This window comes from Micromonospora sp. WMMC241, assembly GCF_027460165.1.
Lineage (GTDB): Bacteria > Actinomycetota > Actinomycetes > Mycobacteriales > Micromonosporaceae > Micromonospora > Micromonospora humi.
Genome location: NZ_JAPZBF010000001.1, coordinates 6148524 through 6205537, shown reverse-complemented (window position 1 = coordinate 6205537; position 57014 = coordinate 6148524). Strand labels below are relative to the sequence as shown.

At 72.0% G+C, this 57014-nt stretch carries 54 protein-coding genes, 1 pseudogene and 1 riboswitch (2 of these 56 cut by a window edge); of the genes and pseudogenes, 41 read left to right on the top strand and 14 right to left on the bottom strand.

Annotation, left to right across the window (positions count from 1 at the left end):
• The 3 genes from O7598_RS28150 to O7598_RS28140 form a co-directional block, all read right to left on the bottom strand.
• Positions 1–412, bottom strand: the beginning of a protein-coding gene (locus O7598_RS28150; protein ID WP_269694228.1) for a DEAD/DEAH box helicase. It extends 1694 nt beyond the left edge of the window; only the first 412 of its 2106 coding nucleotides appear in the window; the start codon lies at positions 410–412; its stop codon lies beyond the left edge, outside the window.
• A 178-nt stretch (positions 413–590) separates the two neighbouring features.
• Positions 591–2450 (bottom strand): hypothetical protein, encoded by a 1860-nt coding sequence (locus tag O7598_RS28145; RefSeq protein ID WP_269694227.1) that lies wholly within the window; start codon positions 2448–2450, stop codon positions 591–593.
• Between the two features lie 109 nt (positions 2451–2559).
• Complete coding sequence (locus tag O7598_RS28140; protein ID WP_269694226.1) at positions 2560–4188, bottom strand: C40 family peptidase; 1629 nt, start codon at positions 4186–4188, stop codon at positions 2560–2562.
• 230 nt (positions 4189–4418) lie between these two features.
• On the opposite strand from O7598_RS28140, the gene mqnE reads away from it, so the two are divergent.
• The 4 genes from mqnE to O7598_RS28120 are packed head-to-tail and all read left to right on the top strand — an operon-like array spanning position 4419 to position 6860.
• On the top strand, positions 4419–5588 hold the full coding sequence (gene mqnE / locus O7598_RS28135) for an aminofutalosine synthase MqnE (RefSeq protein ID WP_269694225.1): 1170 nt from the start codon (positions 4419–4421) through the stop codon (positions 5586–5588).
• An 8-nt stretch (positions 5589–5596) separates the two neighbouring features.
• A complete protein-coding gene (locus tag O7598_RS28130) occupies positions 5597–6025 on the top strand; it encodes a hypothetical protein (protein WP_269694224.1) in 429 nt (142 codons plus the stop codon).
• A gap of 26 nt (positions 6026–6051) precedes the next feature.
• Positions 6052–6330, top strand: a complete 279-nt coding sequence (locus O7598_RS28125) for a DUF4229 domain-containing protein (RefSeq protein ID WP_269694223.1) — start codon at positions 6052–6054, stop codon at positions 6328–6330.
• Positions 6331–6380: 50 nt separating this feature from the next.
• The gene (locus O7598_RS28120) at positions 6381–6860 is read left to right on the top strand and encodes a hypothetical protein (RefSeq protein ID WP_269694222.1); all 480 of its coding nucleotides are present in this window, start codon (positions 6381–6383) and stop codon (positions 6858–6860) included.
• Between the two features lie 47 nt (positions 6861–6907).
• Here O7598_RS28120 and O7598_RS28115 read toward each other — a convergent pair whose 3' ends face one another.
• On the bottom strand, positions 6908–8248 hold the full coding sequence (locus O7598_RS28115; RefSeq protein WP_269694221.1) for a C39 family peptidase: 1341 nt from the start codon (positions 8246–8248) through the stop codon (positions 6908–6910).
• Positions 8249–8453: 205 nt separating this feature from the next.
• Between O7598_RS28115 and O7598_RS28110 the strand changes: the two are divergent.
• From O7598_RS28110 to O7598_RS28095, 4 genes and pseudogenes are all read left to right on the top strand, one after another.
• Positions 8454–9764: pseudogene (locus O7598_RS28110) on the top strand (M14 family metallopeptidase); the annotation flags it as partial.
• Between the two features lie 120 nt (positions 9765–9884).
• A riboswitch (cobalamin riboswitch) is annotated at positions 9885–9978 on the top strand.
• A gap of 106 nt (positions 9979–10084) precedes the next feature.
• On the top strand, positions 10085–11017 hold the full coding sequence (locus O7598_RS28105; protein ID WP_269694220.1) for an ABC transporter substrate-binding protein: 933 nt from the start codon (positions 10085–10087) through the stop codon (positions 11015–11017).
• A 68-nt stretch (positions 11018–11085) separates the two neighbouring features.
• Positions 11086–12174 carry a FecCD family ABC transporter permease gene (locus O7598_RS28100; protein WP_269695007.1) on the top strand — a complete coding sequence of 363 codons (1089 nt, stop codon included), beginning with the start codon at positions 11086–11088 and terminating at the stop codon, positions 12172–12174.
• A gap of 173 nt (positions 12175–12347) precedes the next feature.
• Positions 12348–13124: an ABC transporter ATP-binding protein gene (locus tag O7598_RS28095; protein ID WP_269694219.1), complete on the top strand. Its 777-nt coding sequence runs from the start codon at positions 12348–12350 to the stop codon at positions 13122–13124.
• Positions 13125–13208: 84 nt separating this feature from the next.
• Here the strand turns inward: O7598_RS28095 and O7598_RS28090 are convergent, their stop codons facing one another.
• The 3 genes from O7598_RS28090 to O7598_RS28080 all read right to left on the bottom strand — a co-directional run bounded on the left by O7598_RS28090 (position 13209) and on the right by O7598_RS28080 (position 15696).
• Complete coding sequence (locus tag O7598_RS28090) at positions 13209–13967, bottom strand: VOC family protein (protein WP_269694218.1); 759 nt, start codon at positions 13965–13967, stop codon at positions 13209–13211.
• Positions 13968–14061: 94 nt separating this feature from the next.
• Entirely contained in the window at positions 14062–14799 is a 738-nt protein-coding gene (locus O7598_RS28085; RefSeq protein ID WP_269694217.1) for an ABC transporter permease, read from the bottom strand.
• Positions 14800–14808: 9 nt separating this feature from the next.
• Positions 14809–15696 carry an ABC transporter ATP-binding protein gene (locus tag O7598_RS28080; RefSeq protein WP_269694216.1) on the bottom strand — a complete coding sequence of 296 codons (888 nt, stop codon included), beginning with the start codon at positions 15694–15696 and terminating at the stop codon, positions 14809–14811.
• 146 nt (positions 15697–15842) lie between these two features.
• Here O7598_RS28080 and O7598_RS28075 point away from each other — a divergent pair, with 146 nt between their 5' ends.
• From O7598_RS28075 to O7598_RS28060, 4 genes are read left to right on the top strand one after another with little or no spacing between them, the layout of a single operon-like run.
• Complete coding sequence (locus O7598_RS28075) at positions 15843–16163, top strand: type VII secretion target (protein ID WP_091062889.1); 321 nt, start codon at positions 15843–15845, stop codon at positions 16161–16163.
• Positions 16164–16173: 10 nt separating this feature from the next.
• Positions 16174–17100 (top strand): WXG100 family type VII secretion target, encoded by a 927-nt coding sequence (locus O7598_RS28070; protein ID WP_269694215.1) that lies wholly within the window; start codon positions 16174–16176, stop codon positions 17098–17100.
• Positions 17101–17109: 9 nt separating this feature from the next.
• Positions 17110–17463 (top strand): YbaB/EbfC family nucleoid-associated protein, encoded by a 354-nt coding sequence (locus O7598_RS28065; RefSeq protein ID WP_269694214.1) that lies wholly within the window; start codon positions 17110–17112, stop codon positions 17461–17463.
• Between the two features lie 4 nt (positions 17464–17467).
• Complete coding sequence (locus tag O7598_RS28060; RefSeq protein WP_269694213.1) at positions 17468–18067, top strand: hypothetical protein; 600 nt, start codon at positions 17468–17470, stop codon at positions 18065–18067.
• Between the two features lie 137 nt (positions 18068–18204).
• On the opposite strand, the gene O7598_RS28055 is transcribed toward O7598_RS28060, so the two are convergent.
• Both O7598_RS28055 and O7598_RS28050 read right to left on the bottom strand, forming a co-directional pair.
• Positions 18205–20211: a HelD family protein gene (locus O7598_RS28055; protein WP_269695005.1), complete on the bottom strand. Its 2007-nt coding sequence runs from the start codon at positions 20209–20211 to the stop codon at positions 18205–18207.
• 205 nt (positions 20212–20416) lie between these two features.
• Positions 20417–21706 carry a hypothetical protein gene (locus O7598_RS28050; RefSeq protein ID WP_269694212.1) on the bottom strand — a complete coding sequence of 430 codons (1290 nt, stop codon included), beginning with the start codon at positions 21704–21706 and terminating at the stop codon, positions 20417–20419.
• Between the two features lie 245 nt (positions 21707–21951).
• Between O7598_RS28050 and O7598_RS28045 the strand changes: the two genes are divergently transcribed.
• The 3 genes from O7598_RS28045 (at position 21952) to O7598_RS28035 (ending at position 24807) form a co-directional block, all read left to right on the top strand.
• On the top strand, positions 21952–22533 hold the full coding sequence (locus O7598_RS28045; RefSeq protein ID WP_269694211.1) for an ArsR/SmtB family transcription factor: 582 nt from the start codon (positions 21952–21954) through the stop codon (positions 22531–22533).
• Positions 22534–22575: 42 nt separating this feature from the next.
• Positions 22576–23832: an MFS transporter gene (locus O7598_RS28040; RefSeq protein WP_269694210.1), complete on the top strand. Its 1257-nt coding sequence runs from the start codon at positions 22576–22578 to the stop codon at positions 23830–23832.
• Positions 23833–23955: 123 nt separating this feature from the next.
• Positions 23956–24807 (top strand): menaquinone biosynthetic enzyme MqnA/MqnD family protein, encoded by an 852-nt coding sequence (locus O7598_RS28035; protein ID WP_332367394.1) that lies wholly within the window; start codon positions 23956–23958, stop codon positions 24805–24807.
• 17 nt (positions 24808–24824) lie between these two features.
• On the opposite strand, the gene O7598_RS28030 is transcribed toward O7598_RS28035, so the two are convergent.
• Together O7598_RS28030 and O7598_RS28025 are read right to left on the bottom strand one after the other, a co-directional pair.
• Positions 24825–25760: a hypothetical protein gene (locus tag O7598_RS28030; protein ID WP_269694208.1), complete on the bottom strand. Its 936-nt coding sequence runs from the start codon at positions 25758–25760 to the stop codon at positions 24825–24827.
• Positions 25760–26749, bottom strand: coding sequence for a hypothetical protein (locus O7598_RS28025; RefSeq protein ID WP_269694207.1), 990 nt, complete (start codon positions 26747–26749; stop codon positions 25760–25762). The genes O7598_RS28030 and O7598_RS28025 overlap by 1 nt, the downstream gene beginning before the upstream one ends.
• A 372-nt stretch (positions 26750–27121) precedes the next feature.
• On the opposite strand from O7598_RS28025, the gene paaA reads away from it, so the two are divergent.
• The 5 genes from paaA to paaE are packed head-to-tail and all read left to right on the top strand — an operon-like array spanning position 27122 to position 30915.
• Complete coding sequence (paaA, locus tag O7598_RS28020; protein ID WP_269694206.1) at positions 27122–28189, top strand: 1,2-phenylacetyl-CoA epoxidase subunit PaaA; 1068 nt, start codon at positions 27122–27124, stop codon at positions 28187–28189.
• 53 nt (positions 28190–28242) lie between these two features.
• A complete protein-coding gene (gene paaB, locus O7598_RS28015) occupies positions 28243–28587 on the top strand; it encodes a 1,2-phenylacetyl-CoA epoxidase subunit PaaB (protein WP_442929940.1) in 345 nt (114 codons plus the stop codon).
• The gene (paaC, locus tag O7598_RS28010) at positions 28584–29309 is read left to right on the top strand and encodes a 1,2-phenylacetyl-CoA epoxidase subunit PaaC (protein ID WP_269694205.1); all 726 of its coding nucleotides are present in this window, start codon (positions 28584–28586) and stop codon (positions 29307–29309) included. The genes paaB and paaC overlap by 4 nt, the downstream gene beginning before the upstream one ends.
• Positions 29310–29314: 5 nt before the next feature.
• Positions 29315–29791, top strand: a complete 477-nt coding sequence (gene paaD / locus O7598_RS28005) for a 1,2-phenylacetyl-CoA epoxidase subunit PaaD (RefSeq protein WP_269694204.1) — start codon at positions 29315–29317, stop codon at positions 29789–29791.
• Positions 29788–30915: a 1,2-phenylacetyl-CoA epoxidase subunit PaaE gene (gene paaE / locus O7598_RS28000; protein WP_269694203.1), complete on the top strand. Its 1128-nt coding sequence runs from the start codon at positions 29788–29790 to the stop codon at positions 30913–30915. The genes paaD and paaE overlap by 4 nt, the downstream gene beginning before the upstream one ends.
• Positions 30916–31103: 188 nt before the next feature.
• Here paaE and O7598_RS27995 read toward each other — a convergent pair whose 3' ends face one another.
• A complete protein-coding gene (locus tag O7598_RS27995) occupies positions 31104–31631 on the bottom strand; it encodes a hypothetical protein (RefSeq protein ID WP_269694202.1) in 528 nt (175 codons plus the stop codon).
• 38 nt (positions 31632–31669) lie between these two features.
• The gene (locus tag O7598_RS27990; RefSeq protein ID WP_269694201.1) at positions 31670–32065 is read right to left on the bottom strand and encodes a hypothetical protein; all 396 of its coding nucleotides are present in this window, start codon (positions 32063–32065) and stop codon (positions 31670–31672) included.
• A 180-nt stretch (positions 32066–32245) separates the two neighbouring features.
• Between O7598_RS27990 and mqnC the strand changes: the two genes are divergently transcribed.
• The 21 genes from mqnC (at position 32246) to O7598_RS27885 (ending at position 56273) form a co-directional block, all read left to right on the top strand.
• Positions 32246–33436, top strand: coding sequence for a cyclic dehypoxanthinyl futalosine synthase (gene mqnC, locus O7598_RS27985; RefSeq protein ID WP_091062863.1), 1191 nt, complete (start codon positions 32246–32248; stop codon positions 33434–33436).
• 271 nt (positions 33437–33707) lie between these two features.
• Positions 33708–34880, top strand: coding sequence for a hypothetical protein (locus tag O7598_RS27980; protein WP_269694200.1), 1173 nt, complete (start codon positions 33708–33710; stop codon positions 34878–34880).
• A 198-nt stretch (positions 34881–35078) separates the two neighbouring features.
• A complete protein-coding gene (locus O7598_RS27975; protein ID WP_269694199.1) occupies positions 35079–36350 on the top strand; it encodes a cell wall anchor protein in 1272 nt (423 codons plus the stop codon).
• Between the two features lie 89 nt (positions 36351–36439).
• Positions 36440–37153: a demethylmenaquinone methyltransferase gene (locus O7598_RS27970; protein WP_269694198.1), complete on the top strand. Its 714-nt coding sequence runs from the start codon at positions 36440–36442 to the stop codon at positions 37151–37153.
• A 73-nt stretch (positions 37154–37226) separates the two neighbouring features.
• A complete protein-coding gene (locus tag O7598_RS27965; RefSeq protein ID WP_091062857.1) occupies positions 37227–37445 on the top strand; it encodes a hypothetical protein in 219 nt (72 codons plus the stop codon).
• Between the two features lie 134 nt (positions 37446–37579).
• Entirely contained in the window at positions 37580–38854 is a 1275-nt protein-coding gene (locus O7598_RS27960) for a geranylgeranyl reductase family protein (RefSeq protein ID WP_269694197.1), read from the top strand.
• Positions 38855–38986: 132 nt separating this feature from the next.
• The gene (locus O7598_RS27955) at positions 38987–39352 is read left to right on the top strand and encodes an NADH-quinone oxidoreductase subunit A (protein ID WP_089154551.1); all 366 of its coding nucleotides are present in this window, start codon (positions 38987–38989) and stop codon (positions 39350–39352) included.
• 11 nt (positions 39353–39363) lie between these two features.
• Positions 39364–40041, top strand: a complete 678-nt coding sequence (locus O7598_RS27950; RefSeq protein WP_091062855.1) for a NuoB/complex I 20 kDa subunit family protein — start codon at positions 39364–39366, stop codon at positions 40039–40041.
• Positions 40038–40775 carry an NADH-quinone oxidoreductase subunit C gene (locus O7598_RS27945; RefSeq protein ID WP_269694196.1) on the top strand — a complete coding sequence of 246 codons (738 nt, stop codon included), beginning with the start codon at positions 40038–40040 and terminating at the stop codon, positions 40773–40775. The genes O7598_RS27950 and O7598_RS27945 overlap by 4 nt, the downstream gene beginning before the upstream one ends.
• Positions 40772–42097 (top strand): NADH-quinone oxidoreductase subunit D, encoded by a 1326-nt coding sequence (locus tag O7598_RS27940; protein WP_269694195.1) that lies wholly within the window; start codon positions 40772–40774, stop codon positions 42095–42097. Before O7598_RS27945 ends, O7598_RS27940 begins: the two co-directional genes overlap by 4 nt.
• The gene (gene nuoE, locus O7598_RS27935) at positions 42094–43191 is read left to right on the top strand and encodes an NADH-quinone oxidoreductase subunit NuoE (RefSeq protein WP_269694194.1); all 1098 of its coding nucleotides are present in this window, start codon (positions 42094–42096) and stop codon (positions 43189–43191) included. Before O7598_RS27940 ends, nuoE begins: the two co-directional genes overlap by 4 nt.
• Entirely contained in the window at positions 43188–44519 is a 1332-nt protein-coding gene (gene nuoF / locus O7598_RS27930; RefSeq protein WP_269694193.1) for an NADH-quinone oxidoreductase subunit NuoF, read from the top strand. The genes nuoE and nuoF overlap by 4 nt, the downstream gene beginning before the upstream one ends.
• Positions 44519–47002 (top strand): NADH-quinone oxidoreductase subunit G, encoded by a 2484-nt coding sequence (locus tag O7598_RS27925; RefSeq protein WP_269694192.1) that lies wholly within the window; start codon positions 44519–44521, stop codon positions 47000–47002. Before nuoF ends, O7598_RS27925 begins: the two co-directional genes overlap by 1 nt.
• Positions 46999–48354 carry an NADH-quinone oxidoreductase subunit NuoH gene (nuoH, locus tag O7598_RS27920; RefSeq protein WP_269694191.1) on the top strand — a complete coding sequence of 452 codons (1356 nt, stop codon included), beginning with the start codon at positions 46999–47001 and terminating at the stop codon, positions 48352–48354. Before O7598_RS27925 ends, nuoH begins: the two co-directional genes overlap by 4 nt.
• Position 48355: 1 nt before the next feature.
• The gene (gene nuoI / locus O7598_RS27915; protein ID WP_269694190.1) at positions 48356–48994 is read left to right on the top strand and encodes an NADH-quinone oxidoreductase subunit NuoI; all 639 of its coding nucleotides are present in this window, start codon (positions 48356–48358) and stop codon (positions 48992–48994) included.
• Entirely contained in the window at positions 48991–49761 is a 771-nt protein-coding gene (locus O7598_RS27910) for an NADH-quinone oxidoreductase subunit J (RefSeq protein WP_269694189.1), read from the top strand. The genes nuoI and O7598_RS27910 overlap by 4 nt, the downstream gene beginning before the upstream one ends.
• Positions 49758–50057 (top strand): NADH-quinone oxidoreductase subunit NuoK, encoded by a 300-nt coding sequence (gene nuoK, locus O7598_RS27905; RefSeq protein ID WP_089154544.1) that lies wholly within the window; start codon positions 49758–49760, stop codon positions 50055–50057. The genes O7598_RS27910 and nuoK overlap by 4 nt, the downstream gene beginning before the upstream one ends.
• A gap of 10 nt (positions 50058–50067) precedes the next feature.
• Entirely contained in the window at positions 50068–51996 is a 1929-nt protein-coding gene (nuoL, locus tag O7598_RS27900; protein ID WP_269694188.1) for an NADH-quinone oxidoreductase subunit L, read from the top strand.
• Positions 51997–52060: 64 nt separating this feature from the next.
• Positions 52061–53593, top strand: coding sequence for an NADH-quinone oxidoreductase subunit M (locus tag O7598_RS27895; protein WP_269694187.1), 1533 nt, complete (start codon positions 52061–52063; stop codon positions 53591–53593).
• Positions 53590–55143: an NADH-quinone oxidoreductase subunit NuoN gene (gene nuoN, locus O7598_RS27890; RefSeq protein ID WP_269694186.1), complete on the top strand. Its 1554-nt coding sequence runs from the start codon at positions 53590–53592 to the stop codon at positions 55141–55143. The genes O7598_RS27895 and nuoN overlap by 4 nt, the downstream gene beginning before the upstream one ends.
• A gap of 89 nt (positions 55144–55232) precedes the next feature.
• A complete protein-coding gene (locus tag O7598_RS27885) occupies positions 55233–56273 on the top strand; it encodes a polyprenyl synthetase family protein (protein WP_269694185.1) in 1041 nt (346 codons plus the stop codon).
• Between the two features lie 381 nt (positions 56274–56654).
• Here O7598_RS27885 and O7598_RS27880 read toward each other — a convergent pair whose 3' ends face one another.
• Positions 56655–57014, bottom strand: the 3' end of a protein-coding gene (locus O7598_RS27880) for an MFS transporter (RefSeq protein WP_269694184.1). Its footprint extends 822 nt past the window's final position; only the last 360 of its 1182 coding nucleotides appear in the window; its start codon lies beyond the right edge, outside the window; its stop codon occupies positions 56655–56657.

Sequence of the window (57014 nt, the reverse complement as noted above, 5' to 3'; positions counted from 1 at the left end):
GCACACCGCCGACCGCGGTCTTCAGGAAGATGCCGACCGACTTGCCGAGCGGCACCAGCGCGTCGTTGACCTGCATGGCCAGCTCGCGGGTGGGAACCAGGATCAGGGCGCGGGGGTGCAGCGGCCGGGCCCGGTTGCGGTCGGCCAGCCGGCCGATCACCGGGAGGCCGAAGGCGAGCGTCTTGCCCGAGCCGGTCTGGCCCCGGCCGAGCACGTCACGGCCGGCGAGCGCGTCCGGCACGGTGGCCCGCTGGATCTCGAACGGAGTGGTGATGCCCTGCCGGGTGAGCGCCTCGACCAGCGGCCGGGGCAGGCCGAGCGAGGCGAAGTCGGTGGTGTCGGTGGTCGGGTCGACGGTGTCGGTGGTCGGGTCGACGGACGGGGACGTGCCGGAGGCAGCGAAGGTGGTCAAGAAATGCCTTTCGAGCGGGGCGCATCTTCGCGATGGCCCGCCGCGGCACCGTTACGCCGTCGAATCGCCCGCAAGATCGCCCAAGGGCGCGCAGTCGGCGCGCCGGGTCAGTGATCCCGACAAGTGTACGGCGATCCGCCGACACGGCCACCGCACCGCGCGGCCGTAGTGGGCGGGCTCACCCCGTCAGCCCACTCAACGCGTCGTTGGCCAGGAAGACCACGAGCAGACTGATGGCGATCAACACCGTCAGCGCGACACCCAGCACGATGATGACCTTGGTGTTGCTGGCCCGGGCGGTCGGGGCGTCCTCGGACCAGCCCTGGGCCAGGATGTGACCGGTCAGCGAACCGGAGTTCTCCGTCGGGCTGCCCTGCGGGAACGACACGGTGGCGAAGCCGGGGCCCTCGGTGCCGCCGTACGCGGTTCCGGCCAGGTCCTGACCACCGTGCTGCGGGCGTACCGGACGGGTGGCCTCGGCGCCCCGGGGCGGAGTGGCCGGCGGCGGCCAGGTCGGCAGCGCCGGCGCCGGCACCACCGCCGGCGCGGGCGCGGCCGGCGCCGGCGGAGCGTACGTGCCGGCCCAGGCCGGCGGCGTCCCGGCGGCGCCGGTCATCGCGGGCGGCGGCGGGAACGGCGGCGCGGGCATCGGACCCGGCGGCGCCGGCGGCGGGGGCACCAGCGGTCCCGGTGGCGGCGCGGGCGGCCCGGGCACCGGCGGGATCGGCCCGGGCGGGTTCGGCCCGGGTGCCGGGGACGGCGTGGGCAGCGGCGGGCTGGGCACCGGTGGGGTCGGGCGGAGCGGCGGCTCCGGCTCGGGAACGGGCGGGGCGGGCGACGGGGGCGTCGGACCGGGGACCGGGGTCGGTGCCGGCTCGGGCTCGGGACCGTGCGGGGTCGGCGGCTGGGCCGGCTCCGGTGGCTGGGCGGGCTCCGGCGGCTCCGGGTTGACCGGGCCGGCCCGGTAGACCTTCGCGGCGGCGGGAGCGGCTGCCACCGAGACCGCGACCTCGTCGGCGGACACCCGGCTCAGGCCCGGCACCGACGCGCTGGCCCGGGCCGCCGGTGGATCGGTGCGCAGCGCGGGCGTGGGCCGCACGGCGAACCGGTCGTCCGGCCCGGCACCGCCTCCCGACGGATCGTCCGGCAGCCGCTGCGCGGGCACCTGGGCGGACCCGGAGACCCGGGGCGTCGGCGCGACCACGGCCGAGCCGTCGCCGGTCGCGGCCTCCCGGGCGTCGCCGGGGGCGGCGGCCGGCGGGTCGGAGGCGTCGCCGGTGGTCGCGGACGCCGGGGCCGGCATCGGCGGGGCCGTGGCTGACGCCGCCGGGCTCGGGTCGGCCGGGCTCGGGTCGGCCGGGCTCGGGTCGGCCGGGCTCGGGTCGGCCGGGCTCGGGTCGGCCGGGACCGGCACGGCCGCGACCGGGGTGGCCGCGCTCGGGACGGCCGCGCCTGGGGCGGTCGGAATCGAGAGGGCCGGGACCGGCACTTCTGCGGCCGGGAGAGCCGGGACCGGTGCTGCCGCCGGGGGGTCGACGGGTCCGGGGCGTGCCGCCGCGAGGTCGCCGGCCGGCGCGGATGCGTGCGTCGGGAGGGCGGCGTCCACGGCGGGACGAGTCACCGGGTGGTCGGCGCCCCGGGCAGGGTGGGACGTCGCGAGGGCGGCGGGCGGCGCGAGGCCGGGCGTCTCGGCGGCCGGCGTGGCGCTGCGCGTCGCGCGGTGCGCGTCGTCGTCGGCCGGGGCCGGGCGCTCGGCGGCCGCGAAGGCGGACCAGCTGGACGGCGGAACGGTCGCTCCGGGACGGCGTCGGTCGAGCGGTGGCGCGGCCTCCGCCGGAGCGCCCGCCCGGTAGGTGGTGGCGGTGGCCGGCGGCCCGGGGCGTTCCCCGCCCACCGGCGGCGGCACGGCCGAGCCGGCCACGCTGACCCGGGCCCGTGCCACGGCCACCGGCACCGCCGGGCGCTCGTCGGCGTCACCGACGGCGTCGGGCGTGGATCCCGGGTGGACCGTCTCCGCCGGAACCTCGTGCTCGCCCATCTCGCCCTCCGCACCCACGCTCGCCCCCGACCGTGGCGCCGGCCGGAACTGCCTGGATCTCACCGTGCCACATTCCGGCCCGGGAACACAGTCGGAGCGGACGGTTGGGTCAGCCGGCGCTGGTCGGGCTCGCGGAGTTGCTGTCGGTCGGCTTCGCCGCGCTCTCGGTCGGCTTCGCCGCGCTGCTCGACGGCGCGGCGGCGCTCTCGGTCGGCTTCGCCGAGGTCGTGCTCGGCTCGGCGGTGGCGGTGGCGGTGGCGGTGCGGCTCGGCGACGGGCTCGGCGACTCGGACGGGCTCGGCGTCGTCGGCGGCGTGGTGCTCGTCGACGGCGTGGGCGTCGGGCTGGACCCGGTCGGCGTCGGCTTCGGGGTGCCCGTCGGCTTCGGCGTGCCGGTCTTCGTCGGCTTCGGTGTCGGTTTCGGCGTCGGCTTCGACGTGGGCGGGTTGGCCGGCACGGTCGGGGCCGGCACGGGCGTGGCCGGGGCCGGCACGGCGCCGACCACCCGGGTCGCGGCGTAGAGCCGGGACCAGCGGACCACGGAGATCTTCACCACGTCGCCGGTGCGGGGCGCCTCGACCATCTTGCCGTTGCCGATGTACATGGCTACGTGGTGGATGCTGGTCCAGCTGCTGCTCGAGGCGAAGAAGAGCAGGTCACCCGGGAGCAGTGCGTTCGGGCTGACGGTGCGGGACCGGGTCGCGAAGTATTGATCCCGGGAGACCCGCGGCAGGCCCCGGTAGCCGGCGGCCTGGTACGAGGCGAGCATCAGGCCAGAGCAGTCGAACCGGTCCGGTCCCTCCGCCGCCCAGAGGTAGGGGTCGCCCAGCTGGGCCAGGGCGTAGCGCACGGCGTCGAGCGCGCGGGGGTCGGCGACCAGGCCGTTGATGCTCTGGTTGACGACGTACGGGTTGCCGCGCTGCTGCTCGGCGGCGTCCTCCCGGCGCTCGATGACGAGCAACCTGGCGGCGTTGTCCCGGCGCAGCTTGAGCAGCGCCGCCTCCTGCTTGTGCAGGTCCGTCTCGACGCGGGTGAACTCCGCGGTCTTCTCGGTGACCCGCCGCTGGACCGAGGCGTGCGCCTCGCGGGCGACCCGCTCGTCGTCGGTGGCGCGGAGCAGCTCGCCGGTCACCGACGTGCGGGCGCCCTCGGCCTTGTCGCCCCGGGTGATCCGTTGGAGGTCGCTGAACTGGCGCAGGCTGGTGCCGAACTCGCCGGGCGGCAGCGCGGCGTCGGCCTTGACCGCGTCGGCGGCGGCGCTCTTGGCGTTCTCCCGCGCCCGGACGAGGGCGGCCTGCGCCTCGGTGAGGCGGGCGGTGGCCGTGGTCAGCTCGGCCTGGGCCGCGTCCCGCTCGCCCTTGATCCGCAGCAGCTCGTCGCCGAGCTGGGCGACCCGGGCGTCGACCTGGTTGATCTGCGCGATCAGCGGGCCGTCGGCCGGGTTGGCGACGCCTGTCGTCGCGCCCGGCACGCCCGCCGTGCGGCCCGGGCCGGTGGCCCCGGGGATCGTGGCGCCGGGGACGGCGCCCGCCCCGGTGGGGAGCTGGAGAGGACCGGTGACCTGTGGGCGGGAGCCGGCGTCGGGGATGGTGTCGGGCAGCGGATCGGCCCAGGCCGGGGTGGCGAGCGCCGCGGCCGCGACCGCCCCGAGCAGGGCGGACCAGAGCGCGGGGCGCAGCACCGGTGAGATCACCGGTGACCGGCCTCGTCGCCGTCGGGCCTTGGTGCTGTCGACCATTCCGCTCCCCGTCCGGTCTGGTGCGCGCCACGCGTCGTGGGCGTGATGAGACAGGACGGCCCTGGTGTGTGTTCCGCCCCACTCTTGTCTTACCTCACCGGCGCAGCGATGTCGATGTGCGGAGGGTGACGGGCGGTGAACTGGGTCGCTGCGGTCGACCGCAGCGACGGTCCGTCCGACCCGCGACGTACGCTCGATCGGGACCCCAGGTGGAAGGACGTGGCTTTCGGATGGACGCCGGACTCAAGCGCGAGCTCGAAGCGAAGGTCTACGCGGGGGAGCGGCTGACCCGCGAGGACGGGGTCGCGCTCTATGCCAGCGACGACCTGACCTGGCTGGGCCGGCTGGCTCACCACAAGCGCACCGAGCTCAACGGCGACCGGGTGATGTTCAACGTCAACCGGCACCTCAACCTGACCAACGTCTGTTCCGCCTCGTGCGCGTACTGCTCGTTCCAGCGCAAGCCGGGCGAGAAGGACGCCTACACGATGCGGATCGACGAGGCGGTCCGCAAGGCGAAGGAGATGGAGGACGAGCAGCTCACCGAGCTGCACATCGTCAACGGCCTGCACCCGACGCTGCCCTGGCGCTACTACCCCAAGGTGCTGCGCGAGCTGAAGGCCGCGCTGCCGAAGGTCAACCTCAAGGCGTTCACGGCGACCGAGGTGCAGTGGTTCGAGAAGATCAGCGGGCTCTCCGCCGACGCGATCCTCGACGAGCTGATGGACGCCGGGCTGGAGTCGCTGACCGGCGGCGGCGCGGAGATCTTCGACTGGGAGGTCCGGCAGCACATCGTCGACCACGCCTGCCACTGGGAGGACTGGTCGCGGATCCACGCGCTGGCCCACTCGAAGGGCATGAAGACGCCGGCGACCATGCTCTACGGCCACATCGAGGAGCCCCGGCACCGGGTCGACCACGTGCTGCGGCTGCGCGAGCTGCAGGACGAGACCGGTGGCTTCCAGGTCTTCATCCCGCTGCGCTACCAGCACGACTTCGTCGACTCGGCGGACGGCAAGGTCCGTAACCGGATCCAGGCCCGCACCACGATGGCCTCGCCGGCCGAGTCGCTCAAGACGTTCGCGGTGTCCCGACTGCTGTTCGACAACGTGCCGCACGTGAAGTGCTTCTGGGTCATGCACGGGCTCTCGGTGGCCCAGCTGTCGCTCAACTTCGGCGTGGACGACCTGGACGGCTCGGTCGTGGAATACAAGATCACTCACGACGCCGACTCGTACGGCACGCCGAACACCATGCACCGCGATGACCTGCTCCACCTGATCTGGGACGCGGGCTTCCGCCCGGTGGAGCGGAACACCCGCTACGAGACCGTCCGGGAATACGACGCCGCGCCGTCGATGGCCGAGCGCCGCTCCGAGCCGCAGCAGGTCTGGGCCTGAGCACGGCGATGGGCACGGAGGAGCAGCCGCGCGCCTTCCCCCGGCGGGACGCCGAGGGACGCATCCTCACCCTCGGTGACCTGCTCGGCGTGACGCTCGCCGGCCTGGTGATCGGGGTGCTGGCGCTGCTGCTCTTCGAGTGGGCGTTCGCCGCGGTGGGCGCCGGCGGGTTCGGGCGGACCAACGGCTGGCTGGCGGTGATCCTGCCGCTCTGGCTGTTCTGGGACGACTTCCGGGCCTGGGAGTTCGGCGCCGCCCGGGTGCTGGCCGCGCTGGTCGGCATCGGGGTCGGCGTCCTGGCCGGGCTGCTGACCGCCGGCCTGGCCGCGGGGCTGCCGCCGCTGTTCACCGGCGCGCTGGCCGCGGCGGTGTTCACCGTGGTCTACGCGGTCATCTGGTTTCATGGCGTGCACTGGCTGGCCCGGCGTACGGGCTGAGGCGCGGAGAGAGTGGGAATTCGGGCATGAGCGCGGCGGTCAAGTACACGCTGGGCCGGGTGGGGCTGTTCGTCGGCGTGCTGGCGGCCCTCTGGTTCGTCGAGATGAACATGTTCCTCCGGCTGATGCTGGCGCTGGTCGCCTCCGCCGCGCTGTCGTTCTTCCTGCTCAAGGGCTGGCGGGACGAGATGGCCGGGGAGATGGCCGAGGCGGCCGAGCGGCGTCGCGCGGAGAAGGACCGGCTGCGTTCCGCGCTGGCCGGTGACGACCAGGGCGGGCCGGAGGGCGAGCGCCGGGAGGGCTGAGCCCGAAACGGGGCAGCGGGTGGTCGTCCCGGCCGCTAGGGTCACCCGCCGTGAGTTTCCTGAACAAGATCGACGGATGGCGGACCAAGGTGTTCGTCTGGTTCGGCCTGCCGGTCATCGCGGCCATCGGGCTGATGATGGGTGCCACCGACCTCGTCCCCACCTGGCAGGCGAAGAACGGCGGCGGCACGGCGGGCACGTTCACCGCGGTGCACGAGGACTGCGGCCGGCGCAACTGCGAGTGGCGCGGCACCTTCGCCGCCGACCAGGGCGGCGGCCGGCGCGCCGACGTCATCCTCTACGACGCGCCGGACGGTCTCGCCGTGGGCGGCACCGCACCGGCCCGGGACACCGGGGCGCGGGCCGGCGTCTTCTCCACCACCGGCGGGTCCACCTGGCTGCTGGTGACCGGGCTGACCCTGGCCGGCGTGGCGGCGCTGGTGGCCTGGGTGGTGATCATCGTCCGGAAGGTCCGCGGTCGCCGGTCGAAGCCCGTGGCCCCGCCCGTCTCGTTCGCCCCGTCCCGGTAGTCCGGAGGTCCGGGCCCGGCGCGGACTCCGCGCCGGGCCCGGGCCGGTCACCAGTTGGTCGAGCCCGGGACCACCGGCCACCGCCGGTCCGTCGGCTTGATGAGGTACGCGATGCCGCCGGAGCCGGAGGCGACCGTGCCGTTGGCCCGGTACCGCTTGGTCCGCAGCCAGATCTGCTCGAACTGCTCGCGCTCGTAGACGTTGCGGACCGCGTCGTTCGACGACGACGCGGGGTCGTTGACGATCACGTCACCGTCGGCGGTGAAGCCGACGATCACGAACAGGTGCCCGGAGGTGCCGTAGTTGGCCCCGTCCAGTTCCTCGGCCAGGAACGACTGCGACGTGACCACCGGGATGCCGGCCTTGATGAACCGCTCCGCCTCGTCCAGCGAGTGCAGTCGGGTGACGCGCGCCTCCAGGCCCGGGAAGCCGGCCGCGTACGCGGTGTTGAACGGCCAGTTGCCGGCGCCGTCGTACTCGTGGTCGTAGGTCATCCGGGCGGCGTGGTCGACGGTCGGGTCGGCGTAGGACGGGTCGACCCAGGCGGTGTCCTCGGCCGAGGGCTTGCGGCCCCAGTACTCGACCACCATCTCGGTGGAGGTGGGGGAGCACCAGGCCTCGCCGCCGCCGTCGTACTCGGGGTACTCGCCGATGTGGACGTTCTGGGAGTAGCGGGGCACGGCCAGCTCGGTGCCCCAGGCGATGTGGCCCCGGCTCGGCGTGACGGTGAACCGGTCCGGCACGTTCGAGGCCATCGCGCCGAGCATCCGCACCTGCGGCGCGGCGGCCTGGCCGGGTGCGCGGTAGAGCGTCAGCCGGAGCTGGTACGAGCGCAGCAGCACCCCGGCCGCCGCGTCGTCGATGGAGAACGTGTCGGTCCAGATGCTGGAGAACGGGTCGCCCTGGCCGTCCAGGGTGGACCGTTTGATGTCCTGGTCGCCGGAGGCCCAGCGGCCCATCACGTACCACGGGGTGTGCTCCCCGGTGGTGTAGGTGCCGTTCAGCTCGATCTGGATCCAGGTGCCGGCGGGGGTGCTGGCGTTCCAGGACGCGACCAGTTCGGTGGCGTCGAACCCGATCCGCCGCTCGGGCGAGGTCCAGGTCGCGTACTCCCAGGTGCGGGTGGTGCCGGTGTGCTCGTCGGTGAACTCGGTGGTGCCGGCCGGCCGGCCGATGGTCAGCGCGGGGTGCCGGCCGGGTACGGCGCGGGTGCCCTGGTGCGAGCCGCCGCGCCAGTCGGGGTAGCGGGAGAACTCCTGGAAGGTGATCTGTTCGTCGTGCGTGACGCCCGGCCGGGGGCCGTGCGCCTGGGCGGGTGCGGTGGTGCCGAGGAGGGTGAGCGCGGTCAGACCGGCGAGGGCGACCGTACGCAGGGGTCTTCCGAACATGGCAGCTCCACGGGGAAACGGCATCGTTGCCGTTCACTGTCGCGCTTGGCGGGAAGTTTCGCCAGAGGTTCAGGCATGGAAAATGATTGCCGACATGAGGATCCGGTCGGGATGGATCCCGAGAAAGATGAATGTTGATATGACCATGTGACTCCTGGTGAAGTGTGCGGACAACGGGATCTCCCGTACCCCGAGGAGGTTGTCCATGGCCCTCCGCACGCTCCCGACCCGCCGGCGGCTGGCGCTCGTCGCCGCCGTCGGCCTGACCCTCGTCGTCGGCGCCGCCGGCCCGGCCGGCGCCCGCCCCACCCCGGACCGGGCCGGTGAGCCGGCCGCCGTCGCCTACCGGGTGCTCGGCCCACGGACCGTCGCCGACCGCACCGCGGTCGCCCGCACCGGCGCCGCGATCGACTACTCCGAACACGGTGTGTTGCACGTCACGGCGACCACCGCCGAGGCCGCCGCCATCAACCGGCTCGGCTTCCGGCTGGAGAAGGACGTCGCCCCGGCGCCCGCCGGCGGCGCGACCGCCTACGCCTTCCCACCTGCCGACTCGAACTACCACGACTACGCCGAGCTGACCACGGTGGTGAACAAGGTGGTCGCCGACCACCCGACGATCGCCCGCAAGCTCAGCATCGGCACGTCCTACCAGGGCCGGGACCTGATGGCCGTGAAGATCTCCGACAACGTCGGCACGGACGAGAACGAGCCGGAGATCCTGTTCAACGCGCAGCAGCACGCCCGCGAGCACCTGACCGTCGAGATGGCGATCTACCTGCTCAACCTCTTCACCGACAACTACGGCAGCGACTCCCGGATCACCAACATCGTCAACTCCCGGGAGATCTGGATCGTGCCGACGGTCAACCCCGACGGCAGCGAGTACGACATCGCCACCGGCTCCTACCGCTCCTGGCGGAAGAACCGGCAACCCAACAGCGGCTCGTCGTACGTCGGCACCGACCTGAACCGCAACTGGAGCTACCAGTGGGGCTGCTGCGGCGGCTCGTCCGGCACCAAGTCGTCGGAGACCTACCGCGGCCCGTCCGCCTTCTCCGCCCCGGAGACCACCGCGCTGCGCAACTTCGTCAACAGCCGGGTCGTCGGCGGGGTGCAGCAGATCAAGGCGAACATCGACTTCCACACCTATTCCCAGCTGGTGCTCTGGCCGTACGGCTACACGTACAGCAACACCGCGACCGGGATGACCGCCGACCAGTACAACACCTTCGCCACCATCGGCCAGCAGATGGCGGCGACCAACGGCTACACACCCGAACAGTCCAGCGACCTCTACATCGCCGACGGCACCAGCATCGACTGGATGTGGGGCGCCCACAAGATCTGGGCGTACACCTTCGAGATGTACCCCGGCTCGGCCTCCGGCGGCGGCTTCTACCCGCCCGACGAGGTGATCCCGGCGCAGACCTCGCGCAACCGGGACGCCGTGCTCATGCTGTCCGAGTACGCCGACTGCCCGTACCGGGCGATCGGCAAGCAGAGCCAGTACTGCTGACCTCACCACCGGGGTGGGGACCCCGGTTCCACCCCCACCGGGGTCCCCACCCACCCTCCCGTCCGGACGATCTCCGCTGGTCGTGCGCTACCGTGGCACCGACCGTGCCACAGCGAAGCCGGTGCGAAACCGGCGCTGTCCCGCAACTGTGATGCCCCGTACGCGCGGCGTCGGCCTCCCGCCGACGCCGACGGACGTGGGACGAGCCAGGTCGCCTGCGGCCGGTCGCGACACGCGCTCTCGAGGAAGGGCGCCTCGCGGACGGGCCTTTCCACCTGTCGGCGAAGCACCACGCTCCTCGACCGACAGGAGGATCGATGACCCCACGTACCCCTCGGCTCTTCGCCGCCGCGCTCGCGGCCGGCGTGCTGCTTCTCGGCGGCTGCGCCGAGAAGACCTCGCCCGACACCCCCGCCGCCGGCGCGTCCGGAGGCTCGTTTCCCGCCAGCGTGGGCAACCTGACGCTGGAGAAGCGCCCCGAGAAGATCGTCTCGCTGTCGCCGACCTCGACCGAGATGCTCTTCGCCATCGGCGCCGGCAAGCAGGTCGCCGCCGTCGACGACCAGTCGAACTACCCCGCGGACGCCCCCAAGAGCGACCTCTCCGGCTACCAGCCGAACGCCGAGGCCATCGCCGCGAAGAGCCCCGACCTGGTGGTGATCGCCAACGACACCAACAAGATCGCCAGCCAGCTCGTCGCGCTGAAGATCCCGGTCCTGCTCGCCCCGGCCGCGGCCACGCTCGACGACACCTACCGGCAGCTCACCGACCTGGGCAAGCTCACCGGCCACCCGGCCGAGGCGGACGCCGTGGTGGGCAAGATGAAGGACGACATCACGGCGCTCACCAAGGACCTGCCCAAGCGCGCCGAGAAGCTCACCTACTACCACGAGCTGGGCCCGGAGCTGTACAGCGTGACCAGCAAGACCTTCGTCGGCACCGTCTACTCGCTCGCCGGGCTGGAGAACATCGCCGACCCGGCCGACGCCGGCGGCAAGAGCGGCGGCTACCCGCAGCTCTCCCAGGAGGTCATCGTCAAGGCCAACCCCGACTTCGTCTTCCTGGCCGACACCAAGTGCTGCCAGCAGAGCGCGGACACGGTCAAGGCGCGCAGCGGCTGGGCCGGCGTCACCGCCGTCAAGAACAACCAGGTCGTGGCGCTGGACGACGACATCGCCTCGCGCTGGGGTCCCCGCGTGGTCGACCTGCTCCGGACGATCGTCGACGCCACCGCCAAGGTCCCGGCCTGACCGTGGCCGTACGACCGGTGGACTCCGTGCCGGCCGGGACGCCCGACGCGTCCCGGCCGGCCGGCCGGCTGCCCCGCCCCCGCCGCGGCCCGGCCGGAGCCGACGCCCCGGCCCGCCCCGCCGGGCTGCGCACCCGCTGGCTGCTCGCCGGCCTGGCGGCGGTGCTGGTCGCGCTGGTGGCCGGCGTCTCGTTCGGGCCGGTCAGCCTGCCGCCCGGCAGCGTCGCGGCCGAACTGCTCAACCTGCTGCCCGGGGTGCACCTGGACAGCGGGCTCACCGAGCGGGAGATCGCCATCGTCACCGAGCTGCGGCTGCCCCGGGTGGTGCTCGGCCTGCTCGTCGGCGCGCTGCTCGCCCTGGCCGGCGGCTGCTACCAGGGCGTCTTCCGCAACCCGCTGGCCGACCCGTACCTGCTCGGCGTCGCCGCCGGGGCGGGGCTCGCGGTCACCGCCGCGATCGTGCTGGGCGCCGGGGCCGGCGGGGCGCTCACCGGGCTGCCCGTGACCATCCCGCTCGCCGCGTTCGTCGGCTCGCTCGGCGCGGTCGCGATGACGTACCTGCTCGGCGCCGCCGGCGGCCGGGACCGGTCACCGGCCACGCTGATCCTGGCCGGGGTGGCGGTGTCGGCGTTCCTGGCCGCCGGCCAGACCTACCTGTTGCAGACGCACTCCGACAGCCTCCAGCAGGTCTACTCCTGGCTCCTCGGCCGGCTCTCCACCGCCGGCTGGCACGACGTGCTGCTGGTTCTGCCCTACTTCCTGCTCACCGCCGTGGTGGTGCTGGCACACCGGCGTGAGCTGGACGTGCTCGCCCTCGGCGACGACGAGGCCACCAGCCTCGGGCTGCACCCGCAGCGCTCCCGCTACCTGCTGATCGCCGCCGCCTCGCTGGGCACCGCCGCCGCGGTCTCCGCCTCCGGCCTGATCGGCTTCGTCGGCATCATCGTGCCGCACACCGTCCGGCTGCTCGCCGGCTCCAGCCACCGGGTGATCCTGCCGCTGTCGATGCTCTTCGGCGGCGCGTTCCTGGCGCTGACCGACGTGGTCGCCCGGACCGCCGCGGCCCCCGCCGAGATCCCCATCGGGGTGGTCACCGCGCTGCTCGGCGGCCCGTTCTTCGTGCTGATCCTGCGTACCGCCCGCGGGGTGCGCGCGTGAGCGCGAGGAGTGAGCCGGGGTTGCGAGCCCCGCAGTCGCGAGCCGGGAGGATCGCGTGAGCGCGAGGAGTGAGCCGGGGTTGCGAGCCCCGCAGTCGCGAGCCGGGAGGATCGCGTGAGCGCGAGGAGTGAGCCGGGGTTGCGAGCCCCGCAGTCGCGAGCCGGGAGGATCGCGTGAGCGCCGCCGTCGACGTCCGGGACCTGCGGGTCGAGTTGGGTGGCAACCCGGTCCTGGCCGGCGTCGACCTGACCGTCGCGGTCGGCGAGTGGGTCACCGTCATCGGCCCCAACGGCGCCGGCAAGTCCACCCTGCTGCGCGCCGTCGGCGGCCTGCTGCCCGCGCCGGACGCCGTCGCCCTCTTCGGTACGCCGATCCGCGCGCTGCGCCGCCGTGACCGGGCCCGGGTGGTCGCCACCGTGGCGCAGTCGCCGGTGGTGCCGGCCGGCATGGCGGTCTTCGACTACGTCCTGCTGGGACGCACCCCCTACATGCCGCCGCTGGGCCGGGAGTCCGCCGCCGACGTGACCGCCGTGCACGAGGTGCTGGACCGGCTCGACCTGGGCGGGTTCGGCCGCCGCGAGCTGGCCACCCTCTCCGGCGGGGAGCGGCAGCGGGTGTTCCTGGCCCGGGCGCTGGCCCAGGGCGCCACCCTGCTGCTGCTCGACGAGCCGACCAGCGCGCTGGACATCGGGCACCAGCAGGAGGTGTTGGAGCTGGTCGACCAGCTCCGCCGCGAGCACGAGCTGACGGTGCTCGCCACCATGCACGACCTCTCCATCGCCGGCGAGTACGCGGACCGCCTGGTGCTGCTCGCCGACGGCCGGGTGGCCGCCGCCGGCCCGCCCGCCGAGGTGCTCACCGAGGAGTTGCTGGCCCGCCACTACCGGGCCCACGTCCGGGTGATCCCCGGCCCGCACGGCCCGCACGTGGTCCCCCTCCGTCGCGGGTAAGGAGGGGCCCCCTGTTAACAGGTGGTGTTAAGAGGGGCCCCCGCCTCTACCGAATGCGTTAAGAGGGGGCCCTTCCTTACACCCTCAGCGGAGGGTGGAGACGGAGAAGAGGGCGCCCTGGGGGTCGCGGAGGGCCGCCGAGCGCCCGGCCGGATTGTCCCGGGGCGGCACGAGGATGGTCCCGCCCAGCTCGGCGGCCCGCGCCGCGGTGGCGTCGGCGTCCTCCACCGCGAAGTAGACCGTCCAGTACGCCGGCAGGTCCGCCGGCAGCGGCTCGGCCGCCGGCACCATGCCGGCGACGATGCGGGCGCCGCAGCGCCACCCGACGTAGGGGACCGATCCGGCCGGCCGCTCCTCGGCGTGCCAGCCGAAGACCAGCGCGTAGAACTCCCGCGCCCCCTCCGGGTCGGGGGTGACCAGCTCGTTCCAGCACATCGCGCCCGGCGCGTTGAACAGTTCCGCGCCGCGCATCGCCATCGGCTGCCAGACGCTGAACACCGCGCCGGCCGGGTCGGCGAGCACCGCCATCCGACCCTGCCCGCTGACGTCGAACGGCGACACCAGCACCTGCCCACCGGCGGCCTCCACCCGGGTGGCGACCAGGTCGGCGTCGTCGGTCGCCACGTACGTGGACCAGATCGGCACCTGGTCCGGAGTGGCCGGCGGGCCCGCTCCGGCGACCGCCCGGCCGTCCTTGCAGAAGACGGTGTAGCCGCCGGCGTCCGGCACGGTGGAGACCCGCCCGGTCCAGCCGAACAGCTCCGGATAGAAGCGTTTCGCGTCCTCCAGGCCGGGGGTGGCCAGGTCGGTCCAGCAGGGTGTGCCGGGCTCGACGCCGTTCACGGTGACCCCTCTCGCCGGGAGCGGACCCGCTGGCCCGCCCTGCCGGCATCGTGGCACCGCCGGGTCGGCCACCGGGCCGGAACCGGACAAAAGGTCAGCTGAAGCGGCGCCCCTCGTCCCGCCGGTAGGCCCAACCCGCGACCCCGGCGAGCACCAGCACCCAGACCACCAGCATCACCAGCGCCTTCGGGTCGGGCTCCCAGCCGGCGACCGCCGCCCACATCAGCTCCACGGCGCCCCGCGTCGGCAGGTAGGGCGCGATCACCCGGACGAAGCCGGGCGCGTTGTCCGGCCGGGAGAGCAGGCCGCCGCCGAACGCCAGCGGGAAGAAGAGCACCTGCGCCACCACGATCGCCGCCTTGCTCGGCAGCGAATAGCCGATCGCGAGGCCGAGCAGGGTGAACGGCACCGAGATCACGGCGACCGCGACGAGCCCGAGCAGGAACCGCGCCGGGGTCACCCGGGCCGCGGTGGCCACCGCGGCGATCACCACCACCGGCACCATCGACAGGTACGTCAGCACCAGGCCGGCCAGGATCCGCCCGGCCAGTCGCGGCGCCGGCCCGGCCGGCAAGGTCCGGGTGTACGGGTTCCAGGGCTGGTCGCGATCCTCGGCGACGCCCACGCCGTACTGGAAGATGTTGGCGCTCATGGTCGCGAACGTGACCATCGCGGCGGTGGCGTAGGTGGCGCCGGCGGGGTCGTCCCCGGCGAACGGCACCACGAAGAAGAGCATCGCGGCGGCGGGGAAGAACGCGCTGCCGACCACCGCCACCGGGATCCGGACGATCTCCAGGAGCTGGTAGCGGGCGTGGACGAGGGCGAGCGGCACGGCGGTCTCCTAGGCGGGGGTGGGCGCGGGCCGGTCGCCGGCCGTGATGGCGAGGAACGCCTCCTCCAGCGAGGTGGGGCGCACCTCCAGGTCCTGGAACGCCGCCCCGGTGGCGACCAGGTCGCGGACGAGCTGGTCGGCGTCGGTGGTGAGCAGGTGGAACCGCCCGTCCACGCGTTCGGTGGCGACCACCCCGGGCAGCGCCGGCAGGTCGTCGGCGACCAGGCTGACCCGGCGTACGCCGACGATGCCGCGGATCGCCGCCACCGAGTCGTCGGCGAGCACCCGACCGTGGCCGATCACCACGACCCGCTGGGCCAGCGCCTCCACCTCTTCCAGGTAGTGGCTGCTCAGCAGCACGGTGCCCCCTTCGGCGTGGAAGCCGCGGATCGACTCCCAGAGCGCGTGCCGGGCCTCCACGTCCAGCCCGGTGGTGGGTTCGTCGAGCAGCACCAGCCGGGGCCGGCCGACGAACGCCAGTGCCACCGCGAGCCGGCGGCGTTGCCCGCCGGAGAGGCCGCCGGTCTGCCGGCGGACCTGGTCGGTGAGGCCGAAGCGGTCGAGCAGCTCGCCCCGGGGCACCGGGTCGGGATAGTGGGCGGAGACGAAGTCGACCACCTCGCCGACGCGCAGCGTGCCGGGCAGCCCGGTCTCCTGCGGGGTCACCCCGAGCTGCCGCCGGCTGGCCGGGTCGCGCGGGTCGCCGCCGAGCAGCTCGACCCGGCCGGCGGTCGGGCGGCGCAGCCCCACCAGCAGGTTCATCAGCGTGCTCTTGCCGGCGCCGTTCGGGCCGAGCAGGCCGACCAGCTCCCCGGCCCGGACGGTCAGGTCGACCCGGTCCAGGGCCAGCACCTCGCCGTAGCGGCGGCTGACCTGTTCGGCGCGGGCCAGGATCATGGTGGCTCCTCGGGCGGCGGGGGTGTCTCCCCTGTCTACCGTGCCGTCGCCACTCGCACCGCCCCCTGCCGGGGTGCGCGCATCACCTAGTCTGTGGACGCCGTCGACGACGGCGGTAGTTTCCGACCGGACACTGGGGAGGGTCCGTGACCAGTCCGAGCAGGAATCTCGACGTCCAGCCGGAGGCGTTGACGGCGTTCGCCGCCGCCTCGCGGGACCGGGCCACCCGCTTCCGCGAGCTGCACCGGGTGTTCCGCGACGGGCACGTGGCCCGGCACTCCTTCGGCGTGATGCCCGCGTCGTTCAGCCTCGCCGCCGCGTACGCGGAGCAGTTCGAGGCCTGCCTGCAAGGGCTGGAGGAGGGCGCGGAGGTGATGGCCGACATCGCCGAGGGGATGACCGACACCGCCGACGCCTACACCGGCACCGACGTGGCGACCACCGACATGTTCACGCCGGGCGCCTGAGGGGGCACCGATGAGCACCGAGGCGCTTCAGCGCAACAAGACCTACTTCGAGCAGATCGTGTCGGGCACGCCCGACCCCTTCAAGCCGCTCTCCAACGCGGTGCTCTGGCCGTTCGAGCAGTTGCTGGAACTGGTCGCCGGTGAGCCGGACGACCTGATGCAGGCCGCTCAACTGGCGCTGACCACCGGCGAGGCGGTCCGGCAGATCGCCGGCGACCAGGTCGCCGACCGGGCCCGGCTGCGTGGTGCCTGGGACGGCGACGCGGCGGAGAAGTTCCACGCCTCGATGGAGTCCGTCGAGGAGGCGATCGAGGAGCTGGCCAAGGGGCTGGACGGCACCAAGGAGGTGCTCGTCGACGCCGCGAACGCGGCGGTCGACGCGTTCAACCTGCTGGTCGAGCTGATCCTGGAGTTCCTGCTCTGGTTCCTGACCGAGGTGATCATCGCCGCGGTGGCGGCCGCGCTCAGTGCCGGCGTGACCCTGGCGGCCACCGTGGTGCGGGTGTTGGCCCGGCTGGCCACCACGGTCGGTCGCATGGTCAAGATCGTGGCGCGGTTCGCGGAGATCCTCACCAAGCTGGTGACCAAGCTGGAGAAGGTCGCCGAGCTGCTCACCCGCTACCGCAAGCTGGTGATGGAGCTGCGCAAGGCCAAGAAGGCGTACAAGGCGTGGAACAAGTCCGGCTACACGAAGGAGGCGTTCGCGTTCAAGATGAAACGGACCGCCATCCTGTTCCCCGGGAAGTTCGCCATCAACCAGGCGTCCCCGGTGAACATCCCGGGCATCGGCGGGGCCCTGCTCGACACCGGCGTCGGCCTGCATGACGTCTCCGACGGTCACAAGGATCGCAACTACCTGGTGGACGGCACCTACCGCGAGGATCTCGGCCCCTACACCAGGGGCGTGCAGAACGTGTTCGACTCGATCGTGAACTGAGAGGCAGCCATGACGTTCCCGGCCCTGGACCGGATCGAGGCGCTGGCCCGCAACCTGGACGGGTGGCAGCGTGAGCTCGGCGCGCGGATGGCCGAGCTGGAGCAGAGCAGCGCCGAGGGCGCGAGCGACTCCGGCCTGGTCACCGTCGTGGCCGCCGCCGACGGCAGGATCCTCTCCACCGAGATCAACGCGCGGGCCATGCGGTTCGACTCCTACACGCTGGCCGAGGAGTTCACCGCCGCGGCCAACCGGGCCCAGGAAGCCGCAGCCGCCCGGGTGCGCGAGATCGTCGGCGAGGTGATGGGCAACGCCCCGGCCGCGGAGCGCCGTGCCGACGACGGCTACGGCCACGACCGATACTGAGCCGATGGACGAGTCCAGATACCGCGAGGCGATCGGCCGGCTCGTCGAGCCGGGCGAGCGCGTGCTGGCCCAGGCCAAGGCCGACGTCGGCGGCGGCCTCACCCCGCCACCGCCGCCCGAGCCGGAGCCGGCCGCCGGGCCGGGCCGGCGGACCGTCGGCTCGGTGCTGCTGAACGTGCTCCTGCCGCTGGCCACCTGGGAGCGGGGTGACCGGTTCGTCGACCTGGTGGGCTGGGGGATCGCCGGTCGCGGCGCGTCCGGCTCGGCCGCGTCCCGGCTGCACCGGGCACTGACCCCACCCGGGGCCGACCTCAAGGTCCGGGAGACCCTGCTCGCGGTGACCGACCGCCGGCTGCTGGTCTGCCGCACCGGCGGTGTCACGCTGCTGGCCGGGCGGGACGCCGAGGAACGGGCGCTGGCCGAGACCGAGGTGGTCTGGTCGGCGTCCCGGGCGGACGTCGCCTCCGCCCGGGTCGGCTGGCACCGGCTCAACCCGAAGCGGCTCCGGATCGACTTCACCGACGGGTCCTGGCTCGCCTTCACCGTGCCGATCGCCGAGTCGGGCGCGCCGCTGCGCGCCGTCGCCGCCGCGCTCGCGGCCTGACCGACGCCGGCCGGCCCGCACCGTCGCTCGCCCCGCGCCGCGCCGCGTCCGCCGGGCCTGACCGACGCCGGCCGGCCCGCACCGTCGCTCGCCCGGCGCCGCGCCGCGTCCGCCGGGCCTGATCGACGCCGGGCCGGTCAGCCGGCCAGCGGCGCGGGCAGCGGGTCGCGGTGCAGCACCGCCAGCCGGGAGACCGCCCGGGTCAGCACCACGTAGAGGCGGTGCAGGCCGCGCGGCTCGGCGGCCACGATCGCGGCCGGCTCGACGACCACCACGTGGTCGTACTCCAGGCCCTTGACCAGCGTCGCCGGCACCACCGTGACCCGCGCCGCGGCCTCGACGTCGTCGACGGTCGCGGTCGCCACGCCCGCGTCGGCGAGCGCCGCGCGGAGCCGCTCCACCGCGTCGTCGGCCGCGATCACCCCGACCGAGCCGTCGTACGCCAGCGCCGCCCGCACCTCGGCCACCGTCGCGGCCGTCAGGTCCTCGGCGGTACGCACGTCGAGCGACCCGTCGTGGCGCAACGACCGCGCCGCCGGCACGTCGACGGCGAGCGCGGGCAGCAGCCGGTTCGCGAACGCCACCACGGCGGCCGGCACCCGGAAGCCGACGCTCAGCGGCACCACCGCGGCGTCCGGCTTGCCCAGATGGGTCAGGGACTCGCGCCAGTCGGTCGCCGCCCAGGGCGAGGTGCCCTGGGCCAGGTCGCCGAGGAGCGTGATCGAGCCGTGCTCGCTGCGGCGGGCGATGGCCCGGCACTGCATCGGGGAGAGGTCCTGTGCCTCGTCGACCACCACGTGGCCGAAGCCGCCGGCCCGTTCCAGCAGCCCGGCGACCTCGTCGACGAGGACGGCGTCCGCGGCGGTCCAGCGGGTCGCCTTCGGGGTACGCCCGACCTTGCCGGCCCGGAACAGCTCCTGCTCCTCGACGGTGAGCAGCCCGTCGGCCGCCGCCGCGAGCGCGTCGGTGTCGGTGCGCAGGAGGTGCACCAGGCCGTCCGGGGTGAGCGCCGGCCAGACCGTGTCGAGCAGGTCGGTGACCGGCTTGATCCGGCTCATCCGGCGCAGCCAGGCGTCGGAGGGCGACTCGGCGCGGCGGGCCTCGGCCTGGCGTTGCAGCAGCCCCACCACCCGGGCCCGGACCCGGTCCCGGCCGGTGGCGTACGGCAGCCCTTCCGCGCGCGTCTCGGCGACCACCCGGTGCAGCGGGTCGAGGCCGATCCGCCAGCGGAACGAGCCGTCCGACACCATGATCGGCTCGGTCGGCGTACCGATGTGGGCGTCGACGGCGCGGCGCAGCACCTCGGCCATCCGGATGTCGTGCTTGAGCGCGGCGGCGGCCGGCTCGTCGACGGCGCGGACCGGCACCCGGGCGACCAGGTCCTCCACCGTCGCCTGCTCGACCTCGACCTCGCCGAGCGCCGGTAGCACCGCCGCGATGTACGACAGGAACGCGCGGTTCGGCCCGACGATCAGCACGCCGGACCGGCGCAGCCGTTCGCGGTGCAGGTAAAGCAGGTAGGCGGCGCGGTGCAGCCCGACCGCCGTCTTGCCGGTGCCCGGCGCGCCCTGGACGCAGATCGAGTCGGCCAGGTCGGCCCGGACCAGTTCGTCCTGCTCGGGCTGGATGGTGGCGACGATGTCCCGCATCGGGCCGACGCGGGGGCGTTCGATCTCGGCGGTGAGGATCCGGCTGGCCCTGCCGAGTTCCTCGCCCCGGTCGAGGTGTTCGTCCTCGAAGCTGGTCAGCACGCCGGAGCTGAACCCGAACCGCCGCCGGGTCCGGACGCTCTGCGGGTCCTTGACGCTGGCCTGGTAGAACTTGCGCGAGATGGGCGCCCGCCAGTCCAGCACCATCGGCTCGCCGGCCACGTCGGTGACGTGCCGCCGGCCCACGTGGAACTTCTCCTCGTCGATGTCGAGCCGGCCGAAGAAGAGCGGGGTGTCGGGGCTGTCCGCCAGCTCGGCGATCCGTCGGGCCAGGTGCCGCCCGAGCGTCTCCGCCGCGTACGCGTCGCCGGCGACCTGATCCCCGGTCGAGAACAGGTTCTCGGCGTGCTCCCGCATCCGCCGGAGCGCTTCGCGGGAGGCTTCCAGATGCACTCGCTCAGCGGCGAGCTCGTCTTCCAGTGCGGGCACGTGGATTTCCTTCAGGGAATCTCAGCTGCTGCTCGCTCGCGTATCCGGGAGCAACCCGGCGCGTCGGGACGTCCGCTGCGGTGCCTGTCTCACCTCGGCCGTCAAGCGGCCCACCACTTTACGCACCGGCGCGGGCGGGCTCCACCGAATTCACGGGAACGGGCACCGGGAGCGTATGACAGCGCCCCCGGTGCCCGGCTGACAGTGCTGGTCAGATCACCTTGACCTTGGTGCTGACCGCGGTCTGGTAGAAGTCGGGCTGGCTGGCGAAGCGCGCCCGCCAGAACCCGGACTGCGCGGACGGGATGGTGGCGTTGAACTCGTACCTCCAGTCGGTCTCGACCACGCGGACGGTCGTCCAGGGTGCCTTGCCGTCGGGCGAGTACTGGATGTCGACCATCGCCGTCTGGGGATAGAACGGGCTGAACTCCATGCGCCCGCTGACCGAGACGCCGACGCCGTCGGCGGCGCGGGCGGCGGAGAACGACGAGAACGAGGCCGGCTGGAGCACCGTGATGGTTCCGGTCTGCGCGCTCGGCGAGGCGATGAATGGATCATCCGAACTCACACTGACCCGGTAGAAGCCGGTCCGGTACGGCGCGACCTCGATCTGGTAGCGGCCCTCGGCGTCGGTCGTCGGATAGTCCGACCAGGGGCACGTCGACTCGTCGTAGCAGAACAGCACGCCGAACTGCTTGTTGGCGAAGGGCCGCCAGCCGTCCGGAGCGCGCCAGGTGAGCTGGCCGGTCAGGGTGACCGTCTCGCCGGCCTTGACCTTGGCCCGGCTCGCCGTGACGGTGGCCCGGGCGGAGGCCGGGGAGATGCCGACCGGCAGCTCGGCGGAGTTGCCGCTCAGGTAGCCGATGTGGTCGTTGTCGTAGGAGTAGTAGGCGTAGACGGAGCCGGCGGCGTCGAGGTGCAGCGGCCCCGAGAAGGTGCCGTCGGCAAGCGTGGTGGCCGCGCCGAAGTCGCCGGGATACGACGAGAGGTTGACCGGGAAGCCGGCCAGCGGCTCGATGTGGCCGTCGCCGGGCCAGCGGCCGAGCAGGCGCCCGCTGAGCGTGACCTCGCGTCGGGCGTAGGTCAGGGTCGCCGGCTTGGCCACGACGCGGTCGAACGACGTGGCCACGAAGTAGGCCAGGCTGCCGGCGTCGGTCCGCGACGTGCGCTGCCCGTCGTTGTCGGTGACCTCGATGTCGACCCGGTAGCCGCCCAACTGGGCCAGCTGGAACCGGTCGGTGGTGAACCAGGTGCTCGTGGCACCGTCGCTCGACTCGATCTCGAAGCCGTCGGTGTCGGCGACCTCCTGCTGCGTCGCGTAGGACACGATGTGGGCGCGGATCGAGGCGACGCCGCTGTCGGACGTCACCGAGACCCGCAGGCGGCCCAGGTCGTTGTCGATGCTGTTGGCCCAGTTGACGACGGGTGGATCGGCTGCGAAGGCGGGCACCGAGAGCCCGGTCGCGCCGACTATCGCCGCGGTCGCCGCGACAATTGCCATCCTGAAACGCCGCACAGGTTCCTCCCATGGGTGCAGTCGCGCAGATTTTAGGCTCGGCCGTCGCGTCGCGATGCCCCGTGAACCGGCGCGTGCCGATGGTGCGGCCGAACGGGTGGTCGGCCCCGCCGAACATGCGGCCGGGACGGATCTTCGCCCCCGTCGACCGGCCTTTCGGCCGTCGACGCCACCTCGCCCGCCGGTGGGGCCCGTCCCGCCGGGGAGGTGCGGGCGGCAATCATGGAGGCATGACCGAGGCGCGTTCCGAGAAGCACCGGGTGACGATCAGCGACCCGCAGGTGATGCGGGCCCTGGCCCATCCCGCCCGAATGGCGATCATGGAACATCTCAGCGCGGGGGAGAGTGGTGCGACCGCCACCGAATGCGCCGAGATAGCCGGCCTCTCGCCGAGCGCCACCAGCTACCACCTGCGCGAGTTGGCGAAGTTCGGTCTGGTGCGGGAGGCGGCCGGGCGGGGCGACGCCCGGGAACGGGTGTGGCAGGCGGTCAACCCGTCGTACTCGGTGGAGGCGGGGCCGGACGCCGACCCGGAGACGCACGCCGCCGAGGCGGCCCTGGTGGAGGCGCACCTGGTGCGGGACGCGCAGCGGGTCCGGGACTGGATGCGCCGGGCGCCGGACCAGCCGCGCGAATGGTACGAGGCGACCTGGTTCAGCGACAGCGTGCTGGTGCTGACCGCCGAGGAGTTGGCCGAGCTGAACGAGTCGGTCCGGGCGCTGACGTTGCCGTACCGGCAGCGGGTCCGGACCGATCCGCCGGCGGGCGCGCGCAAGGTGGCGGTGCAGTACCGGGCGATGCCCATCGACTGAGACGGGTTGCGTACGCCTGGTGTGAAGGATTATTTTCGAAGTATGTCCTTCACACCTGGCTCGTCGCGCTGGTCGGACGTCTGGCTCGCCACCACTGCCCGCGGTCTCTCCAGCTGCGGCGACTTCCTCGCCGCCACCGCGTTGACCCTGGCGCTCCAGTCCGCCGGAGCGGGCGGCCTCGCCGTCTCCGGGCTGCTGCTCGCCGCGACGCTGCCGCTTGTCGCGCTCGCCCCGCTGACCGGCCGGCTGGCCGACCGGGTGGACAGCCGGGTGCTGTTGGTCGGCACCGGCCTGGTCCAGGCCGCGATCTGCGTGGCGCTCGCCTATGCGAAGGACCCCGTTCTGGTCGTCGCGCTGGTGGCGCTGCTGGCCACCGGGCTCGCGATCACCCAGCCGGTGCTCGCGGCGCTGGTGCCGGCGATGGTCCGGGCCGAGGACCTGCCCCGGGCCGGCGCGCTCAACCAGACCGCCGGCACGCTGGGCGCGCTGGCCGGGCCCGCGCTGGCCGGGCTGCTCGTCGGGCAGTACGGCACCCGGGTACCGCTGCTCGTCGACGCGGTCAGCTACCTCGCGCTGGTCCTCGCCGCGCTGCTCATCCGTACCCGACGGGGTGGCCGATCCACGGCGGCGGCCGGCGCCGCCGCGGCGCCCACGCCCGGCTGGCGGCTGCGGCGCGACCCGTTGCTGATGGTCATGGTCGGCAGCGTGGCCGCGGTGGTCGGCGCGGTCGGGGCGATCAACGTGATCGAGGTCTTCTTCATCCGGGAGACCCTGCACAGCTCCACCACCGTGTACGGCCTGGTCACCGGCTCCTGGACGCTCGGCATCGTGCTCGGTGCCTGGCTGTTCGCCCGGGTGGCCCGCCGGCTCGCGGACGACGGCGCGCTGCTCGGTGCCGGGCTGGTGCTGCTCGGCGGCTGCTGCCTGGCGGTGCTCGCCTCGGCGGCGGTGCCGTCGGCGTGGATCCTCGTGCCGATCTGGCTGCTCGGTGGCGTGGCCAACGGCGGCAACAACGTCTTCGACAACCTGCTGCTGGCCCGCCGGGTGCCCGACGCGGCCCGAGGCCGGGCGTTCGCGGTCTTCGGCGCGGCGGTGCAGGGCGGCGGGATGGCCGGCTACCTGGTCGGCGGCCTGTTGCTGGAGGTGGCCGAACCCCGGCCGCTGGTCGCCGGCTGCGGCGTGGTCGGCCTGCTGGTCGTGGTGGCACTGGCCTGGCCGGTCCGCCGCGCGGTACGCGCCGAGCGCGCCGCCGTCGCGCCGGCACCCGCCGCGGCGCCGGTCGCCGGGATGAGCGGTTAGGAGGGGGCCCCCTCCTCTACCGGAGGCGTTAAGAAGGGGCCCCTCCTTCCACCCGGTGCGGGATGGACCACTCCGATGGCTCCCTGCGGGGCGGCGCGCCGCCGGCGGGGATACGGTCGGGGCATGGCCGACCGCATCGCCCGCCCCCGGGTGGGGCACATCCAGTTCCTCAACTGCCTGCCCATCTACTGGGGGCTGATGCGGTCCGGCGCGCTGCTCGACGTCGACCTGCACAAGGACTCGCCGGACAAGCTGAGCGCCGACCTGGTCCGCGGCGACCTCGACATCGGCCCGATCACGCTCGTGGAGTTCCTGAAGCACGCCGACGAACTGCTGCTCCTGCCCGACCTGGCGGTCGGCAGCGACGGCCCGGTGCTCTCGGTCAACATGGTCTCCACCCGGCCGCTGGCCGAGCTGGACGGCGCCCGGGTGGCGCTGGGCTCCACCTCACGCACCGGGGTGCTGCTGGCCCAGGTGCTGCTCGCCGAGCGCTACGGGGTGCGCCCGGAATACTTCCGCTGCCCGCCGGACCTGACCCAGATGCTGCTGGAGGCCGAGGCCGGGGTGCTGATCGGCGACGTGGCGCTGCGCGCGCTGTACGAGGCGCCCGGCAAGGGCCTCGCGGTGACCGACCTCGGGCAGGCCTGGCACGAGTGGACCGGGCTGCCGATGGTGTTCGCCGTCTGGGCGGTCCGCCGCGACTTCGCCACCGCCCACCCGGGCCTGGTCAAGGAGGTGCACGAGGCGTTCCTGCGCTCGCGTGACCTGTGCCTGGCCGAGCTGGACCAGGTGGCCGAGGCGGCGGCCCGCTGGGAGCCGTTCGACGCGGCGACGCTGGCGACCTACTTCCGCACGCTCGACTTCTCGCTTGGCGAGCGGCAGGTGGCCGGGCTCCGCGAGTTCGCCCGCCGGGCGGCCGCGTACGGGGAGGTGCCGGCGTTGCCGCCGGGCGGACCGGAGTTCTTCCAGGGCTGAGCGCGCGGAGGCGCGACTCAGTTGGCCGGGCGCATCAGCGCCTCGGTGATCTGCTCGCAGGCCTTCATGCCGTAGTCCCACCCGCCGACGCTGAACGGGCTCTTGACCATCACGCCCATCGTCCAGGTGTCGCCGATCGCCAGGCAGTTGACGTGGTATTCCTTTTCCTTCTGCCGGTCGATCCAGCCATTCTTGATGGCGATCTTCTTCTGCTCGGCGGCCGGGAACGCCTTGCGGATGCCGAAGTCGCCGTCGCCGCGCACCAGCCGCATCTCGTTGAGCAGCCACTTGGTCCACTTCGGCCCGGCCGCCCGCCCGTCGTCGATGCAGAGGCCGAGTCGCGCGGTGTCGCGGGGCGACAGCAGCGTACGGCTCCAGCCGCCGTCGGCGGCGACCTTGCTGTCGGTCAGCTTGCAGATCGAGATCAGCCGCTTGATCGAGGCCGCGCTGCCCACGCTCTCGTAGAACTCCTGGGCCCGGGTGTTGTCGCTGTCGCGGATGATCCGGGTGGCGTCGGCGAGTTTCGCGTCGCTCGGGGTCTTGCCGTCCTCGGCGCTGCGGCGCAGGTAGTCGGCGACCACCCAGGACTTGATCAGGGACGCGGTGGTGCTGGTCTCGCCCATGTTCTTCGAGCCGATGATCTTCCCGGTGCGCTTGTCCAGCACGGACCAGGCGTACCAGCCCTCGAGGTCGAGGTCGTCGAGATCCTGGGCCTGGAACGGCAGCGGCTCCAGGGACCGCGCCGGCGCCGGCGCGGGCCGGGCGTTGCGGTCGGTGGGCTGGGTGGTGGACCGCTCGCCGGCCGGGTCGGGGTGCGACGCGGCGGTCTGCTGCAACGGCGACCCGGGGACCAGCCGCAGCGAGAGGACCAGCAGGCCGACCAGGGCCACGGCCACGGCGGTGAACGCCAGCGGGCGATGGTGGCTGCCGGGCCGACGCCGGGCGCCGGCCATCAGAGCTTCCCGACCGGCTGCTGCGGCACCTTGAGGGCGGCACCCGGTTGCGGGGTGACGAGCTGCGTGGCGACGCTCGCGCAGACCTTCGAGCCGTACGCCAGGCCGGAGGCCATCGGGTAGCGCATCATCACCGCGAGACTCCACTTGTCGGTGACCGCCAGGCAGTTGACGTGCCAGTTGCGATCGTAGAAGAGAGCGGTCCAGCCGTTCTTGATGGCCACCGGGCCCTGGGCCTTGATCGAGGCGGGTAGGCCGTCGACGATGCCCCACTTACCGCCGCCGGACTTCTCCTGCTGGTTCTTGATGCTGCCCCGGACGTTTGCCATCTCGTTCAGCACCCACTTCGTCCACTTGGGCCCGGCGGCCTTGCCGTCGGCGATGCAGTCGCCGAGCCGGACCGCGTCCCGGGGGGACATCTGGGTGAAGCTCCACCAACCCAGGTTCGTGGGCACGGTGCCGGCCTTCGTGTCGGTCAGGCCGCAGATCTTGACGGCCCGCTGGAGCACCGGGTTCAGCTTGTTGCCCGGTTGCTTCTGGTAGGAGCCGCCGGCCGCCCGGTAGACCATGTTGGCGCCGTCGTCGTTGCTGTCCCGGATGGCCACGCTCGCCGCCTTCTTGAGCGCGGCGGTCGGCTCCTCGTCGCCGAGCTGGCGCAGGTAGTCGGAGACGATCCAGGTCTTGAGCATCGACTCGGTGGAGCTGGTCTGGCTCATGTTCTTCGCGCCGGTGACGGCGCCGGTCTTCCGGTCCATCAGCGCCCAGGAGAAGAACTCGCCCTTGAAGTTCACCGAGACCGGGGCGTCGGCCAGCGTCGGGGGCGGCGGCGCGGTGGGGATGGGCGCCGGCACCTGCTCGCCGGCGCCGACGCCGCCGAGGGTGCTGAGGCCGTCTCCGCCGGAGAGCTTCGCGTACGCGGCGGGCACCAGCATGCCGCCGCCGACGAGGACCGCCACGACGGCGAGCACCATGGTCACGCGAGGTCGCATGAGTGGGTGAACTCCAGATGTCTGGCCGGGGGGACCGGCGCTTGCGCATGTCTTCGGCCCCGATCGCCACAAGGCCGGGGGACGGTGGCCTGAGCGGTGGCGATCAACGGCAGCCGATCGGTGTGCCGGGGGAAGTCTACTTCCGGACCGGCCAACCGCCAGATCCCGACACCCGGCGACTCGCCAGGTGGGCGGGACATTGAGCCGCTATGCCGCCCTTAGGGGGTTTCATCTTCGACAAGTGGTCGACGTCACAGCCGTTTGCCCAGGTCAGGGGCGACCACGGCGAGCGCTGGCCCGGTCACCGAAGGTGGTGTCGGAATCCTGTTACACCCTCTGGTGTCATCCGGCGCGAGCTGTAACACTGGCTTCATGTATGGCAATGACTTCGCCCCACCCGAGGACGCTCCGGGCGGCGGCCTGCTCGGCGAGGTGGAAGCCGCGGAGGCGGCGCTGCGCGAGGCGGCGGCGCGGGCCCGTCGCGGCGCCCCCGCGCCGGACGAGGACGTCGAGGCCTACTTCACCGACGTGATCGACGCCGACCAGAAGATCGAACCCCGGGACTGGATGCCCGAGGCGTACCGCAAGACGCTGATCCGGCAGATCGCCCAGCACGCGCACTCCGAGATCATCGGCATGCAGCCGGAGGGGAACTGGATCAGCCGGGCCCCGTCGCTCAAGCGCAAGGCCATCCTGCTGGCCAAGGTGCAGGACGAGGCCGGCCACGGGCTCTACCTCTACGCCGCCGCCGAGACGCTCGGCATCAGCCGGGACGAGCTGGTGGACCTGCTGCTCGACGGCCGGCAGAAGTACAGCTCGATCTTCAACTACCCGACCCTGACCTGGGCCGACGTCGGCGCGATCGGCTGGCTCGTGGACGGCGCGGCGATCGTCAACCAGGTGCCGCTGTGCCGCTGCTCCTACGGCCCGTACGCCCGCGCCATGATCCGGGTCTGCAAGGAGGAGTCGTTCCACCAGCGCCAGGGCTACGAGATCCTGCACACGCTGGCGCACGGCACCGAGGCCCAGAAGGCGATGGCCCAGGACGCGGTCGACCGCTGGTGGTATCCGTCGCTGGCCATGTTCGGCCCCCCGGACGGCGACTCCACGCACAGCGCCCAGTCCATGGCCTGGAAGATCAAGCGTTTCTCCAACGACGAGCTGCGACAGCGTTTCGTCGACATGTGCGTCGGTCAGGCGGAGGTGCTCGGCCTGACCATTCCCGACCCGGACCTGCGCTGGAACGACGAGCGCCAGGCGTACGACTACACCCAGCCCGACTACGCCGAGCTGATGCAGGTGATCAAGGGCAACGGGCCGTGCAACCGGGAGCGGATGACGCACCGGCAGCGGGCCCACGCCGACGGCGCGTGGGTACGGGAGGCCGCCGCGGCGTACGCCGCCAAGCGGGCGGAGCGGAAGGAGCCGGTGGCGGCATGAGCGAACGCACCGAGCGAAGCGAGGGCCGTGAGGCCATGCCCGGTCGGCCCGGCATGAGCGAACGCACCGAGCGAAGCGAGGGCCGTGAGGCCATGCCCGGTCGGCCCGGCATGAGCGGTCAGTCCTCACCCCTGTGGGAGGTCTTCGTGCGGGCCCGGCGCGGCCTGTCGCACACCCACGTCGGCAGCCTGCACGCCCCCGACGCCGAGCTGGCACTGCGCAACGCCCGCGACCTCTACACCCGCCGCCAGGAGGGCGTCTCCATCTGGGTGGTGCCGGCGAGCGCGATCACCGCGTCCAGCCCGGACGAGAAGGACGCCTTCTTCGACCCGGCGGCCGACAAGGTCTACCGCCACCCGACGTTCTACGAGGTGCCGGACGGGGTGTCGCACCTGTGACCACGGTCTTCGACTTCACGCTCGGCCTCGGCGACGACGCGCTGGTCGCGGCGCAGCGGCTCGGCGAGTGGACCACCCGCGCGCCGGAGATGGAGGAGGACATCGCGCTGGCCAACATCGCCCTCGACCAGCTCGGCGCGGCCCGGCTCCTGCTCACGTACGCCGGGGAGCTGGAGGGCGCCGGCCGGGACGAGGACGCCCTCGCCTACCTGCGCGACGACCGCGAGTTCCGCAACTGCCTGCTGGTCGAGCTGCCCAACGGCGACTTCGCGGTGACCATGGCGAAGCTGTTCTTCCTGGCCGCCTGGCAACTGCCGCTCTACACCGCGCTGGCCGGCTGCGCCGACGAGCGGCTGGCCGCCATCGGCGCGAAGGCGCGCAAGGAGTCCGCGTACCACCTGGACCACGCCTCGCTCTGGATGAAGCGCCTCGGCGACGGCACCGACGAGTCGCACCGTCGCGCCCAGGACGCGGTCGACCAGGTGTGGCCGTACGTCCACGAGCTGTTCGTCGCGGCCCCGGCGGCGCCGGCCGACCCGGCCACCCTGCGGGCCGACTTCGACGCCACCGTGGCCGCGGTGCTGGACGAGGCGACGCTGACCCGCCCGGAGACGGGCTGGGCGCCCGGCGGCGGCCGGGACGGCCTGCACACCGAGCACCTGTCCTATCTGCTGGCCGAGATGCAGGTGCTGCACCGCGCCCACCCAGGGGCGACATGGTGACCACGGTGACCGACGCCAGGGCGGCCGTGGCGGCGGTGGTGGACCCGGAGATCCGGGTCATCACCATCGACGAGCTGGGCATCCTGCGCGCGGTCGAGCGGGAGCCGGACACCGGCCGGGTCGTCGTGACCATCACCCCCACCTACACCGGCTGTCCGGCGATGGACGTGATCCGCGCGGACATCCGCCGGGCGCTCGTCGCCGCCGGCCATCCGGACTGCGAGGTCCGCACCGTCTACCACCCGGCCTGGAGCACCGACTGGATCTCCGAGCGGGGCCGGGCCAAGCTGGCCGCCGCCGGCATCGCCCCGCCCGCCCCGCGCGGCGACGACACCGTGGTGCCGTTGACCCTGGCGGTCCGCTGCCCGCGCTGCGGATCCCCGGAGACCACGCAGGTCAGCCGGTTCGGCTCCACCGCGTGCAAGGCGCTGTGGCGCTGCCGCTCCTGTTCCGAACCCTTCGACCACCTGAAGGCGCTGTGACTGTCACCATCACCCGGCCGGTCCGCCGCCGGCCGGTCTTCCACCCGCTGCCCGTCGCGGCCGTCGACCGGCTCACCGACGACTCGGTGTCGATCACCTTCGCGGTGCCCGAGGAGCTGCGGGAGACGTTCGCGTTCCGGGCCGGGCAGCACCTCACGGTCCGCCGCCCGGCCGTCGCGGACGACCCGGAGGCCGAGGAGGCGCGGCGCTCGTACTCGATCAGCTCCACCCCGGACGAGCTGGCCCGGCACGGCCGGCTGCGGATCGGGGTGCGCGAGGTCCCCGGCGGGGCCTTCTCCGCGTACGCCTGCGGCGCGCTGCGCGGGGGCGACACCATCGAGGTGCTGCCGCCGCTCGGGCACTTCACCTCCGCGTTCGACCCGGACCGGGTCCGCCGGTACGGCGCGGTGGTCGCCGGCTCCGGCATCACGCCGGTGCTCGGGCTGGCCGCGACCGCGCTGGCCGTCGAGCCGGAGAGCACCTTCACCCTGGTGTACGGCAACCGCACGGCGAACACGGTGATGTTCGCCGAGGAACTGGCCGACCTGAAGGACCGCTATCCGAGCCGGCTGCACCTGGTGCACGTGCTCTCCCGCGAGATGGGCGAGTCGGCGCTGCTCTCCGGCCGGATCGACGCCGATCGGCTGACCCGGCTGCTCGACACCGTGGTCCCGGGTGACGAGATCGAGGAGTGGTTCCTCTGCGGCCCGTACGGGATGGTGGAGGACGCCAAGGCGGTGCTGGCCGGGCGCGGGGTGCCCGACAAGGCGGTGCACACCGAGCTGTTCCACGTGGACTCGGCGGCGGAGCCGGCCCGGCGCCCGGTCGAACGGCCCGGCGTGGAGTCCGGCACCGAGGTGACGCTGCTGCTGGACGGGCGCTCGTCGCGCTTCACCATGGGCCGCGACGAGCGGGTGCTGGACGCGGCGCTGCGGGTGCGGGGGGAGCTGCCGTACGCCTGCAAGGGCGGGGTCTGCTCGACCTGCCGGGCCCGGGTCACCGACGGTGAGGTGACCATGGCCCGTAACTATGCCCTGGAGCCGGACGAGGTCGCCGCCGGCTACGTGCTGACCTGCCAGTCCAGCCCGGTGACCGACAAGGTGACGGTCGACTACGACGCGTGATGCGGCCGGCGAGCCCATCGGCAGCGGCGCTGAGTCGTACCTTCGGGCCCGCCAAACGTGGCATTGCCTTGTCCGAACGGTTCGGACAGCGGTAACCTTTCAACTGCCAGGGGCATTAGCTCCGTGGAAGTGGACCCGGCAGCCTTCCGGACGGTGGGTGAGCCGGGTCTCGCGCTGTCTCTGGACGTTCAGACCGGTCGCGACTCACTGATCATGCGGCGGATGGAATCCCTCCAGCGTCCGCCCTTGGCCCAGCACCAAGCCACCGCGTCGGGAATCGCCAGCAGGCACTCTTCGTGGGCACGGAGCTGGTCATAGCGAAGCGCGCCATCTACCCCACACTTCCTGACCTGCTCGAAGAGCAGGCGCTGATCAGCTCGGAAGGTCGAGTCGTCACGTTCCAGGACAAGGCGAACGGCCCCGATCTTCGCTGAGTGATCGACCAAAGAGACGAGACAGGCTTCACGAGCGCCTCGCGCGTTGCGGTGCGCCTTCGCGTCGAAGATGACGACGTGGGCGGGTAGCGCGAGAAATCGGTCGATGATCTGACGGCGCCGATCGTCCCTCTCCTTGTGGAAGTGGATGCGACGCTGGCCGGGCAGGATCAGATCACGAGTCACCCGGCGTGCAGCGGCTAGGTCGGCCGCAGGCACGACCACGGCGGCGACGATGAGACCACGTTCCTTGGTCTCATCGACGAAGACGTGCGCGGTCATGGGGCGACGGCCTTTCTCTCGCTGCTTAGGGGGCCGGGTCAGGCGTTGACGATTTCCCTGATGAGGTCGAGCTTCTGTCGGTGGCTCAGCCCAGCGGGGCTCCTCGTACCGATGACCTCGAGTTCCTTCCGGACGTCGCAGTCGTCGGGGTGAAGCACGGCGTCGATCACACGTGCTCGGGGAGTGCTGTCCCGGGAGTAGATCCAGACCGTCTGCCATTGGCGTGGCTCGGTGTTGAGTGCTGCGTCGAGCCTGTCGGCGGGGAAGAAGCCAAGGCCAGTCGCCCGAAGCGTGTCAGCGATCTCGGCGAGAACCCAACGCCCGAGCTTCCTGTAGCCCAACTCGTCCCGCAACTCGCCGAGGGTCGCTTCCGTTAGTCCGCCGTCCGCTTGGCATCGTGCGGCGATACCCGGAGCGGTGTCCGTTTCGCTCATGTCGCGTCCAATGCTGCCGGTGGATGTCAAACAAGATAATGCGTCTGTCTTCTATGTTTTGTCAATCATCAACGAACATTATATTTCGATCTTGAAAATAAATTTCGAGGTAGCGGCGCTGGATCACACAGATGAGACCGGCAGGACGAGCCCCTCCCGAGGCGACGTAGGCTCGGAGGCGTGACGGTGAGCCGGGAGATCGACGACATCCTGCAGCGTGGCGCGGACGGTGGGCGGATCACGCCCGAGGAGGCCCTGCTGCTCTACACCGAGGCGCCCTTCCACGCGCTGGGCGAGGCGGCCGACGCGGTGCGGCGGCGCCGCTACCCGGACAACATCGTCACGTACCTGATCGATCGCAACATCAACTACACGAACGTCTGCGTGACGGCGTGCAAGTTCTGCGCGTTCTACCGGGCCCCCAAGCACGCCGAGGGCTGGACCCACCCGACCGAGGAGATCCTGCGCCGCTGCGGCGAGGCGGTCGAGCTGGGCGCCACCCAGGTCATGCTCCAGGGCGGGCACCACCCCGACTACGGCGTGGACTACTACGAGGAGCTGTTCTCCTCGGTCAAGCAGGCCTACCCGCAGCTCGCCATCCACTCGATCGGCCCGAGCGAGATCCTGCACATGGCGAAGGTCTCCGGCGTGAGCCTCGACGAGGCCATCGCCCGGATCAAGGCCGCCGGGCTGGACTCGATCGCCGGCGCCGGCGCCGAGATGCTGCCGGACCGGCCGCGCAAGGCGATCGCCCCGCTGAAGGAGTCCGGCGCGCGCTGGCTCGAGGTGATGGAGCTGGCGCACCGGCAGGGCCTGGAGTCGACCGCGACCATGATGATGGGCACCGGCGAGACCAACGCCGAGCGGATCGAGCACCTGCGGATGATCCGGGACGTGCAGGACCGCACCGGCGGCTTCCGGGCCTTCATCCCGTGGACCTACCAGCCGGAGAACAACCACCTCAAGGGCCGCACCCAGGCGACCGCGCTGGAATACCTGCGCCTGATCGCGGTGGCCCGGCTCTTCTTCGAGACGGTGCCGCACCTGCAGGCGTCCTGGCTGACCACGGGGAAGGACGTCGGGCAGCTCGCCCTGCACATGGGCGTGGACGACCTCGGCTCGATCATGCTGGAGGAGAACGTCATCTCCTCCGCCGGCGCCCGGCACCGGTCCAACCTGCACGAGCTGATCGGCATGATCCGGTCGGCCGACCGGATCCCGGCCCAGCGGGACACGCTCTACCACCGGCTCGCGGTGCACCACACCCCCGCCGACGACCCGAGCGACGACCGGGTGGTCTCGCACTTCTCGTCGATCGCCCTGCCGGGCGGCGGCGCGGGCCGATCGCTGCCGCTGGTCGAGGTGAACTGAGCGCTCGGCGAGCGTCTCCGCACCGCGTGTGACGGCACGCGGTCGGTCGAACGGCTGATGGTTGCTGAGCTAACGGGTCCTTCCGGCGGGCCGGTCGTCCGGCCGCCGGGAGGGGCGCAGCGGAGCAAGAGCGATCAATTCGGACCACCCTTAAGCGATCCTTAGGTGTGCAGGTGGTGAACGTCCGCCGGATGGGATGGCGGGGAAGATCGTGGACCGCTAATGTCCCCGCCCGTACCCTTTCCTGCACCCCACGGGGGGAACCACTTCCATGCTTATCCGTAGTCGCGTGCTCGCCGGTGCCACCGGTGTCCTCGCCGCCGGCCTCTTCGCCGCGCCGGCGATGGCCGAGCCCAACTCGGCCGACCTCGCCATCGAGGCCACCGGCACCACGATCGCCGTGGGCGCGCCCGGCAAGACCGCCAGCGTCTCCCTGGTGAACAAGAGCAAGGTGGACGCCAAGGGCATCCTCGTCGGGCTGGACATCAGCAAGCTGGACACCGCCAAGGTGGACATCGACGAGTCCGGTTGCAACAAGCGCGAGGACGGCATCATCCTCTGCGGCATCGAGGGCGACGTGCTGAAGGCCGGCGCGGACGTCGACTGGGGCTTCCCGCTGAAGCGCAAGGGCGCCGGGGTCGGCGACGCCGGCGAGATCAGCGCCATCATCCTGCACGACGGCCCGGACCCGGACGAGTCCAACAACGAGGTGACCGTCAAGGTCAAGGTCGAGGGCACCGGCCCGGACCTGACCGTGGTCGCGTCCGACGTGGACAAGGCCGTCAAGGTCGAGGGCAACAAGATCGCGGTGGTCGGTGACCTGCACGCCGGCGAGACCGCCCAGCTCATCTACAGCACCTGGAACCAGGGCGACGCCACCGCGGCCGGCCTGAAGATCGCCGTCAAGCTGCCCAAGGGCGTGACGTTCGCCGAGGCCGAGGAGGGCTGCGTGGACGACGCCGCCAAGTCCTCGCGGGTCTGCACCTACCAGGACCTGGACTTCATCCCGGAGTCGAAGGACAAGCCGGGTGACGACCAGATCGCCGGTGGCCGCTTCTTCCACCTGCTCACCGTCGGCAAGGACGTCAAGGCCGGCAGCCTGAGCGGCGGCAAGGTCACGGTCGAGGCCCTGGGCAGCCAGTCGCTGACCGCCCGGGTCGCGGGCCGCAGCGCCCTGCCGGCGAACGCCGAGGCCGCCGCGCCCGTCGAGGTCGACGCGACCGACAACACCGACGCGTACGCTGTCGTGGTCGCCGCCGCCCAGGGCGGTTCCGGCGGTGGCGACGGTGACGACGACGGTGGCCTGCCGGTCACCGGTCCGCAGGCCGGCCTGCTCGGCGGCGTCGGCGTGGCCGTGCTGGCCGCCGGTGGCGCGCTGTTCATGGCCGCCCGCCGTCGCCGCGTGGTCCTGGTGACCCCGGGTGACGAGAAGTCGACCGTCTGACGGTTGTCCTCCATCGGCCCATGAGGGCCGTTCACATAACGCACCGCGGCAGGGGCGGGATGGGTGACCATCCCGCCCCTGCTGTTCGCCGAGGCAGGTAGGAATCCCATCCGCGCAGCGCTGGCGCTACGCCGCGCCGCTCCGGTACCGTCCGTTCGTTCCGTGCCTGATCGGCACGTCCCTACCCCCGGGGGAACCATGACCAACCGTTACCGATCCACACTGGCGCGTGCCGGCGTGGTGGCCCTTCTCTCCTCCGCCGCGCCGGTCGCGTTCGGGGCGCCGGCCCAGGCGGCCGACCTGGCCGACCTGGTGCTCGCCCCGATCAGCACCAGCGTGGCCAAGGGTGTGACGGCGGCCCAGGCCAAGCCCTTCAAGTTCACCGTCACCAACGTCGGCACCGCCACCGCCAAGGACGTCTACTACCGGGTCAAGGTGGACGGCCTCAAGCCGAAGCGGGTCGGCTACCTGAGGTCGGCCGGCTGCACGGCAGCCTCCGACGCCATCTACAACTGCCCGCTCGGTGACCTGCCCGCCGGCACCAGCGAGGACTTCGGCATCCCGCTGTTCAGCACCGGTGGCAAGGGCGACGGCGGCGTGCTGGCCGTCGGCGTCTACACCGCCACCCCCCAGCCGAACACCGCCGACGACATCGTCGAGGTGCCGATCCAGGTCACCAAGCCGGGCTACGACCTGACCGCCTGGGTGCAGGACATCCAGGACAACGTCGTGGTCAACGGCGCGGTCCAGGACGAGCCGGACCTGAAGCCGGTGCGCCGGGGCAAGACCGTCCCGCTGGACTGGGCCGCCTACAACGACGGCAGCCAGCCCGCCACCGGGATCGTCTACGGCCTCACGCTGCCCTCCGGGGTCGCCTTCGTCGACCTGCCGGAGGGGTGCGTACGCCAGGAGGTCCTCGGCAAGCAGCAGGCGCTCTGCCAGGACGACGGCGCGGTGATCCGGCCCGGCCAGTACTACACCGCCGGCGTCAGCGTCCGCGTCGGTGACGACGTGACCGAGACCGTGCTGCACGAGGGCGACTTCTTCGCGTACGGGCTGGACCGCGCCGAGGGAGCGCCGGAGGAGGCGCCCAAGGCCGCCGGCTCGGCGCAGCGGCGCGCCTTCGGCGAGGTCGACGAGTTGGACAACCACACCATCTTCGAGGCGTTCGTCGACCTCTCCGCCGAGCCCACGCCCGGCCCCAGCGGCACGCCGACCCCGACGCCGACCGTTACGCCGACGGCCGAGCCGACCCCGAGCGGCAGCGCGACCGCGGCACCGACCCCGACCACGGGCGGCGGCAGCGGCGGTGGCGCCGGCGACGGCGGCCTGCCGGTGACCGGTATGCAGGTGGGCCTGATCGGCGGCATCGGCGCGGTCGTGCTCGCCGCCGGCGCGGCGCTGCTGATGCTGTCCCGGCGTCGCAAGGTGGTCCTGGTCGCGCCGACCGACGAGCGCACCGAGGACTGAGCCGGTCGGATCGGACATGGCGGGGGCGAGGTGGGCGACCACCTCGCCCCCGCGCCGTACCCGGGGTGGGGTGCTGGCAGAGTGGAGGGGTGAACAGTCGTTCCCCGCACGGCGGGCGCGCCAGCCTGGAGAAGCAGCCGCACGAGGTCGCCGCCATGTTCGACGGCGTGGCGGCCCGGTACGACCTGACCAACACCGTGCTCTCCTTCGGGCAGGACCGGTCCTGGCGGCGGGCCACCCGGGCGGCGCTCGGGCTGCGTCCCGGCGAGCGGGTACTCGACGTGGGCGCCGGCACCGGCGTCTCCACCGAGGAGTTGGCCCACTCCGGCGCGTACGCGGTCGGCGCCGACCTGTCGTTGGGCATGCTGTACGCCGGCAAGCGCATCCGCCCGGCGGTGCCGCTGCTGGCCGGGGACGCGTTGCGGCTGCCGTTCGCCGACGCGAGCTTCGACGCGGTGACCATCTCCTTCGCGCTGCGCAACGTGAACGACACCGACGCGGCCCTGCGTGAGCTGGCCCGGGTCACCCGGCCGGGCGGGCGGCTCGTGGTGTGCGAGTTCAGCACCCCGGTCAACCGGGCGTTCCGGACGGTCTACCTGTCGTACCTGATGCGGTCGCTGCCGGTGGTGGCCCGGGCGGTGTCGAGCAATCCCGACGCCTACGTCTATCTCGCCGAGTCGATCCGGGCCTGGCCGGACCAGGCGGCCCTGGCGGCCCGCGTCGGCGCCGCCGGTTGGGGCCGGGTGGGGTGGCGCAACCTGACCGGGGGCGTGGTCGCCCTGCACCGCGCGGTCCGGAACTGATCGCCCGGCCGGGTCCGCCGGCCATTTCGTGAATGTCGGACTTCGCGCTGGTTCGCGCCGTAGGCTCGCGCCCATGACGGGATCCGACCACACCGCCACCGACGACGACGCCGCCGAGCTGATCGCGCAGCTGAGGGAGCTGGCCGGCGCGGATCCCGCGGAGGTCCGTCAGGTGGTCGCCGAGGTGCTGGCGGCGCTGGACCGGGCGGCCGGCGGCGCGTTGCGCGACCACCTGCCCGAGACGATCCGGCTCGACGCCGGCCTGGGACCGGCCGCGCCGGCCCGCCCGTGACCGATCTCCACCTTCTTACCGGCTGGTTTCCGAGAAGTTAGGCCCCCCTGGGCGCATACAGGTGTAACGCCGGTCATAGACTCCAACCCGATCGGCTTGTGAAGCATTTCACGAGCATGCGGGAGGAGGCGCGGATGACCGCGGTGGAGAACGACGCCGACGTCATCGTCGTGGGCGCCGGTCCCGGAGGATCGGCCACGGCATACCACCTGGCGCGGCACGGCGTACGCGTGCTGCTGCTGGAGAAGACGGAGTTCCCCCGGGAGAAGGTCTGCGGCGACGGGCTCACGCCCCGCGCCGTGCGGCAGCTCGTCCGGATGGGCGTGGACACCTCGCCCGAGGCCGGTTGGCTGCACAACAAGGGCCTGCGGGTGATCGGCGGCGGGGTCCGCCTGGAGCTGGACTGGCCCGACCTGGCCAGCTTCCCCAACTACGGCCTGGTCCGGACCCGGCTCGACTTCGACGACCTGCTCGCCCGGCGTGCCGTCGCCGCCGGCGCGGAGCTGCGTACCGGCGTGAACGTCCTCGGCCCGGTGCTCGACGCCGACGACCGGGTGACCGGCGTGCAGGCCGAGGTCGGCCCGGGCAAGGAGCCGGCCACCTTCCACGCGCCGCTGGTGGTCGCCGCCGACGGCGTCTCCGGCCGCTTCCCGCTCGCCCTCGGCATGGCCAAGCGGGAGGACCGGCCGATCGGCGTGGCGGTCCGCCGCTACTACCGCTCGCCGGCCAAGCACGACGACGACTACCTGGAGTCCTGGCTGGAGCTGCGGTCCAAGGGCAACGACGCGTTGCTGCCCGGCTACGGCTGGATCTTCGGCCTCGGCGACGGCCGGGTCAACGTCGGCCTGGGAGTGCTCAACTCCTCCTCGGCCTTCGGCAAGACGAACTACCGCAAGCTGCTCACCGACTGGTTGGCCAACACCCCGGAGGACTGGGGGATGACCGACGAGGCCAACGCGGAGGGGCCGATCCTCGGCGCCGCGCTGCCGATGGGCTTCAACCGGGTCCCGCACTACAGCCGGGGCGTGCTGCTCGTCGGCGACTCCGGCGGCATGGTCAACCCGTTCAACGGCGAGGGCATCGCGTACGCGATGGAGTCCGGCGAACTGGCCGCGGAGGTCGCCGTGCAGGCGCTCGCCCGCCCGGCCGGCGCCGAGCGGGAGCGGGCGCTGATGGCGTACCCGCAGGAGCTGAAGGCCCGCTTCGGCGGCTACTACCGGCTCGGCGGGATCTTCGTGAAGCTGATCGGCCGCCCCGAGGTGATGCGGATGGCCACCAAGCACGGCATGCCGCACCCGCTGCTCATGCGCTTCGTGCTGAAGCTGCTGGCGAACCTCACCGACCCGCGCGGCGGGGACGCGATGGACCGGGTCATCAACGCCATGACGAAGGTGGCGCCGGCCGTGTAGGAGACCACCGCCCGGGGCCACCGCCCACGGGTCGGACGGAGATCGACCCCCGCCGACCGCTGTCGTCAGGGACGTGAATAGTGTGATTTTGGCCAACCACCGAGGTCAGGGAAGGACGAGCAGGGGACAACGATGACGCTCTCTCCTTATGCACCCATCATCGGGCTGTTCGCCCTCGCCGCGGGGTTCGCGCTGTTCTCCGTGGCCGCCGCCCGATTCGCCGGCCCCCGGCGTCTGAACAAGGCCAAGCTCGAGGCGTACGAGTGTGGCATCGAGCCGAGCCCGCAGCCGGTCGGCGGCGGCCGGTTCCCGATCAAGTTCTACCTGACGGCGATGCTCTTCATCGTCTTCGACATCGAGATCATCTTCCTCTACCCCTGGGCGGTCTCCTTCGACGCCCTGCCGATCTTCGGCTTCGTGGAGATGGTCATGTTCATCGTCGCGGTCTTCGTCGCCTACGCCTACGTGTGGCGGCGCGGCGGCCTGGACTGGGACTGAGGAGGTAGCAGATGGGCATCGAGGAGAAGCTTCCCTCCGGCGTCCTGCTCACCAGCGTCGAGAAGCTGGTCAACTGGTCGCGGAAGTCGTCCGTCTGGGGCGCCACGTTCGGCCTGGCCTGCTGCGCCATCGAGATGATGGCCGCGGGTGGCCCGCACTACGACATGGGCCGGTGGGGCATGGAGGTCTTCCGCGCCTCGCCCCGGCAGGCGGACCTGATGATCGTGGCCGGCCGGGTCAGCCAGAAGATGGCCCCGGTCCTGCGGCAGATCTACGACCAGATGGCCGAGCCCCGCTGGGTCATCTCGATGGGCGTCTGCGCCAGCAGCGGCGGCATGTTCAACAACTACGCCATCGTGCAGGGCGTCGACCACGTCGTCCCGGTCGACATGTACCTCCCCGGCTGCCCGCCCCGGCCGGAGATGCTCATCGACGCGGTGCTCAAGCTCCGCGAGAAGATCATGTACGAGCCGCTGGGGCCGAACGGCCGCAAGATGCTCGAGGCCCGCAAGGAACGCGGTGACGTGCCGGTCGTGCCCTACGGCTCGATGCCGTCGTCGTACCGCAACGACAAGGCCCGCCGCGCCGAGTGGACGAAGGCCGTCCGCGAGGGGCGCGAGGAGCAGCTGCGGATCGAGAACTGGATGAAGGCGCAGAACCACCTCCAGACGCAGGGGGGCCCGAAATGACCTCGCCGAACGACAGGAACGACGACGGCGGCGTGCCGGTGCCGACCACTCCGGTCGGCGCCAGCTCCACCGCCCCGGCCGAGTACCCGCCGGCCAGCCCGGCCGGTCGTGGCATGTTCGGCAACCAGGGCACCGGCGACGTCTCCGGCTACGGCGGCCTGGTCCGCCCGCGTCGGTCGATCGAGGAGGCGTCCCGGCCGTACGGGAGCTACTTCGACGAGGTGCGGGACGCGCTGGAGGAGGCGTACCCGCAGTTCGGCGACGCGATCGAGAAGGTCGTGGTCGACCGGGGTGAGCTGACCCTGCACGTGCGGCCGGAGCGCATCGCCGAGGTCTGCCAGGTGATGCGCGACGACATGTCGCTGCGCTTCGAACTCTGCTCCTCGGTGTCCGGGGTGGACTACCTGGGTGCCGACGGGCGTCGACTGCACGTGGTCTACCAGCTCACCTCGATGACCTACCGGCGGCTGGTCCGGCTGGAGGCCGCGGTCTCCGCCGAGGACCCGCACCTGCCGAGCGTCACCGCCGTCTACCCGACCGCCGACTGGCAGGAGCGGGAGGCGTACGACATGTTCGGCATCGTCTTCGACGGCCACCCCAACCTGACCCGGATCCTCATGCCGGACGACTGGGAGGGGCACCCGCAGCGCAAGGACTACCCGCTCGGCGGCGTACCCGTCGAGTACAAGGGTGCGGAAATTCCCCCGCCGGACCGTAGGAGGTCCTACCAGTGACGACGTCGAACTACGCGACCGAGCGCGAGACCACCGAGGGCAAGGTCTTCACCGTCACCGGTGGGGACTGGGACCAGGTCGTCTCCGGCACCGACCCGATCAACGACGAGCGGATCGTCGTCAACATGGGTCCGCAGCACCCGTCCACGCACGGCGTGCTCCGGCTGGTCCTGGAGCTGGAGGGCGAGACGGTCCGCGAGGCCCGCTCCGTCATCGGCTACCTGCACACCGGCATCGAGAAGAACCTGGAATACCGCAACTGGGTCCAGGGCTCGACGTTCGTGACCCGGATGGACTACCTCTCGCCGATCTTCAACGAGACGGCGTACGCGCTCGCGGTGGAGAAGCTGCTCGGCGTCACCGACGACGTCACCGAGCGGGCCACCACCATCCGGGTGCTGATGATGGAGCTGAACCGGATCTCCTCGCACCTGGTCTGGCTGGCCACCACCGGCATGGAGCTGGGCGCGATCAACATGATGTTGTACGGCTTCCGCGAGCGGGAGTACATCCTCGACATCTTCGAGACCATCACCGGCCTGCGCATGAACCACGCGTACGTGCGTCCGGGCGGGGTGGCGCAGGACGTGCCGGACGACGCGATCCGCAAGATCCGCGACTTCCTGGTGCTGATGCCGAAGAAGCTCAAGGAGTACGAGAACCTGCTCTCCGGGCAGCCGATCTGGATCGAGCGCACCCAGAACGTCGCGGTGCTCGACACCACCGCCTGTGTGGCGCTCGGCATCACCGGGCCGGTGCTCCGCTCCGCGGGGCTCGCCTGGGACCTGCGCAAGACCATGCCGTACTGCGGTTACGAGACGTACGAGTTCGACGTGCCGACGCACACCGACGGCGACGTGTGGGGCCGCTACCTGGTCCGGCTGGCCGAGATCCGCGAGTCGCTGAAGCTGGTCGAGCAGGCGCTGGACCGGTTGAAGCCGGGCCCGGTCATGGTCGCCGACAAGAAGATCGCCTGGCCGGCGCAGCTCGCCATCGGCGTGGACGGCATGGGCAACTCGCTGGAGCACGTCGCCAAGATCATGGGTCAGTCGATGGAGTCGCTGATCCACCACTTCAAGCTCGTCACCGAGGGCTTCCGGGTTCCGCCGGGCCAGGTGTACGTCGGCATCGAGTCGCCCCGCGGCGAGCTGGGCGTGCACGCGGTGTCCGACGGTGGCACCCGGCCCTACCGGGTGCACTACCGGGAGCCGAGCTTCGTCAACCTCCAGGCCCTCCCGGCGATGGCCGAGGGCGGCCTGATCGCCGACGTGATCGCCGGCGGCGCCTCGCTGGACCCCGTGATGGGTGGTTGTGACCGATGAACGTGTTCACTGAGGAGACCCGGCTGCGGGCGCGGGAGATCATCGCCCGCTACCCGGCGGACCGGTCCCGCTCGGCCCTGCTGCCGCTGCTGCACCTGGTGCAGTCCGAGGAGGGTTACGTCTCCCCGGCCGGCGTCGAGTTCTGCGCCGAGGTGCTCGGGCTGAACAAGGCCCAGGTCGGCGCGGTCGCCACCTTCTACACCATGTACAAGCGCAAGCCGACCGGCGACTACCTGGTAAGCGTCTGCACCAACACGATGTGCGACGTGCTGGGCGGGCAGGCGGTCTACGACGCGCTCGCCGAGCACCTGGGCGTCGGGCACGAGGAGACCACCGCCGACGGGAAGATCACCCTGGAGCACGCCGAGTGCCTGGCGGCGTGCGACTACGGCCCGGTGATGACCGTCAACTACGACTTCTTCGACAACGTCGAGCCGCAGGGCGCGCTCGGTGTGGTGCAGGAGTTGCAGGCCGGCGGCCGGCCGATGCCGACCCGGGGCGCCCGGCTCTGCACGCTCAAGGAGATGGCGGTCCAGCTCGCCGGGTTCGCCGACGAGCGGGACGGCGCCGTCGCCGACGGCGGGCCGGGCGAGCCCAGCCTGCGCGGTCTGCGCCTGGCCGAGCAGCACGGCATCTCGGTGCCGGGCTACGACCCGAAGACGCCGATCCGCAGCAAGGCCGAGGCCGACCGGGCCGCCGCCGAGGCGAAGGCGAAGGCCGAGGTTGAGAAGCCGGCCCCCGCGCCGGAGCCGGCCAAGGCCGCGGCGGCCAGCGGCAGCACCGCCCCGGACGTGAAGGCGCCGGACGACAAGTCGCCGCAGGTGCGTACCGCCGAAACCCGGCAGCCGGACGCGAAGACCCCGGTGGCGGACGCGCCCGGCACCAAGGTCCCGACCGACGGCCCGGCCCCGGCGCCGCGCGACGCGCGGGCGGCCGAGGCGGCCGGCGCGGCGGCGAACCCGCCGGCCGGCGACGGCAAGCCCGCCGGCGACGCGGCCGGCGCGCAGGAGCGCAACCTCAAGGACGCCGAGGCCGGTACGGACGCCGACGGCGCCGACCCGGCGGACGCGAACGGAACGGGGGTCCGGAAGTGACCACGCCTCGGCCGGAAACGCTGGCCAAGCTCACGCCGGTGCTCACCAAGCGCTGGCTGTCGCCGGACGCCTGGCGGCTCGGCACCTACGAGAAGCTGGACGGCTACGCCGCCCTGCGCAAGGCGCTCAAGGCGCACCCGGACGACCTGATCCAGCTGATCAAGGACTCCGGGCTGCGCGGCCGGGGCGGCGCGGGCTTCCCGACCGGTCTCAAGTGGGGCTTCATCCCGCAAGAGCCAAACGGAAAGCCGCCGGCAAGACCTCATTATCTGGTGGTGAACGCCGACGAGGGCGAGCCGGGCACCTGCAAGGACCTGCCGCTGATGACCCACGACCCGCACGCGCTGGTCGAGGGCGTCATCATCGCCTCGTACGCGATCCGGGCCAGCCGGGCCTACATCTACATCCGCGGCGAGGCCGTGCACGCCGCCCGCCGGCTGCGCAGCGCGGTCGACGAGGCGTACGCCAAGGGCTACCTGGGCCGGAACGTCCTCGGCTCGGGATTCGACCTGGACCTGGTGGTGCACTCCGGCGCCGGGGCGTACATCTGCGGTGAGGAGACCGCGCTGCTGGATTCGCTGGAGGGCTTCCGGGGCCAGCCCCGACTGCGCCCGCCGTTCCCGGCGACCCACGGCCTGTACGCCAGCCCCACCGTGGTCAACAACGTCGGCACCATCGCCAGCGTCCCGCACATCGTGCTGGGTGGCGCCGACTGGTGGAAGACCATGGGCACGGAGAAGTCGTCCGGTCCGATGATCTACTCGCTCTCCGGCCGGATCGCCCACCCCGGCCAGTACGAGGCCTCGATGGGCATCACGCTGCGCGAGCTGATCGAGCTGGCCGGCGGCATGAAGCCCGGGCACGAGCTGAAGTTCTGGACCCCGGGCGGCTCCTCGACGCCGCTGCTCACCGCCGAGCACCTGGACGTGCCGCTGGACTTCGAGGGGGTGGCGGCGGCCGGCTCGATCCTGGGCACCACGGCCACCCAGATCTTCTCCGACCAGGACTGCCCGGTCTACGCCACCTACCGGTGGCTGGAGTTCTATCACCACGAGTCGTGCGGCAAGTGCACCCCGTGCCGGGAGGGCAACTACTGGATGGTCCGGGTCTACCGGCGCATCCTCGCCGGCCAGGGCACCCACGAGGACCTCGACACCCTGCTCGACACCTGCGACAACATCCTCGGCCGCTCGTTCTGCGGCCTGGGTGACGGTGCGACCAGCTCGGTGACCTCGTCCCTGAAGTACTTCAAGCAGGACTACCTCGACTACATCGAGGGACGTACCGCGCCGAAGCTGTCGGACAAGTCTCTGGTGGGAGCCCACTAATGACCGACGTAGCCAAGCAGACCGAGACCGTCACGCTGACCATCGACGGCGTCGAGGTCACCGCGCCCAAGGGCACCCTGCTGATCCGGGTCGCCGAGCAGATGGGCACCGAGATCCCGCGCTTCTGCGACCACCCGCTGCTGGCCCCGGCCGGCGCGTGCCGGCAGTGCCTGGTGGAGGTGGAGGGCCAGCGCAAGCCGGTCGCCTCCTGCACCCAGACCGTCGCCGACGGCATGGTGGTGCGTACCCAGCTCACCTCGCCGGTCGCCAAGAAGGCCCAGGAGGGGGTGATGGAGCTGCTGCTCCTCAACCACCCCCTGGACTGCCCGATGTGCGACAAGGGCGGCGAGTGCCCGCTGCAGAACCAGGCGATGTCCACCGGCCGGACGGACTCGCGGTTCCACGAGCACAAGCGGGAGTACCCGAAGCCGCTGCCGATCAGCACCCAGGTGCTGCTCGACCGCGAGCGCTGCGTGCTCTGCCAGCGGTGCACCCGGTTCTCCGAGGAGATCGCCGGCGACAAGTTCATCGACCTGATGGGACGCTCCTCGCACGAGGAGATCAACATCTACCGGGACGACGCGTACGGCGAGGAGGGCGACGAGGGGGATGTCCCCTTCAACTCCTACTTCTCCGGCAACACCGTGCAGATCTGCCCGGTCGGCGCGCTCACCGGCGCGCAGTACCGCTTCCGGTCCCGCCCGTTCGACCTGGTCTCCTCGCCCAGCGTCTGCGAGCACTGCTCGGCCGGCTGCGCCCAGCGCACCGACTGGCGGCGGGGCAAGGTGCTGCGCCGGCTGGCCGGCGACGACCCGGCGGTGAACGAGGAGTGGAACTGCGACAAGGGTCGCTGGGGCTTCCAGTACACCCGCGCGTTCGACCGGCTCACCACTCCGCTGGTGCGCGACGAGAAGACCGGTGAGCTGCGCGAGGCGTCCTGGAGCGAGGCGTTCACCCGGGCCGCCGAAGGGCTGCGCGCGGCCCGCGACGCCGGCACCGGCACCGGCGTGCTGACCGGTGGCCGGCTCACCGTCGAGGACGCCTACGCGTACGCGAAGTTCGCCCGGGTCGCGCTGCACACCAACGACATCGACTTCCGGGCCCGCCCGGTCTCCCGCGAGGAGGCCGACTTCCTGGCCAGCAACGTCGCCGGGGTCACCGACGTGACCTACGCGGACGTGGAGAACGCGCCCGCCGTGGTGCTGGTCGGCCTGGAGCCGGAGGAGGAGTGCCCGATCCTCTTCCTGCGGCTGCGCAAGGCGTACCTGAAGAAGAAGCTCACGGTCTACGCGATCGCGCCGTTCGCGACCCGCGGCCTGGAGAAGCTCGGGGCGAAGCTGGCCCGGGTGGTGCCGGGCGAGGAGGCGAGCGTGCTGGCCGAGCACGCCACCGTGGCCGAGGCGCTGGGGCAGCCGGGCGCGATCCTGATCGTCGGCGAGCGGCTGGGCGCGGTGCCCGGCGGCCTGTCGGCGGCGGCGGACGTGGCCCGGCGTACCGGCGCCCGGCTGGCCTGGGTGCCGCGGCGCGCGGGCGACCGTGGCGCGGTCGACGCGGGCTGCCTGCCCAACCTGCTCCCCGGCGGCCGGGTGGTCACCGAGCCGGCCGCCCGCGCGGAGCTGGGCGAGGCGTGGGACCTGCCGGCCGGGGTGATCCCGAGCCAGGCCGGTCGCGACACCGACGGCATCCTCGCCGCGGCGGCCGACGGCACGCTCGGCGCGCTGGTGGTGGCCGGCGTCGACCCGGCCGACCTGGCCGATCCGCGCCGGGCCGAGGCGGCCCTGGACGCGGTGCCGTTCCTGGTCAGCCTGGAACTGCGGATGAGTGCGGTGGCCCGCCGGGCGGACGTGGTCTTCCCGGTCGCCCCGGCGGTCGAGAAGGACGGCAGCTTCCTCGACTGGGAGGGCCGCCTGCGTACCTTCGATCGGGTGCTGGACACCGGCGCGATGACCGACGGCCGGGTGCTCGACGCGATCGCCGCGCAGCTCGACGTGCGGCTCGGCGTCGGCGACGTGCCGAGCGTGCGCCGCGAGCTGGGCGCGCTGCCGCGTACCCGGACGTCGCGGCCGTCCGCGCCGTCGGTCGAGCCGGCCACCGTGCCGCAGCCCGGCCCGGGCGAGGCCGTGCTGTCGACCTGGCACCAGCTCGTCGACCTGGGCAGCCTGACCGACGGCGACGAGCACCTCGCCGGCACCGCCCGCCCGCCGGTCGTCCGGCTGGGCAAGGGCACCGCCGAGGCGCTCGGCGTGGCCGACGGCGACCCGGTCACGGTCGGAACCGACCGTGGCGCGGTCACGCTGCCGGCGGCGATCAGCGAGATGCCGGACGGCGTCGTCTGGCTGCCGACCAACTCACCCGGCTCGACCGTGCGACGCAGCCTCGGCGCGACGTCCGGTCATGTGGTGAAGGTGACCGCGGCGCCCGTCGCCGCGGACGCCGCCGCGCGCCCGGGTCCGCTCCTCAACGCAGGGGGTGTCTCCGAGTGAATACCGTCGTCCTCGCGGCGCAGGACCCGACGCTCGCCGACTTCGGCAAGGACCCGTGGTGGCTGGTCCTCGGGAAGATCGTCTTCGCGTTCGCGTTCGGCCTGCTGGCCACGCTGCTCGGCGTCTGGTTCGAGCGGCGGGTGGTCGGCCGGATGGCGGTCCGGCCCGGCCCCAACCAGGTTGGCCCGTTCGGCCTGCTCCAGACGCTCGCCGACGGCCTGAAGATGGCGTTCAAGGAGGACATCCTCCCGCGCGCCGCCGACAAGGTGGTCTTCTTCTTCGCGCCGACCATCTCGGTGATCTCCGCGGTCACCGCGCTGTCGGTGATCCCGTTCGGCCCGAGCGTCAGCATCTTCGGCCACTGGACGCCGCTGCAGGTGACCGACGTGCCGGTGGCGGTGCTGGTGATCCTGGCCTGCTCCTCGATGGGCGTCTACGGCATCGTGCTCGGCGGTTGGGCCTCGGGCTCGACGTACCCGCTGCTCGGCGGCCTGCGCTCCAGCGCCCAGATGATCTCCTACGAGGTCGCCATGGGACTGAGCATCGTGGCGGTGTTCATGACCGCCGGCACGATGTCGACGAGCGGGATCGTCGCCGCGCAGGGCGACGCCACCCGGCTGAGCATCGGCGGGTTCGAGCTGCCCACCCCGGGCTGGTACGCGATCCTGCTGCTGCCCAGCTTCATCATCTTCTTCATCGCCATGGTCGGTGAGACCAACCGGGCGCCGTTCGACCTGCCGGAGGCGGAGTCGGAGCTGGTCGCCGGCTTCATGACGGAGTACAGCTCGCTGAAGTTCGCGCTCTTCATGCTCTCCGAGTACGTGGCCATGGTGAGCATGTCCGCGGTCACCACGACGCTGTTCCTCGGCGGCTGGCGGGCACCGTGGCCGATCACCCTGTGGTCGGGCGCCAACGACGGTTGGTGGCCGATGCTGTGGTTCTTCGGCAAGGTGATCCTGCTGGTCTTCGTGTTCGTCTGGCTCCGCGGCACGCTGCCCCGGCTCCGGTACGACCAGTTCATGCGCTTCGGCTGGAAGGTGCTGCTGCCGATCAACCTGGTCTGGATCCTGGTGCTCGCCGGGCTCCGCTCGATCGAGGACTGGCAGACCCGGGACCGGCTGCTCGTCACCGCCGTCGGCGCGGGCGTGCTGCTGCTGGCCACGCTCTTCTGGCCGAGCCGGAAGAAGGAGCCGAAGCCGTCGCCGCAGGAGCAGGCGGACAGCCGGCCGTACGGCAGCTTCCCGCTGCCACCGATGGATCTTCAGGTCCCGCCGAGCCCGCGTACCAGGCGCGTGGTCGCCGAGCGGGAGCCGGCCAACGTCGTCGCCGGCTCCGAATCCAGGGAGGTGTGACGTGGGCGCGATCACCGGAACGTTCAAGGGCTTCGGGGTCACCTTCTCGCACATGTTCAAGAAGGTCGTCACCACCGACTACCCGTTCAAGCCGCCGGTCTCGGCGCCGCGCTACCACGGGCGGCACATCCTCAACCGGCACCCGGACGGGCTGGAGAAGTGCATCGGCTGCGAGCTGTGCGCCTGGGCCTGCCCGGCCGACGCGATCTTCGTGGAGGGTGGCGACAACACCGAGGAGCAGCGCTTCTCCCCGGGTGAGCGGTACGCCAGCAACTACCAGATCAACTACGCCCGGTGCATCTTCTGCGGGCTCTGCATCGAGGCCTGCCCGACCCGTTCGCTCACCATGAGCAACGAGTACGAGCTGGCCCGGGACAACCGGCAGGATCTGATCTTCACGAAGGAGCAGCTGCTCGCGCCGCTGCTCGAGGGCATGGAGCAGCCGCCGCACCCGATGCGGCTCGGTGACAGCGAGAAGGACTACTACGTCGGCGCGCTCACCAACCCGGGCACCTCGGCCGGCGCCGAGCAGTCGCCGGCGGGCGGCCGGTATCCGGTGGAGGAGCACCCCGGCGTGACCTTCCCCGGCGCCGAGCAGGCCGCGCAGCGGTCCGAGGCGGGCAAGGGAGCAGGGGTATGACCACGCAGACAGTGCTCGCCGCGGCGGGCGAGGTGTCCGGGGGCGAGGAGATCACCTTCTGGATCCTCGCGCCGCTGGCCCTGATCGGGGCGCTCGGCATGGTGTGGGCCCGCAACGCGGTGCACTCCGCGCTCTGGCTGGTGCTGACCATGCTCTGCCTGGGCGTGTTCTACGTGCTCCAGGCCGGGCCGTTCATCGGCATGGTGCAGATCATCGTCTACACCGGCGCGATCATGATGCTCTTCCTGTTCGTGCTGATGCTCGTCGGCAGGGACGCGTCCGACTCGCTGATCGAGACGCTGCGCGGCCAGCGGGTCGCCGCGGTGGTGCTCGGACTCGGCTTCGCCGGCCTGGTCGGCACCGGGTTGTCCCGCGCGCTCAACGGTGTCCAGGCGGTCGGGCTCGACCAGGCCAACGCCGAGGGCAACGTGCAGGGCATCGCCCGGCTGCTCTTCACCAAGTACGTCTTCGCCTTCGAACTGACCTCGGCGTTGCTGATCACGGCCGCGGTGGGCGCGATGGTGCTGGCGCACGTGGAGCGGCGCAAGGAGGACCGGATGGACCAGGTCGCCACCATGAAGGCGCGGTTCCGCCCCGGCAACTACCCCGGCCCGAAGCCGGGCCCCGGCGTCTTCGCCACCTCCTCCTCGGTGGCCACGCCGGCCCGCCTGCCGGACGGCCGGCTGACCGACCGCGGCATCCCGGAGATCATGCCGGTGCGCGAGATGACGTCGGAGGAGACCGCACTGAAGGGTACGGAGAAGTGACCCCGGACTACTACCTGATCCTCGCGGCGGTGCTGTTCACCATCGGCGCCGTCGGCGTGCTGGTCCGGCGCAACGCGATCGTGCTGTTCATGTGCGTCGAGCTGATGCTCAACGCGGCCAACCTGACCCTGGTCACGTTCAGCCGGATCAACGGCGACCTGAACGGCCAGATCATGGCGTTCTTCGTGATGGTGGTGGCGGCGGCCGAGGTCGTGGTCGGGCTCGCGATCATCATGGCGATCTTCCGGACCCGGCGCTCGGCCAGCGTCGACGACGCCAACCTGCTGAAGTACTGAGGGGTCTGCGGTGGAACAGACTGTGGAATTCGCTACTGCGGATGGCCTGCTGGGCAGCGTCTGGCTGCTGGTGGCGATCCCGCTGGTCAGCGCGGCGGTCCTGCTGCTGCTCGGCAAGCGGGCGGACCGCTGGGGCCACTGGCTGGGCGTGGCGGCCATCGGCGCCGCGTTCGTGCTCGGGCTGACCTACTTCTTCCAGCTCCGCGGCCTGGAGAACAAGCAGGTCCAGTCGAGCCTCTGGCAGTTCATCACCGTGGGTGACCTGAAGGTGGACTTCGGTCTGCTCTTCGACCCGCTGGCCGCGGTGTTCGTCCTGCTGATCACCGGGGTGGGTTTCCTGATCCACCTCTACGCCGTGGAGTACATGGCGCACGACGAGGGCCGGCGACGGTTCTTCGGGTACTTCAACCTGTTCGTCGCCGCGATGCTGCTGCTGGTGCTCGGCAACAACTACGTGATGCTCTACTTCGGCTGGGAGGGCGTCGGTCTGGCGTCGTACCTGCTGATCTCCTTCTGGTACGGCCGGCCGAGCGCGGCCACCGCCGGCAAGAAGGCGTTCCTGATGAACCGGGTCGGCGACGCCGGCCTGGCCATCGGCATCTTCGTCATGTTCGCCATGCTCGGCACGACCCAGTACGACGAGGTGTTCAACGGGGTCGGGTCGATGACCTCGACCACGGTGCTGGTGCTCGGCCTGCTGCTGCTCCTGGGCGCCGCCGGCAAGTCCGGCCAGTTCCCGCTCCAGGCCTGGCTCCCGGACGCGATGGAGGGCCCGACCCCGGTCTCCGCGCTCATCCACGCGGCCACCATGGTCACCGCGGGCGTCTACCTGATCGCCCGGTCCAACCCGATCTTCTCGGCCAACGAGACGCTCCAGCTCGTGGTGGTCAGCGTCGGCGCGCTCACGCTGCTGCTGGGCTGCGTCATCGGCGCCGCCAAGGACGACATCAAGCGGGTGCTGGCCTGGTCCACGGTGAGCCAGATCGGCTACATGTTCCTCGGCGTCGGCCTCGGCGGCGGCGCGTACGCGCTGGCCATCATCCACCTGCTGGCGCACGGCTTCTTCAAGGCCAACATGTTCCTCGGCGCCGGCTCGGTCATGCACGGCATGAAGGACCAGGTGGACATCCGCCGTTTCGGCGGGCTGTCGAAGTACATGAAGATCACCTGGCTGACCTTCATGATGGGCTGGCTGGCCATCATCGGGATTCCGCCGCTCTCCGGCTACTTCTCCAAGGAGCCGATCATCGCGTCGGCGTTCGAGCGGGAGGGCTGGACCGCCTGGCTCTTCGGCGGCGCGGCGCTCCTCGGCGCCGGGCTCACCGCGTTCTACATGACCCGGCTCTTCGTGCTCACCTTCCACGGCCCGAAGCGGTGGACGGAGGACATCGAGCACCCGCACGAGTCGCCGAAGCTCATGACGATCCCGCTGATCCTGCTCGCCGCCGGGTCGGTGGTGGCCGGTGGCCTGATGACGCTCAACGACAGCGTGGTGTCCTGGCTGACCCCGGTGCTCGGCGAGGAGGCCGGCGGCGAGGCGCACGGCGTGCTCTCGCACACCGTGATCACCATCCTCTCCATCCTGATCACCGTGCTCGGTGCCGGGCTGGCCTGGTTCCTGTTCCGCAACGGCACGGCCACCGAGCCGCAGCCGGCCGGCGTCGTGGTCACCGCCGCGCGCCGCAACCTCTACACGGACGCCTTCAACGAGGCGGTCTTCGAGAAGCCGGGCATCTTCCTCACCCGGGCGCTGGTCTTCCTCGACAACCGGGGCGTCGACGGGCTGGTCAACGGCCTCGCCGCCGCGGTGGGCGGGGGCTCGGGCCGGCTCCGGCGGCTGCAGACCGGCTTCGTGCGGTCGTACGCGACCTCGATCCTGACCGGCGCGCTGCTCGTGGTGGCCGCGTTCCTGGCGGTGCAGGCGGGGTGGCTGGCGTGATCGACAGCAACGCGGCCGCCCCCGCCGGCGGGCCACGCAGTCACGACGGAGGTAAGGCCGAATAATGTCCAACTTCCCGTTCCTCTCGGTGCTGACCGTGGCGCCGCTGGTCGGCGCCCTGGTGGTGGCACTGCTGCCACGCAGGCGGCCGGACCTCGCCAAGCTGGTGGCGTTCGGCTGGTCGCTGCTGGTGCTGGTGCTCTCGGTGGTGATGTGGTTCGCCTTCTCCGCCGACGGCGACCGGTTCCAGTTCCGCGAGTCGTACGCGTGGATCCCGAACTGGGGCGTGCGGTTCACCTTCGAGGTGGACGGCATCGCGCTGGTCATGCTGATGCTGATCGCGATCCTGGTGCCGCTGGTGATCCTGGCGTCGTGGCACGACGCCGAGTCGTCGAAGCGCTCGGTGCCTGTCTACTTCGCGCTGCTGCTCGTCCTCGAGTGCACGATGATCGGCGTCTTCGCCGCCGCCGACGTCTTCCTGTTCTACGTGTTCTTCGAGGTCATGCTCGTGCCGATGTACTTCCTGATCGGCAGCTACGGCGGCCACCAGCGGCAGTACGCGGCGGTGAAGTTCTTCCTCTACTCGCTGGTCGGCGGCCTGTTCATGCTGGCCGCCGTGATCGGCCTCTGGGTGGTCGGCGGCAAGACGTTCGACTGGCAGACGCTGAGTCAGGCGGAGTTCGCCACCAACACCGCCCGCTGGCTGTTCCTCGGCTTCTTCCTGGCGTTCGCGATCAAGGCGCCGTTCTTCCCGTTCCACACCTGGCTGCCGGACGCCGGTGGGGCCGCGCCGGCCGGTGCGGCGGCGCTGCTGGTCGGCGTGCTGGACAAGGTCGGCACGTTCGGCATCCTGCGCTACTGCCTCCCGCTGTTCCCGGAGGCGTCGCGCTGGTTCGCGCCGTGGGCGCTGGCGCTCGGCGTGATCGGCATCATCTACGCCGCGTTGCTGGCGGTCGGGCAGAACGACCTGAAGCGGCTGGTGTCGTACACGTCGATCGCGCACTTCGGCTTCATCGGCGTCGGCATCTTCGCCTTCACCACCCAGGCCGGCACCGGCGCGGTGCTCTACATGCTCAACCACGGACTCGCCACCGGCCTGCTCTTCCTCGTGGTCGGCATGCTGATCGCCCGCCGCGGCTCGTCGCTGATCAGCGACTTCGGCGGCGCGGGCAAGCTGGTGCCGGTGCTGGCCGGCGTGCTCTTCTTCGCCGGTCTGGCGTCGCTGGCGCTGCCCGGCACCGCGCCGTTCGTGTCCGAGTTCCTGGTGCTGATCGGCACGTTCACGGTCAACAAGCCGGTCGCGGTGATCGCCACGCTGGGCATCATCCTGGCGGCGGCGTACGTGCTGTGGATGGTGCAGCGCACCACCCAGGGCACGCTGAACCCGGCGCTGACCGAGGTCGAGGGCATGCGGCGGGACCTCAGCCTGCGGGAGAAGGTCGTCGTCGCACCGTTGATCGCGCTGATCGTGCTGCTCGGCTTCTATCCCAAGCCGGTCACCGATGTCATCAACCCCGCCGTCCAGGCGACCATGCAGGACGTCGGCAAGTCCGATCCCGCCCCTGAGGTCGGAAGCGTCCAGGAGGCCGCGAAATGACCGAGCTCAAGCTGCCGTCGATCGACTACGCGGCGCTCGCTCCGATCCTGATCATGCTGGGCGTCGCCCTGCTCGGCGTCCTGGTCGAGGCGTTCGTGCCGCGCCGCCTGCGCAATGCGGTGCAGCTCGGGCTCGCCCTGGTGGCGGTGCTCGCCGCGATCACCATGGTGATCCTGAAGTCCGAGAGTCGGGTGATCACCGCAGGCGGTGCCCTCGCGGTGGACGGGCCGACGCTCTTCCTCCAGGGCACCGTCCTGGTGCTGGCCGCCATGGCGCTGCTGCTCGTCGGCGAGCGCACGGTGGAGCGGGGCGGCGCGTTCGTGGCGCACGCCGCGGTGACCGCCGAGTCGCCGGAGGACCGCAGGCAGGCCGAGGGCGTCGGCGGGGCCACCGAGGTCTACCCGCTGATGACGTTCGCGATCGGCGGCATGCTGATCTTCGTGGCGGCGAACGACCTGCTGACCATGTTCATCTCGCTCGAGGTGTTCTCCCTGCCGCTCTACCTGCTCTGCGCGCTGGCCCGCCGCCGGCGTCTGCTGAGCCAGGAGGCGGCGATGAAGTACTTCCTGCTTGGCGCGTACGCCTCGGCGTTCTTCCTGTTCGGTGTCGCCCTGATCTACGGCTTCACCTCGGGGATCCCGGGCCGGGGCGCGGGTGTCGACTTCGCCACCGTGCACGCCGCGGTCGGCGAGTCGTCGTCCAGCCAGGTGCTGCTCTTCGCCGGCATGGCGCTGGTCGCCATCGGCCTGCTCTTCAAGGCCGCCGCCGCCCCGTTCCACGTCTGGACGCCGGACGTCTACCAGGGTGCGCCGACGCCGGTGACCGGCTTCATGGCCGCCTGCACCAAGGTCGCCGCCTTCGGCGCGTTGCTGCGCGTATTCCACGTCGCGTTCGCCGGCGCCTCCTGGGACTTCACCCCGGTGATCGGCGTGGTGGCGGTGCTGACCATGCTGGTCGGCGCCGTGCTGGCGGTCACCCAGACGGACATCAAGCGGCTGCTGGCCTACTCGTCGATCGCGAACGCGGGCTACCTGCTGGTGGGTGTGCTGGCCCCCAGCAAGGAGGGGCTGTCGGGCACGATGTTCTACCTCGCCGCGTACGGCTTCTCGGTGCTCGCCGCGTTCGCGGTGGTGACGCTGGTGCGCGACGCGGACGGTGAGGCCACCCACCTGTCCCGCTGGGCCGGGCTGGGCCGGCGCTCGCCGTTCTTCGCGGCGATCTTCACGTTCATCCTGCTCGCCTTCGCCGGGATCCCGCTCACCAGCGGCTTCACCAGCAAGTTCGCGGTCTTCGGCCCGGCGCTGGAGGCGAACCAGGCGTGGCTGGTGATCGCCGGCGTACTGACCAGCATGGTGCTGGCGTTCCCCTACCTGCGGGTCGTGGTGATGATGTGGCTCTCCGAGCCAGGTGAGGCCACTCCGACGGTGACCGTGCCGGGCGCGCTCACCTCGGCTGCCCTGGTCATCGGCGTGCTCGCCACGCTGGTCCTCGGCGTGGTTCCCGGGCCCCTGCTCGACCTGACCACCGGTGCCGCCGAATTCGTCCGATGACAGAGGTGGTCCCACCGGGGGCCGGCACGCCGTGGCGTGCCGGCCCCCGGTCCGTATCCCCCTCACCGAGCAGGTCGAACGGGTGTGGCATGGTTGAAGACGTGGTGAACCCGGCTGGCGAGCATTCAGGTCAGTTCGGCGCGCTCGGCCTGCACCTCGCCGACCCGCGCGTCGAAGCGTCCGTGCTGGGCGTGCTCGACCGGGTCGAGACCGAGCTGCGTGCCAGCGTGACGAGCGCCGACCCGTTGGTCACCGAGGCGGCGCGCCACCTGATGGAGGCCGGCGGCAAGCGGTTCCGCCCGTTGCTGGTGGCGCTGGGCGCCCAGTTCGGTGATCCGGACGCGACCCACGTGGTGCCGGCGGCCGTGGTGATGGAACTCACCCACCTGGCCACGCTCTACCACGACGACGTGATGGACGAGGCGGCCGTGCGGCGGGGCGCCCCGAGCGCCAACTCCCGCTGGGCCAACTCGGTGGCCATCCTGGTCGGCGACTTCCTCTTCGCCCGGGCCGCGGACATCGCGGCCGACCTGGGCCCGGAGGCGGTCCGGTTGCAGGCGCGCACGTTCGCCCGCCTGGTGCACGGCCAGATCGCCGAGACGGTCGGCCCGCGCGACACCGATCCGGTCGCGCACTATCTGCACGTCATCGCCGAGAAGACCGGTTCGCTGATCGCCACCTCGGCCCGCTTCGGTGGCATGTTCGGCGGCGCGTCCGCCGCGCACATCGAGGCCCTGGCCGGGTATGGCGAGATCATCGGCGTCGCCTTCCAGCTCTCCGACGACCTGCTGGACATCGCCAGCGAGTCGGTGCAGTCCGGCAAGACACCCGGCACCGACCTGCGCGAGGGCGTGCCCACCCTGCCGGTGCTCTACGCGATGGCCGGTGACGACGCGGACGCGGCAAGCGTGCGACTGCGGGAGATCCTGGCCACCGGCCCGCTGGTCGACGACGCGTTGCACGCCGAGGCGCTCACCCTGCTCCGGGAGTCCCCGGCGCTCAAGCGGGCCCGGGAGACGGTGCGCAGCTACGCCGAGGAGGCCCGCGCCCGCCTGACCCCGCTCCCCGAGGGCCCGCCGCGCCGCGCGCTGGAATCCCTCTGCGACTACATCGCCGACCGCACGAGCTGACCCGCCGGCCCCGACCCCTGCCGCTCACGGGTGTGACGGTGGCGGGTCACAGGACCGCGGACGGCCGCTGCGGGTGCGTTCACCGCTACCGTAAGTAGTCTCCGGCGAGCGCGCATTGCTTCTGAGCGGTATGCCTGACAGTCATAATTATGCCTGTCAGGCATACCGCTTCGCACTGATGTTCTTCCTGGGTGACCGGCCCGCACTGCGCCACCGCCTCTCCGCACCGCCAGGAGCGGTGCTGCGCAGTTACGTCGCCGGCCATCGGCGCTGCCGCTAGGCACGGCAGCCCGGCCCGGCACGGCGCAGCCCGGCCCGGCCCGGCTCGGCGCGGCGGCACGGCACGCCGACACCGCGGGCGCGGCGCGGGGCGGACGGGGATCAGGCGGAGCGGGCCAGGCGGTGAGCGCCCAGGAGCATGAGCAGGGCGGCCAGGAGCATGGCCAGGGCGGCGGTCAGCCACATGGCCGGGTAACCGGCGGCGTCGGCCAGCGCGCCGAGGCCGAGCGGGCCGACGCAGCCGCCCGCGTACACCCCGGTCTGGGTGATGGAGGTGGCGGCGGCCGGCGCCTGCGGATGGAGACGGACCACCGCGAAGTTGAGCAGCCCGGGCCAGGACCAGCCGAGCCCGAAGCCGAGCACGACGCCCACGACCAGCGAGGCGGGACCGGCCACGGCGAGCAGCAGCAGCCCCACCGAGCCGGCCAGCAGCAGCCCGGCGACGACGCCGACGTGTCCACC

Bases quoted from the DNA above. Each gene is read 5' to 3' on its own strand.
- O7598_RS28045 (WP_269694211.1), top strand. From the start codon at position 21,952: ATGACCGAGGCGCGTTCCGAGAAGCACCGGGTGACGATCAGCGACCCG.
- O7598_RS28130 (WP_269694224.1), top strand. From the start codon at position 5,597: ATGGGCACGGAGGAGCAGCCGCGCGCCTTCCCCCGGCGGGACGCCGAG.
- O7598_RS28060 (WP_269694213.1), top strand. From the start codon at position 17,468: ATGGACGAGTCCAGATACCGCGAGGCGATCGGCCGGCTCGTCGAGCCG.
- nuoE (WP_269694194.1), top strand. From the start codon at position 42,094: ATGAACGTGTTCACTGAGGAGACCCGGCTGCGGGCGCGGGAGATCATC.
- O7598_RS27965 (WP_091062857.1), top strand. From the start codon at position 37,227: ATGACGGGATCCGACCACACCGCCACCGACGACGACGCCGCCGAGCTG.
- O7598_RS27980 (WP_269694200.1), top strand. From the start codon at position 33,708: ATGCTTATCCGTAGTCGCGTGCTCGCCGGTGCCACCGGTGTCCTCGCC.
- O7598_RS28025 (WP_269694207.1), bottom strand. From the start codon at position 26,749: ATGCGACCTCGCGTGACCATGGTGCTCGCCGTCGTGGCGGTCCTCGTC.
- O7598_RS28080 (WP_269694216.1), bottom strand. From the start codon at position 15,696: ATGATCCTGGCCCGCGCCGAACAGGTCAGCCGCCGCTACGGCGAGGTG.
- O7598_RS28050 (WP_269694212.1), bottom strand. From the start codon at position 21,706: ATGGCAATTGTCGCGGCGACCGCGGCGATAGTCGGCGCGACCGGGCTC.
- mqnE (WP_269694225.1), top strand. From the start codon at position 4,419: ATGGACGCCGGACTCAAGCGCGAGCTCGAAGCGAAGGTCTACGCGGGG.
- O7598_RS28065 (WP_269694214.1), top strand. From the start codon at position 17,110: ATGACGTTCCCGGCCCTGGACCGGATCGAGGCGCTGGCCCGCAACCTG.
- O7598_RS27910 (WP_269694189.1), top strand. From the start codon at position 48,991: ATGACCACGCAGACAGTGCTCGCCGCGGCGGGCGAGGTGTCCGGGGGC.
- O7598_RS27895 (WP_269694187.1), top strand. From the start codon at position 52,061: ATGTCCAACTTCCCGTTCCTCTCGGTGCTGACCGTGGCGCCGCTGGTC.
- O7598_RS28030 (WP_269694208.1), bottom strand. From the start codon at position 25,760: ATGGCCGGCGCCCGGCGTCGGCCCGGCAGCCACCATCGCCCGCTGGCG.
- O7598_RS27995 (WP_269694202.1), bottom strand. From the start codon at position 31,631: ATGACCGCGCACGTCTTCGTCGATGAGACCAAGGAACGTGGTCTCATC.
- O7598_RS28070 (WP_269694215.1), top strand. From the start codon at position 16,174: ATGAGCACCGAGGCGCTTCAGCGCAACAAGACCTACTTCGAGCAGATC.
- O7598_RS28115 (WP_269694221.1), bottom strand. From the start codon at position 8,248: ATGTTCGGAAGACCCCTGCGTACGGTCGCCCTCGCCGGTCTGACCGCG.
- paaB (WP_442929940.1), top strand. From the start codon at position 28,243: ATGAGCGAACGCACCGAGCGAAGCGAGGGCCGTGAGGCCATGCCCGGT.
- O7598_RS28035 (WP_332367394.1), top strand. From the start codon at position 23,956: ATGGCCGACCGCATCGCCCGCCCCCGGGTGGGGCACATCCAGTTCCTC.
- O7598_RS27975 (WP_269694199.1), top strand. From the start codon at position 35,079: ATGACCAACCGTTACCGATCCACACTGGCGCGTGCCGGCGTGGTGGCC.
- O7598_RS28040 (WP_269694210.1), top strand. From the start codon at position 22,576: ATGTCCTTCACACCTGGCTCGTCGCGCTGGTCGGACGTCTGGCTCGCC.
- O7598_RS27955 (WP_089154551.1), top strand. From the start codon at position 38,987: ATGACGCTCTCTCCTTATGCACCCATCATCGGGCTGTTCGCCCTCGCC.
- O7598_RS28105 (WP_269694220.1), top strand. From the start codon at position 10,085: ATGACCCCACGTACCCCTCGGCTCTTCGCCGCCGCGCTCGCGGCCGGC.
- O7598_RS28145 (WP_269694227.1), bottom strand. From the start codon at position 2,450: ATGGGCGAGCACGAGGTTCCGGCGGAGACGGTCCACCCGGGATCCACG.
- nuoN (WP_269694186.1), top strand. From the start codon at position 53,590: ATGACCGAGCTCAAGCTGCCGTCGATCGACTACGCGGCGCTCGCTCCG.
- O7598_RS27885 (WP_269694185.1), top strand. From the start codon at position 55,233: ATGGTTGAAGACGTGGTGAACCCGGCTGGCGAGCATTCAGGTCAGTTC.
- O7598_RS27990 (WP_269694201.1), bottom strand. From the start codon at position 32,065: ATGAGCGAAACGGACACCGCTCCGGGTATCGCCGCACGATGCCAAGCG.
- paaA (WP_269694206.1), top strand. From the start codon at position 27,122: ATGTATGGCAATGACTTCGCCCCACCCGAGGACGCTCCGGGCGGCGGC.
- O7598_RS27960 (WP_269694197.1), top strand. From the start codon at position 37,580: ATGACCGCGGTGGAGAACGACGCCGACGTCATCGTCGTGGGCGCCGGT.
- O7598_RS27925 (WP_269694192.1), top strand. From the start codon at position 44,519: ATGACCGACGTAGCCAAGCAGACCGAGACCGTCACGCTGACCATCGAC.
- O7598_RS27945 (WP_269694196.1), top strand. From the start codon at position 40,038: ATGACCTCGCCGAACGACAGGAACGACGACGGCGGCGTGCCGGTGCCG.
- O7598_RS28125 (WP_269694223.1), top strand. From the start codon at position 6,052: ATGAGCGCGGCGGTCAAGTACACGCTGGGCCGGGTGGGGCTGTTCGTC.
- O7598_RS27950 (WP_091062855.1), top strand. From the start codon at position 39,364: ATGGGCATCGAGGAGAAGCTTCCCTCCGGCGTCCTGCTCACCAGCGTC.
- O7598_RS28140 (WP_269694226.1), bottom strand. From the start codon at position 4,188: ATGGTCGACAGCACCAAGGCCCGACGGCGACGAGGCCGGTCACCGGTG.